38 protein-coding genes are annotated in these 47,384 nt (G+C 37.2%); 13 read left to right on the top strand and 25 right to left on the bottom strand.

Annotated elements, in window-relative coordinates; translation table 11 throughout:
* Nucleotides 1–304: 304 nt before the first annotated feature.
* From QVB70_RS17210 to QVB70_RS17200, 3 genes are all read right to left on the bottom strand, one after another.
* Nucleotides 305–1,351 (bottom strand): lysylphosphatidylglycerol synthase transmembrane domain-containing protein, encoded by a 1,047-nt coding sequence (locus tag QVB70_RS17210; protein WP_287588856.1) that lies wholly within the window; start codon nt 1,349–1,351, stop codon nt 305–307.
* Between the two features lie 144 nt (nt 1,352–1,495).
* A complete protein-coding gene (locus QVB70_RS17205; RefSeq protein WP_287588853.1) occupies nt 1,496–2,653 on the bottom strand; it encodes a hypothetical protein in 1,158 nt (385 codons plus the stop codon).
* 17 nt (nt 2,654–2,670) lie between these two features.
* Entirely contained in the window at nt 2,671–3,615 is a 945-nt protein-coding gene (locus tag QVB70_RS17200; RefSeq protein WP_287588850.1) for a hypothetical protein, read from the bottom strand.
* A gap of 180 nt (nt 3,616–3,795) precedes the next feature.
* Here QVB70_RS17200 and QVB70_RS17195 point away from each other — a divergent pair, with 180 nt between their 5' ends.
* The 7 genes from QVB70_RS17195 (at nt 3,796) to QVB70_RS17165 (ending at nt 12,701) form a co-directional block, all read left to right on the top strand.
* Nucleotides 3,796–4,002, top strand: a complete 207-nt coding sequence (locus QVB70_RS17195) for a hypothetical protein (RefSeq protein WP_287588847.1) — start codon at nt 3,796–3,798, stop codon at nt 4,000–4,002.
* A 296-nt stretch (nt 4,003–4,298) separates the two neighbouring features.
* Nucleotides 4,299–4,421: a hypothetical protein gene (locus QVB70_RS17190; RefSeq protein WP_287588844.1), complete on the top strand. Its 123-nt coding sequence runs from the start codon at nt 4,299–4,301 to the stop codon at nt 4,419–4,421.
* A gap of 28 nt (nt 4,422–4,449) precedes the next feature.
* On the top strand, nt 4,450–6,183 hold the full coding sequence (locus QVB70_RS17185) for a hypothetical protein (protein ID WP_287588841.1): 1,734 nt from the start codon (nt 4,450–4,452) through the stop codon (nt 6,181–6,183).
* 118 nt (nt 6,184–6,301) lie between these two features.
* A complete protein-coding gene (locus QVB70_RS17180) occupies nt 6,302–10,270 on the top strand; it encodes a hypothetical protein (RefSeq protein ID WP_287588838.1) in 3,969 nt (1,322 codons plus the stop codon).
* Nucleotides 10,271–10,826: 556 nt separating this feature from the next.
* Nucleotides 10,827–11,612: an RAMP superfamily CRISPR-associated protein gene (locus QVB70_RS17175; RefSeq protein WP_287588836.1), complete on the top strand. Its 786-nt coding sequence runs from the start codon at nt 10,827–10,829 to the stop codon at nt 11,610–11,612.
* Between the two features lie 277 nt (nt 11,613–11,889).
* Nucleotides 11,890–12,267, top strand: coding sequence for a hypothetical protein (locus tag QVB70_RS17170; protein WP_287588833.1), 378 nt, complete (start codon nt 11,890–11,892; stop codon nt 12,265–12,267).
* Nucleotides 12,228–12,701 (top strand): hypothetical protein, encoded by a 474-nt coding sequence (locus QVB70_RS17165; protein ID WP_287588831.1) that lies wholly within the window; start codon nt 12,228–12,230, stop codon nt 12,699–12,701. Before QVB70_RS17170 ends, QVB70_RS17165 begins: the two co-directional genes overlap by 40 nt.
* Before the next feature lie 195 nt (nt 12,702–12,896).
* On the opposite strand, the gene QVB70_RS17160 is transcribed toward QVB70_RS17165, so the two are convergent.
* The 3 genes from QVB70_RS17160 to QVB70_RS17150 form a co-directional block, all read right to left on the bottom strand.
* Nucleotides 12,897–13,622 (bottom strand): glycosyltransferase family 2 protein, encoded by a 726-nt coding sequence (locus QVB70_RS17160; RefSeq protein WP_287588829.1) that lies wholly within the window; start codon nt 13,620–13,622, stop codon nt 12,897–12,899.
* 84 nt (nt 13,623–13,706) lie between these two features.
* Nucleotides 13,707–15,896: a hypothetical protein gene (locus QVB70_RS17155; protein WP_287588827.1), complete on the bottom strand. Its 2,190-nt coding sequence runs from the start codon at nt 15,894–15,896 to the stop codon at nt 13,707–13,709.
* Nucleotides 15,897–15,936: 40 nt separating this feature from the next.
* Nucleotides 15,937–18,072 (bottom strand): alkaline phosphatase family protein, encoded by a 2,136-nt coding sequence (locus tag QVB70_RS17150; RefSeq protein WP_287588824.1) that lies wholly within the window; start codon nt 18,070–18,072, stop codon nt 15,937–15,939.
* Between the two features lie 107 nt (nt 18,073–18,179).
* On the opposite strand from QVB70_RS17150, the gene QVB70_RS17145 reads away from it, so the two are divergent.
* On the top strand, nt 18,180–19,562 hold the full coding sequence (locus QVB70_RS17145; protein ID WP_287588821.1) for a glycerate kinase: 1,383 nt from the start codon (nt 18,180–18,182) through the stop codon (nt 19,560–19,562).
* A 37-nt stretch (nt 19,563–19,599) separates the two neighbouring features.
* Here QVB70_RS17145 and mutL read toward each other — a convergent pair whose 3' ends face one another.
* The 5 genes from mutL to QVB70_RS17120 all read right to left on the bottom strand — a co-directional run bounded on the left by mutL (nt 19,600) and on the right by QVB70_RS17120 (nt 26,927).
* A complete protein-coding gene (gene mutL, locus QVB70_RS17140; protein WP_287588818.1) occupies nt 19,600–21,381 on the bottom strand; it encodes a DNA mismatch repair endonuclease MutL in 1,782 nt (593 codons plus the stop codon).
* A 7-nt stretch (nt 21,382–21,388) separates the two neighbouring features.
* Entirely contained in the window at nt 21,389–24,094 is a 2,706-nt protein-coding gene (gene mutS, locus QVB70_RS17135) for a DNA mismatch repair protein MutS (RefSeq protein WP_287588815.1), read from the bottom strand.
* A 150-nt stretch (nt 24,095–24,244) separates the two neighbouring features.
* Nucleotides 24,245–24,841 carry a hypothetical protein gene (locus QVB70_RS17130; RefSeq protein ID WP_287588812.1) on the bottom strand — a complete coding sequence of 199 codons (597 nt, stop codon included), beginning with the start codon at nt 24,839–24,841 and terminating at the stop codon, nt 24,245–24,247.
* A 90-nt stretch (nt 24,842–24,931) separates the two neighbouring features.
* The gene (locus QVB70_RS17125) at nt 24,932–26,170 is read right to left on the bottom strand and encodes an RRXRR domain-containing protein (protein ID WP_287588809.1); all 1,239 of its coding nucleotides are present in this window, start codon (nt 26,168–26,170) and stop codon (nt 24,932–24,934) included.
* Between the two features lie 208 nt (nt 26,171–26,378).
* Nucleotides 26,379–26,927: a zinc ribbon domain-containing protein gene (locus tag QVB70_RS17120; RefSeq protein WP_287588806.1), complete on the bottom strand. Its 549-nt coding sequence runs from the start codon at nt 26,925–26,927 to the stop codon at nt 26,379–26,381.
* Nucleotides 26,928–27,547: 620 nt separating this feature from the next.
* Between QVB70_RS17120 and QVB70_RS17115 the strand changes: the two genes are divergently transcribed.
* On the top strand, nt 27,548–27,760 hold the full coding sequence (locus QVB70_RS17115) for a hypothetical protein (RefSeq protein WP_287588803.1): 213 nt from the start codon (nt 27,548–27,550) through the stop codon (nt 27,758–27,760).
* 241 nt (nt 27,761–28,001) lie between these two features.
* On the opposite strand, the gene QVB70_RS17110 is transcribed toward QVB70_RS17115, so the two are convergent.
* From QVB70_RS17110 to QVB70_RS17100, 3 genes are all read right to left on the bottom strand, one after another.
* Nucleotides 28,002–30,140, bottom strand: a complete 2,139-nt coding sequence (locus QVB70_RS17110) for a hypothetical protein (RefSeq protein WP_287588801.1) — start codon at nt 30,138–30,140, stop codon at nt 28,002–28,004.
* Between the two features lie 180 nt (nt 30,141–30,320).
* On the bottom strand, nt 30,321–30,686 hold the full coding sequence (locus tag QVB70_RS17105; RefSeq protein ID WP_287588799.1) for a hypothetical protein: 366 nt from the start codon (nt 30,684–30,686) through the stop codon (nt 30,321–30,323).
* Nucleotides 30,687–30,874: 188 nt separating this feature from the next.
* Nucleotides 30,875–31,246, bottom strand: coding sequence for a hypothetical protein (locus QVB70_RS17100; RefSeq protein WP_287588797.1), 372 nt, complete (start codon nt 31,244–31,246; stop codon nt 30,875–30,877).
* A 205-nt stretch (nt 31,247–31,451) separates the two neighbouring features.
* Between QVB70_RS17100 and QVB70_RS17095 the strand changes: the two genes are divergently transcribed.
* Nucleotides 31,452–32,402 (top strand): mechanosensitive ion channel family protein, encoded by a 951-nt coding sequence (locus QVB70_RS17095; RefSeq protein ID WP_287588794.1) that lies wholly within the window; start codon nt 31,452–31,454, stop codon nt 32,400–32,402.
* Between the two features lie 30 nt (nt 32,403–32,432).
* Here the strand turns inward: QVB70_RS17095 and QVB70_RS17090 are convergent, their stop codons facing one another.
* Nucleotides 32,433–33,257: a mechanosensitive ion channel family protein gene (locus QVB70_RS17090; protein ID WP_287588791.1), complete on the bottom strand. Its 825-nt coding sequence runs from the start codon at nt 33,255–33,257 to the stop codon at nt 32,433–32,435.
* Nucleotides 33,258–33,620: 363 nt separating this feature from the next.
* On the opposite strand from QVB70_RS17090, the gene corA reads away from it, so the two are divergent.
* On the top strand, nt 33,621–34,703 hold the full coding sequence (corA, locus tag QVB70_RS17085; RefSeq protein WP_287588788.1) for a magnesium/cobalt transporter CorA: 1,083 nt from the start codon (nt 33,621–33,623) through the stop codon (nt 34,701–34,703).
* Nucleotides 34,704–34,832: 129 nt separating this feature from the next.
* Here corA and QVB70_RS17080 read toward each other — a convergent pair whose 3' ends face one another.
* The 8 genes from QVB70_RS17080 to QVB70_RS17045 all read right to left on the bottom strand — a co-directional run bounded on the left by QVB70_RS17080 (nt 34,833) and on the right by QVB70_RS17045 (nt 41,530).
* The gene (locus tag QVB70_RS17080; RefSeq protein ID WP_287588785.1) at nt 34,833–35,087 is read right to left on the bottom strand and encodes an ATP cone domain-containing protein; all 255 of its coding nucleotides are present in this window, start codon (nt 35,085–35,087) and stop codon (nt 34,833–34,835) included.
* Between the two features lie 155 nt (nt 35,088–35,242).
* A complete protein-coding gene (locus QVB70_RS17075) occupies nt 35,243–36,184 on the bottom strand; it encodes a 2-phospho-L-lactate transferase CofD family protein (RefSeq protein ID WP_287588783.1) in 942 nt (313 codons plus the stop codon).
* Between the two features lie 78 nt (nt 36,185–36,262).
* On the bottom strand, nt 36,263–36,571 hold the full coding sequence (locus tag QVB70_RS17070; RefSeq protein ID WP_287588781.1) for a DUF5654 family protein: 309 nt from the start codon (nt 36,569–36,571) through the stop codon (nt 36,263–36,265).
* A gap of 256 nt (nt 36,572–36,827) precedes the next feature.
* On the bottom strand, nt 36,828–37,799 hold the full coding sequence (locus tag QVB70_RS17065) for a thiamine pyrophosphate-dependent enzyme (RefSeq protein WP_287588778.1): 972 nt from the start codon (nt 37,797–37,799) through the stop codon (nt 36,828–36,830).
* A gap of 10 nt (nt 37,800–37,809) precedes the next feature.
* On the bottom strand, nt 37,810–38,994 hold the full coding sequence (locus tag QVB70_RS17060) for a transketolase C-terminal domain-containing protein (RefSeq protein ID WP_287588776.1): 1,185 nt from the start codon (nt 38,992–38,994) through the stop codon (nt 37,810–37,812).
* A 7-nt stretch (nt 38,995–39,001) separates the two neighbouring features.
* Entirely contained in the window at nt 39,002–39,313 is a 312-nt protein-coding gene (locus tag QVB70_RS17055) for a 4Fe-4S binding protein (protein ID WP_287588773.1), read from the bottom strand.
* The gene (locus tag QVB70_RS17050; RefSeq protein ID WP_342766585.1) at nt 39,310–39,858 is read right to left on the bottom strand and encodes a 2-oxoacid:acceptor oxidoreductase family protein; all 549 of its coding nucleotides are present in this window, start codon (nt 39,856–39,858) and stop codon (nt 39,310–39,312) included. The genes QVB70_RS17055 and QVB70_RS17050 overlap by 4 nt, the downstream gene beginning before the upstream one ends.
* A 349-nt stretch (nt 39,859–40,207) precedes the next feature.
* Nucleotides 40,208–41,530: a hypothetical protein gene (locus QVB70_RS17045; protein ID WP_287588768.1), complete on the bottom strand. Its 1,323-nt coding sequence runs from the start codon at nt 41,528–41,530 to the stop codon at nt 40,208–40,210.
* 207 nt (nt 41,531–41,737) lie between these two features.
* Between QVB70_RS17045 and QVB70_RS17040 the strand changes: the two genes are divergently transcribed.
* Entirely contained in the window at nt 41,738–42,727 is a 990-nt protein-coding gene (locus QVB70_RS17040) for an AIR synthase related protein (protein ID WP_287588765.1), read from the top strand.
* A gap of 47 nt (nt 42,728–42,774) precedes the next feature.
* Here the strand turns inward: QVB70_RS17040 and QVB70_RS17035 are convergent, their stop codons facing one another.
* Nucleotides 42,775–44,058, bottom strand: coding sequence for a DUF362 domain-containing protein (locus QVB70_RS17035; RefSeq protein ID WP_287588762.1), 1,284 nt, complete (start codon nt 44,056–44,058; stop codon nt 42,775–42,777).
* Between the two features lie 434 nt (nt 44,059–44,492).
* Between QVB70_RS17035 and QVB70_RS17030 the strand changes: the two genes are divergently transcribed.
* Nucleotides 44,493–46,388 carry an AAA family ATPase gene (locus tag QVB70_RS17030; RefSeq protein WP_287588760.1) on the top strand — a complete coding sequence of 632 codons (1,896 nt, stop codon included), beginning with the start codon at nt 44,493–44,495 and terminating at the stop codon, nt 46,386–46,388.
* A gap of 16 nt (nt 46,389–46,404) precedes the next feature.
* On the opposite strand, the gene QVB70_RS17025 is transcribed toward QVB70_RS17030, so the two are convergent.
* Nucleotides 46,405–46,944: a hypothetical protein gene (locus QVB70_RS17025; RefSeq protein WP_287588758.1), complete on the bottom strand. Its 540-nt coding sequence runs from the start codon at nt 46,942–46,944 to the stop codon at nt 46,405–46,407.
* Between the last annotated feature and the right edge of the window lie 440 nt (nt 46,945–47,384).

The following is a 47,384-nucleotide window of genomic DNA, read 5'->3' as shown; positions in this document are numbered from 1 at the left end:
TTCAGGAGATGAACGTTTTACAAAAAAAGACATGGAATATTGTTTTGGAACTTCATTGTTTATTCCGCAATGAAGAAGAAAAATGTGCAATCTCAAAAACGCTGACCTGTAAGGCTGTACAGAAGATGCTATTAAGCGACGTCTTTATGCCAATGTTGTAAAGATAGAGGAGATTTAATAATGAAGTTTACAGAATGTTCGGAATTAGATGACAAACTAAATTGTACAAGTCTATGCAGCGAGATGATCATAAAGTTAGTTACTCTACCCTAAATCGCCCCAGTGGCGATTTCAATGAGTAACTTCATTCACCTATTTTTTCTATCGATCTAACTGTAACATAAATGCCTCCACATATTGCAGGAATCCATAATGAAACAAAGGCAAAAGTAATAGACAAGATGAATGCTGTCACAGCATTTACTCCAATGATTGACATAATAACTACCATAGCAGCTTCACGAGTTCCTAATCCAGAAATCGTCACAGGGACTAATGCAGCAAACATCGATAGAGGAAAAATCGTAATAAAATGTAGAACGTTAGGTAGGTTTGGTTGTAGCGCTGCTAACACTAAATATGCTTGACCACATGTAGAAACCCAAATTGCTAAGGAATAAAGATACACACCTACTAAGAAGACTTTTTTATCACGAAAAGTGCTAACACTCTCAGAGAATTGATCGAAAATTTTCGATGTTGTATCTCTCTGTTTTTCTTTGAAAACGCCTCCAATCATTTTGAGTATAGGTGTGGCAAATAGATTAATCACCTTTTCTCCATATCTTTCACTAAAGAGTAGAAAAGAAAGGCCAATCAATAATCCAGCCATGATTACGCCAATCAAAAGGATATATTGAAAATCAGCAAGTGACCCTACAAAAAATAGTGGTACACCAACTAACACGATGGTAATTAAAGAAATAACATCGAAAACTCTATCAAGTACGATTGAGAAAACCGCTTTTCCAGCTGGAACACGTACACTACTATCTGAATCTCTTGCTAAGAGATAAGCCCTTAAAAGATCTCCTAGCTTTGAAGGGGTGAAACTTCCTCCATATAATCCTGTCAAATATAGCAGAGAGGCTTTTTTAAGTCCTAATTTAGGGTAGCCAAGATTGGCAACTATGAGTTTCCACCTATGGGCTCTTACTAATAAAATGAATGGCTCAACTATTAAGGCAAGAGCAAGATATCTTGGATCTGCTGTACTGATAACCGTAATAATTGAGTCGATTCCAATATACCACAGAAGGAAGGCAAGTAAGGCAATAGAAATTAGTGATACTGCAAATAATCTTTTCTTGCTCACCTTCTTAATTCCTGTCTGTGTTCCGGTCTGTGTCACGACATATCTACTCCAAAAATGACCTCTTGCTAATAACCCGCTAAGAATAAGTTGTGATTGTGAAATAGGAAATGTTTCACCATATTAAATTTATCTTTTTCTATGATAATGTTACGAATTATGCACAAATTGGTGAACCTTAATTCAATCATTTTTTTTAACTGTTAAATGAACATCTTCTACTGCCTCAATCTTCTGAATTATTTCATCAAAAGTCGGTTTAAGTCCTTTAATTGCTATAATGGCTTCTTTAACCTCAATAAGAGACGGAATATCATCGCCCGTTAAACTTTCCTGGAGATTTCTGTAATTGACCTCCTTATCTGGGCTAAACGTCTCATCACTATAGAAATATGATAGATCTTTTTTCTTGCTTTCCATAATTTTGATTATAGTTTTAGAATGTAAGATCGATACAAGATCCATTTTTTTTGCTTGTAAGAAACTAGCCAATTCATCAAGTTTCTTAGAAAACTCACGGAGATCTAAATCAAGGAGAAAAAGCCATGTCCTGCCTAATTTGGCATTACTCAAATATGACTTAACTTCATCTTCAAAAGGAGAGTTACTCCCAAATCCTTTCTTTATTTCTTCAACTGTGATTTTGGTATTTTGCCATCTCCATTTATTCCCTTGTAATTTGGAACGAATGTTTCTTAATCTAGCATATACGGTTTCAGTGTGTTGCTTAAGGATGTTGCGTGCAGATACCCACCTCCGTGAAGCAAGTTCAATCTTGATTTTCTCTATAGGAGCGTAAGGATAGCCTATATCACTTTTCTCCATTAAGGTGTATCTCTCTAAGGAGAGTATGTAGTGAACCAATTCTATTTTTTCTGTCCTTAGCGTAATCAAGTAGATGCCGTTAATTAACAATGTTAATGTGATAAAAAGTGAAATTACTGGAATCCAAATGGGAACAGAGGGATTTATGAATATCGTACCTACAGCGCCTACGCAGATCGCCAAAGAAAGATAAAGCGATCCATAAATATTATTCCTGTCGGCATCGAAATACGGTTCTTTAAAGGTGTTTTCAAATGTGACCTCAGTATATTCTTTGAAGTCTCGAAGAATGGTTTTTTCATACTTGTTTCTAAGATAGCGATTATCTACGAACTGGATTGGTTCTAAGAAGTAAAGTGATGATGTGATCATACCACCGATCACAGAAATGATCAATAGTTTGGACACTATATCCTGTGAGAAGTTCCAGAAAATGACATAGGCTATCGCAGATCCCAAAATCACATAAGTTGCTGTTACTGGATTTCTAGGCTGAGACATAATAATTTGTGACATTCTAATTCAACTTCGGTTTATTCGAGGTCGATCTTGCTTTTAAAATATTCGACAAATGATTCCTCAAAGATTGCTTCAAATTCTGATGACTTTAACAGAATAAGGCAATCTCTCCATTTCTTATTATGTTTATACATTCCAAATGTTGGATGTTCACTAAAAGGTGGCAGTTCTGCACGATGAACAAATACACTTCTAAAGTCATACAATAACTTTATTGTTGTTTTAAGCCTCTTGATGCGCTCTTCGTCATCTATCCACAATCTGCACGTTTTTTTGGAACGCCAACAGCATGTATTAACATCTACACAGCATTGTCTCCAGTCATAGCAAACAGGCATATATCCCTTTGATGTTTCAAGATTATGTTCAGTGGCAAAATCTGAAATAGTCACAGAATATGGCTGTACCCCAGTTACCTGATCAGGATATCTTCTTAAAATCTCTGTGTCTTTCACATGTATTGAGGCGATGATCATTATCTGATGTCTAAGAGCAATATATTCCGTGAAATATGAGAGTATGTTTCTTACGAAGCCGTAGATCTCATTATATTTCTCTCTTAGACTATCTATGAGTTGCTTGAGAGATGAAAGATGGAAGTCTGATATGTCAGGATTTTCTTCAACTGCTGCTCTGAGCACTTCATTCTCACGTATCCAATTTTTAAATTCAGTATATGGTATTTCTGCTGAAGTTAATCGCTCAATCATCGAAAAGATCATTATTAACTTCACAAAGGGCTCTGTGATGACACTTTTACTGACGGCATAAAACCTTCCCGAATCAAGAAAGAGTTCTACAATTTCTCTGCTCGGAAGTCTATTGATGAACTGTATGAGGTCTTGTTCTGATGTAAAACAAGACTGAAAGGCTCTGAGAATCTCAGTTACTAACTGAGGGAGGATACGATCTAAATCTCTTTGCTTAGCATTAGGGTAAATATCTTTTCGTAAACTCATTTATCTCAACTGTAGAATACCTTTTGTTTAGTTGATTCTTTATTCGGTATTGGAGGCATTTTTGCTACTTTCCTTCTAAAAAATGCATACGACGTTCGAGAAGTTTTTGAGAGAAATTATGAAAAGCAGGGTAGAGATCGTGAACGGAGCCAAATTCGAAGCATGAGTAGAGTTATTAGTATGATGATTATACTAATAACGTTCTTCTTCTCTTTCTCAATTATTTCGATTGTTCTCGCTTATGCCTTTACACTTAGTTTAGACATAAGTTCTGCTTTTCTTGGACTTTGTTTCGGATTTACAATCAGTAGTTTCCTAACATTACTCTTCGCTTTTAACTACGCAACTTGGAAAATCGAAGATATAAGGGACATACCACCAACATAATGAATTGATAAGAGAACTGGAGTGAAATTAGTACAAATAACTTTACTATCAGTCCTGTTTTAAAACTCAAATCTATCCTTTTTTATAAATTCCTACCATGAGTTCTCTGATTATTTTCCTGAGATCCTCTTCATATCATAAAAAGATCCAATATTTTAATCATAGGATGTTTTGCAATTAGTTTCGTGAACTCTACTATTTAATAAAACGCTGTTTCACGAAAATTATAACAAGCAGAATGATTTTATATATGTAAACATAAAGACGTCCTAATCTTTCGTAAACGGGGGATTATCTTGGAAGAATTAGAGATTAAGGATATTATTAGATATTCCGTTATATTTGTTAGTTACTTTTTGGTAACAGCAACATTTTTCTTGAATATTGTTCCAACAACAACGCAGTGGAAGCTAACTTAAGAAAAATATTTCAAATGGAGATTACGGGATGGGGAGTATTGATTCTAAGAGTAAAACAAAAGAACTGAATATTAAGAATCTTCTTGTTTCGCTTATAACTATCCTGCTAAGTGTTTTATCTGTCGTTTTAAGTCTATTCAACTTTGAATATACCTTTCTACTTGCAAGTCTTATTTTGACAATAGGTATTTACCAATTTCATCTTCCAAAAATGGTTTTCGAGAAGAATCCAGAAGATGTACTTCGAAATGAAGAGTTGAGATCACGACTACTTATTTCCGTAATTTGCGGATTTGTGTTTTTCTCTACAAGTATCTTTGCGAATGCTTCCGAAAGGTTGTTAATACATGCGCTAAATAATGAGTTTCTCCCGGCTATTTTCTCTTTTGGATTAATGTTTATGGGGTTCATGGGATGGTTGGGTGCAACTAAACTATATTCAACATATTTTAAAAGAAAACTTGATTTTCTAGAATATAAGGAGTATTATTCGTACGAGCGGGCTTTTGACACCTTCATTTTGATAACGGTATGGCTTGCCATTGGAGGGGATAAAATATTCTCCGCAGTGATACTTTTTCTCTCTGTATTCAATTTCTTAGTTCTACTAGGAACTATCGAGACACCAAGGGCTTTTATTGGTGCATTGAAAGACACAATGCGCTACAAAGGACAAATTGAAAAGCATTTTTGGAGAAATTGGCTAAAAAGCGACCAAACGATTCAGACTAGTTGGTTAGTAGTTTCGTTAGTCGCCAATGCTATTATTGTTGGGATGAATCTTCGATTTCTAAATTATTTTGAGAGCTCTCAACTTCTTTTTATGATTCTAATAATCATTCCTTTCATGATCGCTTTCCTTGGAATTCGTAATGAGTGGGAGAACTGGAATCGCTGTTTTATAATATTTCTCCCATATCTTGTTGCTTTTATATTAGCGATGCTACAGCCGATGGTTGTGCCCTTTTTAGACTTTTTAACACAACAAATGCCAAGTAATATTCCTTCTCACGATGTCTTGTTTGTCTTAAGAGCAATTATTCTTACCGTGGCATTCCTTGTAGGCGCCGTTCCATCACTTTCTTATATTCATGTCAAGCAAGATTGGGCTGTAAAAAATAAAGATCTGGATTTCTTCAGAAAATACTCTCGTTTACAGAGAATATTCCATCCTATTGTATTGGGTCTCGGCGTTCTTTTAGTAACTTATCTTTCATCAAGATTATTCATTGTTTACTTTGGGGTAGATTTATTGCCACACTTCCTTTTAATTGCTTCGATTATTGCTGCCATTGGAATTTATTTTGATTTTGTAACCTCTAAATGGATGGTAATGGATCGTTTGAAATTTCTCATTGGAGAGGATTTAAAAGACTATCCCGATCTCAGCATTCAACGACCATCAACCACAGACATGGTTAACGGTGGGATATCAGGAATTGTGATATTAGTAGTCATTTTATTTGTTATTCCTATGCCTTCTGAGATAATTTTACAAATCGTTCGAATTATTTCTTGTTTCCTCATTGCAGGAGTGCTGAGTGGATTTATTAGTCTTAGGAAAACATCCTTGAACTTAAAAAATGCAGGATTGAAGACTGGCATAATTAACGGATTATTCAGTTGTGGATTCCTTCTGTATCTGTTTTATGTTGTTCCACCACAGTTCGCTGTGTACCTGGTCCTTTTTCTGTTACTCGCTTGTTTCATCATAGGAGGAGTTTTAATTGGATTTCTTAGGAAATCTAGAATTGTTGAGTGATTTAGTTAAGATTTCCTTATCGGTTTAGTGAATTAATTCTTTTTTTGTGTTTTTTATAAGTAAATTTATTTAGTTGTCTAAACAAATAGTCAGGAAAAATAGAAGAGGAAATGCCGAAATGGCAAATTATGTTCCAAAAATACTTGAAGGTCCAATTTTATTCGAGATACCAAAGGGAAGGGTAGTTGTCGATCTTAAAAAACTAGACTTGGAACATATGCCTGAGAAAGATATACCTAAAGCCTGGAAAATAGTTGGCGCTAAAAATAATAAACGAATTCTTGTTATCAACTCTGAAAGAATAGATGCTGTTTTTCAAGCAGATGGAACAGAAACTATTAAAACATCAGGAAGTGTTGGTTTTTACAATCCAAACGAACGAGATAGCGTTTGGAATCTCGATAGTTACTGGGAAAATATTTCAAAGACCAATTTATCAGCTAGGGAGGGTCTGTGCAATATAAACATCCAAGAACTTAGACCCAGCGAATTATTCTTTAAAAATTATTCTTTGAGAACTCCTGTTTCAAAAGATATTGAATCACCTCTGATAATTGAGGAATACATAGATACTGAACCAGAATCAGAGACTATGCCAAAAATACTAATAAGAAATAAAGAAACTGCGGTCAGAGTTACGATTATGGTTATTAATAAATCAAAAACGAATTTAGAAAACATTATTTTTGTTAAAGAATTGCCTGAAGCTTTCAGGGAAGTTATGGACTTAAAGGGAGCAGATGGAGATTATAAAAGAGAGACTGACAAGATCTTTTGGTCTGGATTTAGTTTAGCTCCTAATGAATCAAAATCAATAACATTTGGAGTTTTTTTAAAAGCAGAAACAGTAGTCCCACTAAATACAGGCAAAATTTCTATAAGTTTCGCAACACCAGATACAACGATGTCAGATATTATTTTTCTTGGTCTAGAAGGCTACACCAAAAATGTTACTTGGATCGATAAAGATGAGATTGACAACGTCCCGGGTCGCTGGAACTGTGCGATTGAATTTGAAAACCTTTCCACGTTTGAAATAATGCTCCGCGAAGTGGAAGTCTATCGACAGACTGCCGAAGAAACTATATTTAGAAAAAGATCAGATCGACGAGAACATTTAGTAATCAGTGAGGATAGCCTTTACGTAACTCTTAGTCCTGACACCGAGAATAAATGGACCAAGACTTTCGTGTTCCCTGATCCAAAAGAAGATCCAATTATGGAATTTCCTAGCTTTGGACAAAAAGTTGACTTTTCAGTTAAAAACAATTTTCTGAGAGAACTCACTGGCTCTGTAGTACAATATGGTGGTTTAGTTAAAGTAGCAGATATAAAAGTAGAAAAATCATATGAAGTAAAAAGAATTAACGCAATCGAAGAAAATCCTATTAAGACTACCTTAAAGGCATGTAATACTGGTTCTGCACCTTTAAATGATCTTACTTTTTATGAAACGATCCCTCCAGGTTTTAATATCGACTCTATCAAAGCAAGTCTTATACGAGAATCAGATTATCAACAAGATATTACTGGAGCAGTAAAAATTACTGAGAAAGGGGGGAGAGATTTATCAAAGGAAAGAAAATTGATTTTATCCCTCTCAAATATTAATAAACTGGTTGCAATTAAAGCTATTAATCCAAAGGATTGTGTTAAAATAGATTACCTCCTTCAAGCAGTAGAACCGGAACCTGGAGTCGAACTTGTTGTACCAGTTTCAGTAGTAGGTAATGTTTTAGAACCATTTTCCGAACATGAAGAACTTCGTGCCATTGCAGAAGATAAACTTACTGTAAAGGAGCATGTTTGGCGTAAAGCTCGTGTTGGAAAATCGATCCAAGAAGGTGATACAGAAGGTGAATATGCTATTACTATCTACTATCATAATAAACTGAAGCCTGATGACGAAGTTACCCTTCAGGACATCACCATCGCCGATATCTTGCCTGAAGGCTTTATACTGGTTTCAAGTTCGCCAGAGCTGACTGATCAACGACCGAGACTGGTCGAAGGCAAGAGCTTCACCGTCTTAGAATGGTCCATCAAGAATATCCAACCAGATCGAATGGTAGAGATCAAATACACAATAAAAGGTGAACCAGGGGCCATCTACAAAGCAAAAGAGGCACAAGCGCTTCTTACAAGTGAAACGCTAGAGCAAACAGAGACAATAGAAATGGAGGAAATTGAAAAAACTAAGAAAATAATTGTTGAAGAACAAAAAGAAATAGAAACTCGAACAACTCAACCACAAACTCCAATTACGCCTCCTATTCTGACAAACGATCAAGAAGTTGATTCTGATGCGATTTCAGAGAGTTATCAACCTGAAAAAGATGAAGGACGTCTCAAGAAGATAAGAGATATACTTAAGAAGGCAGGAAAAACACTTGGCGAGATAGGCCTCAAATGTTTGCCTGCTGTGGGTTCTATGCTCGTTGGCATGGTTTGTCCTCCGGCTGCAGGGTATATAGGAAAGTTGATATCGAATAAAATTTCTTCTTTTGGTATCAAGGTTGATGAAACATCGATTACCGAAAATATTGAGGAAGCAATGAAGAAAGCATCCTTCAGAGGAATCGAAGATCTAATAAATAAGAAACTTGAGGAAATAAATGCTAACATTGATGAGGACAAACTAAAATTGATTATCGATACTTCTCTTCGTCCGATCATAAATGGATTCAATAAAGCAATTGATTTCGCTTCAAAAAAACCTTTCGAAGCAATTGAAACACTAAGAGCATGGATGGAAGATGAAATAAGTAATATTTCTTTAGATGTAAAGCAAGAACTCGAAGAAAGTATTAATGTCATTATAAATCTATTGGAATCGAATACAGAAGATACTAAGAGACGATTAGATGATGTACGTACAAATATCAAGAATCTTGAAAAAAATCTTGATCGTGTAGTTAGTATACTATCTAAAAATATATCTAAGGATCTAAACACCGAAAATATTATTTTTCTATCAAAATGTTTTCTCAACACAGTTTCATTTTCGAGTTTATTCGAAATCGCCTATAGTGATGAAAAATATGAACCTCGCGTTGATGCCGAAAAGGCAATTGATGAATTTATTGAAATTGCTACACTACCAATCGGCGAGGAGCGTAAAATTTTCCTTTTACTTTCGGACATGGGCATCGGGAAGACATGGCTTCTTGCACATAAGGCAAATGAACTCATGAAAACTATCACCGTTAAAGGACAAATTGTTCCTCTTTTTTTCAGCGCTAGAAAGAACGTAACCAAGACTGTACAAGCGTTTTTTGGATCTATTGTCATGCTCGATGCATTTAATGTATTGAAACAGATGTTTAGCACATTAAAGGAAAAAAATGCAAATCTACTTGTTATAATTGATGGCATAGATGAAGTGGAAAGACCAGAATTCATCTTACCTCTGCTAAAAGACACTGTAATGCGTCTTGCCACCGAAGGGGTACCTACTATTATATCTTGTAGAACCGCTGACTGGAGCGCTAATGAATATATTAATCGTGTAAAGCATGATTTAAACAGCTATATTTTCCGAGGAAAGCCTTCGAATTCAATAATTGATAAAGCAAGTTTAATTTTAAATGAGTTTACAAACGATGAGTTAAAGACCGCCGCTTTGAAATATGGCTTAGATTCCTCGAAGATGTCAGAAACACAATTAAAATTGGCAAAAAAGCCTTATATAATGAGGATATTCGCAGATTGGCAGTTTAGATTCGATAAAATTCCTGAAGTATCCGATTCAGAGAAATTGGCATTGCTAATTGCAGGTTCAAGCGATATTCCCGATGAATTAACCATTTTTGGCCGGGGAGGAATCCGTGGCCCTATTAAAGAAGTGCTATATGATATCTTGGAAGAGTTTATTGATATTCAGGGGAATATTCCCAACAAAGAGATTTTCTCGGCCAAGCTTCGTCCGTATAAGGAGAATCGTAATGCATGGGCAAGAATCTGCTCTGCAGGTATTTTTCGAGAAAAGGACACATCACTTGGCTCAATAGTCCAAATAAATGAAGATTTCGTACCAGGTCTAGTGAATTTAGTTATGAAACGCCGAAAACTCCTAGGTAGTTCTTAAGAGAAAAGTAAGTGTCCTCCCTATAAAAGACACGGCTTCTTCAAGAGAACTTGTCAGACTGGAAATGTAATTGGATGTAAGACTGCATATATGCCAGTTGCGCTAAAGGACAGCCGATGCACACGATTTGAACCCTGCAATAGTAACACAGAACGCCCCAAGTACTATGAGTGGGGGAGAAAGGTGTTTTTGAGCGACCTAATGCGCGATTATAAGAAATTTTAAAATAAAGCATAAATAATTTCAAGCACAATTGATGACACTTAACAAGTATAGACCATTCTTATTGCACTTTTTATTCTTCCAGAATATCTCCATTTTTGCAAATATTTTTCCTTTTTACTTAAGACATTATTAATACAAAAAAGGTTTTACCTAAATTAACAAAGGTTTTTCGTATGTTTCCAGTAATATACAAAAAAACGTCTTTAAAACGCTTTATTTTCAAAAAGAAGCGTATAAAATCATCCATTTTACTAAAAAAAGGTAGAAAAAGCGATAGGTTTATATATCTAGTTGCAAAAGTTATTATTGAGATTTAAACGAGGTTAGAAAGATGAAAAAAACAAAAAAACAACTTGTGGTTCGAGCCTTTACCCCTATTGCCAAACCCCTGAATGCCTCCATACAGAAAAATTCTACCATGTTGCTTCTCGGTGAAATTCCTTATATAAATGGAGAAAAGACCTTCAATACCAAAGTATATTATATCAAAGGTTTGCGTGGCATGCTAAGACATGCCGCCATGTCGCTGGCTCAAGATTGTGGTATCGAAGTCTGTCATACCAGTGAAAAAACCGAACTCAAAGACGGCACTAAACTCATTCCTAACGGGTTTCATCCACTTGGTGCGTGTGATACTCCCTGTATTCTCCGAAGAATCTTTGGTAGTTTTCGCGAAGAATCCCGGATTTCTGTCTATGCTGATCCTATTACTTCTATCTCTCATAAAGAATATAATACTGATGTAGCGGTGCAAAGAGTTCATATCTTGAGCGAAAATAGGATAGCGTTAAGTTATGAGGGTATACCTATCCAAGATTTTCGTGAAAGTTATTTCAGTGGCTATTTCACATTCTCTATTGATGTAACTCTTCTGACTAAAGAAGAGATTAAATTCCTCATGGAGTCATTGCTATACATCGAAACGCTTGGAGGCGGTAAGAACGCAGGCTATGGACAGGTTAAACTTTTGGACTTTGATCTTCTAAAAATTGAAGTTATCAAGACCGTAAAAAGAAACAATGGTATCTATAAGGTCAATGAAGAAATCGAAGCGGAATCAATTGAATTTGATGAAATTGAGGATTGGAGGACAATTTTAGACGCATTAGACGCTTGAAGGGAGATAAATGATCGAAGACTCTGCAATATTCTTCTACTCTTCTTTTTTCTCATCCATGACGGTATGCTTCTCTCACATTGTGAGGAGCACGTTCTTGCGTATGAGACTGAACCATCTAAGAGGTCCCACGCCTCTAGTATTGATGGGGATGGATGACAGCCAAGGGACGATAAAAGTGATATCCAATTTACGAAGAAAAGGTAAAAAAACCGATACGTTTAGATATCCCGTTAAAATGTTAATAACGGGATACTATTCATAAAGAGGAATAACGATGACAAAAAACTGGATTAAATTACTGGGGATAACTAAAACACCTGTAGTCGCTAAGAGAAATCGGTTTGGACTCAAAAACATCGGTATCGTCACCATTCAAGGGCGCCCACGAGTGTTTGGCAAACTTACAAAGGGTGAAAGACGAGCACCTATGACTTTTAGGGCTTGGTATGGCAATATTGAAGTCATCGCTCCAGAATATAAACTTGATGAAGCACTTGCCCTAGATAGCATCGGAAGATACACCCATGAAGGCATGGGGCAAATACAATGGCAGGAAATGAAAAACTTCAAAAGAAACCCCTCTATTCTCCAAAAAAAATCAAGATCAGAAAAATGCTTCCAACAAACTTCTCAGATGCAATGCAAAAACTGATGATCGCCATGCTTCTCCACGATTTCGTCAATACTGAAAGACATCCAAGTAAAATCTATACAGAGGTCAAAATCTCCGATGACTATATCTATCAATTGGTTAAGAATCATCATAATTACGAATTAGATTACAGAGAGTTACCTTTACTTTCCACCCTACAATACTACGATAGATTTTCCTCCAGCATCTCACGAAAATTCAGGTTCTCCGCTCCTTCACGTTACCGCGTAACTGAAACAACAAAAATTCATTTTGATACCCTAAAAAAAGAGATCGAAACACGCCAATACTCTCTTTATGCCCTCTATTCCTATATCTATAAGTCTCAAACACTTAATCGGATCAATGAAGCACTCAAATTCGGTTTTTCATCATTAAAAAATCACTTACTCTTAATGGTTAATCTCTACATAGATGACTTAGGAGGCTTTTAGAAGTATTTAACATGGAGCTTAAAAAATGATCTGCATAATACTTTTACTTTTCATAGTTGCTGGACAATATGCCAACTACAAGACGGAATGTTCCTCGCAACACGCGGAGAACACGTTCTTGTGCATGAGACTGAACCCGAGAGGTCTGACGCCTTCTACGACGGGAATGGATGACAGGTATGAGGACGAAAAAAGTCACAAACGCCGGAGTCGTGCTTTAATCATTGCTGGAAAAACTTTCAACGCATATGATTTAAAGCGTACAAAGCTTTTTCCTGTTTTTCTGAAAGAATAGGAAATCGGAATTTCCTTGAGTCGATATCCTTTTCTTAGTAAATCGATTGTAAGTACTTGTGCATAATTATAATCGTGCACAATCTCCAAATTTTGTAGAGCACGTTTACTAAATGCCCGTAGACCAGTTTGTCCATCTGAAATTCGTCGCCCCGTAAATAACATAAGAAGTGCCGTCAAAAACAGGTTTCCAAGTCGTCTTTGGACTTTCATTTTAAGTATTGATCCCATAAATCGTGATCCTAACACATAGTCAGCTTCATTGCGTAAAATCAATTTAATTAATGCTGGAATTTCTTCTGGTGTATACTCACCGTCAGCATCTAACATAACAGCCATATCAGCCCCGTTTTCTAATGATTTTTCGACACCAGTCCGTATTGCTGCCCCTAGACCTCTATTAACTTTATGTGACACAATTAAATCTGCTCCTGATTCTGCTGCTAAACGTTCAGTGTTATCTTTAGAGCCATCATTTATGACAAGAGTGATAATTTCAACATTGTTTATTTTAATATTATTAGCTCTATGAATGACTTCAGCGATCGAATTTTCTTCGTTATAAGCAGGTATCATAATAAAAAGTGACTTTTTTTTGGCTAACTTTTTATTTTTAGTTTTTTCCATTGATTTCGCCGTCTTATGATGCTTCTGCATAATAGGGGGATATGGTTTAATTGTTCTAGTGAATGATACACCACAAGAATATGTTCACAAATTAAAAAGTTTCCTCAGTCGAGTATTCTTTGCATAGACATTTCTTCGAAAGATCTCTAAAAGAATGGGAATTCCAAACAAGGCTAGAAAAGATACTCCAGCAGCGAAGGCAAACTTTTCTTCGTATTTTAATTCAATAGTGAAATCTCCAGTTTGATTTATATTCACTTGAATAAATCCATCTACATTTTTTGAAACATCTACTGGGATGCCATCGACATAGGCTGTCCAATATGGAAAGTATGCCTCTTTGATGATTATTTCTGCAGGTCTAGTAAGGTCCTGAACCTCAATCACAAATTTTTCAGCGGAATACCTTCTGAGTACGCATTTATCGATCAAGTAATCTGGATTTGTAGTAATCATGCCGACTTTGAATTTCGCTTTGTAAATAAAGATGCCATCAGCGTATAACTCCAAAGTGAATTCATTTAGTGGAATAAGGTCTGCATACTGTGCATCTCCAAGAAGTATCCATCCAATAGCAAGATTTTCAGCATTTTCAATAAGGTTACTCCAAATTTCTGTTCTATTTGCGTCTAGAGACAGGTAATTAATAGAATAAGATCTTATCGATCGAATTGGTGTTAATAAACGTCCTTGTGGGTACCAGCCGTCAATGATCGACTTATTACCACCAATTACCGGAAAAGAATAGATCCAGTTAGGACAATGAATCGGTAAGATTCTTCCAGAATCCTTTTGACTTTCAAAATAAGTAAACACTTCATTTGGAAACTCATGATTTTCACGATACAAAGTGGGATCCGTAGTATGCCTTTGTAATTGAATGGAATTCAAAGCGAGTAGGGATATCATCAAACCAGTGAATACTAGAAACCTCCGCTCTTTCGTATGGACAGGATAGAATGAGTGGATGTTGACAGAATTAAAAGTAGTTAGAATATGATTTAATATGAATCCTCCAAGGATTGCTAAAGGAATCGAAGAAAACAGGATAAAACGGTCAGGGTCCAATTTTTGCCAATAAGGTAATAATTGATATAATAATGCTTCATCGCCTTGTCCTAGCCAAAAAAATAGGACAAACCAGATAAGACAGAAAATTACCGATGATGCTTTCTTTTCAAAAAACTTTGTTGCATTGATTGAAGGAATCTGGAAAATCAGAGTTAGAACTACAAAGCCAAGTAAAAGCAAATATATGATGTCTAAAAGATCTTGGAAGATTATATAGGAGGAGAATGAGACAAAAGCAAGAATTGAAAAGAAGAATACAAGAAAGAAACTACTTTTTTGAAAAAATCTCTGAAGCAATCCTTCAAGATGCTTTTTGAATGACGCAACCACTAAAAACACGCCTGCGAAAAGCATAAGCAAAACTTGTCCAAGTCCAATAGATTTGATATCTGTTAATGTGTCAAAGAGGGTATGTGATCCCAGGATGGACCTGTTAATAAAGGGATTTTCTTGTAATTGATTTAAGTTTAGCACAAATGGAAATGTCCAAAATGCCGCGATAATAAATGCACAAATAAGCACAGATAAACTTACTAGAAAACTCTTTGAGATTTTGACTCCATTCAATCTCTGATAAAGAATATAGATTGGAAAAAGCAAGCTGATGTACACAGCGGTCAGATGGTGAGTAAGAAAAATGCTGCCTAACAAAACGTAAGATAATACAAAATATTTTGTTCCTTTCATACGGAAGAATATTCCAAAGAATAGACAAACGAGTGGAATAACTATGATGTTTGGGTATCTATCCATCCTCATCAAGTTTAATAAAACTTCAGGTATTCCACTAAACAATAACGCTGCAAAAACCCCCACTCCTTTTTTAAATTTAAGTCCCTGGGTTAACGTATAAACTGCTAACGGAGTTACTAATGCGTAGAAGATGATTTCAATTAGTTTATAAGCGAGGAGAGGCGGGACGCCAAATTGCATTACAAAAACCGCAATGTGGTAGCTCAATGGAGGATAAAATAGAGAAATCGGATAGCCACCGTACCATGCATCGCTCCAACTCGGAAAATGACCGAACCTTTTTGTAAACTCAAAAATATAGATACATTTGAATAAATGGCTGTTTGAATCGATTCCAGAAGGAATTCCCTCATACAGTCTTGGTAGTGTCAATAGAAAATTTATGATAACAACGACGACAAGACCAATCCGGTACTTCTTAATTGCATTTAACCTCATTTTAAGGACCATGTGGGTTCTTCAAACATAGGGGAATATTTGAGGCGCTTGACTAGAGAACAATGCCGATTGACTCTTTGGGTGGAGGAATTCCAAATAGATAACTTAAAGTTGGTGCAAGGTCTAATATTCTGACTTCTTTATCGATTTTTACACCTTTTTTAATTGTATGACCCCATATAATAAAAGGCACTTCTCGTTCGCCTTTGTCCCAGTGTCCATGTGCACCGATACCTCGATGAGATTGTCCATGATCAGCCATAATGACGATGACTGAATTCTTAAGTTTATCCTTCTCCTTCAGCCATTCAAGAAATTCTGAAATCTTTTTATCAGTTTCTTCAATTTTTTGCAGATACTCTAGGGATGAACTGCCGAATACATGACCCGTCTGATCAGTTGAAATGAGTTGAATTACGAGTAACTCTGGATCTTCTTTTTCAATGATTGATTCTGCTGTCTTAAAAATGACTCCATCGATTAGGTCGTTGGGACAAACAGCGCTCACTGTTTGTACAATTTTTTCTCCAAATGCATCAATAAGATGCGCAATTGCAACCATCCGACCTTTCATGTTATTTTTTTCTAGTGTATCGAAAATAGATTCCACTTTAACTCCTTTTTTCCCGAAAAACGACTTGAGTACCAAATTACTTGTCACACCATGTTTTTCTTTGCCAGCACCAGTAAACATGCTTGAGAAACAAACAACTGTCCTTGCAGGGTAAACTGTCCTCATATTAGAATATTCAGTTCCTTCGTTACGTAAATAATCAATAGTAGGAGTATCAGCTTCTTCTAACCGATCCCTTCGGCATCCATCAATTACAATGACATATATGCGGTCAACAAGTCGTTCATTATTTATAATTGTTGTATGAACTCCAGTTTCTCTTGGGATAATCCTAAAGTAGAGTAGATGAGATAAAAGTCCCATAGAAACTGCAAGTATCAATAAAATAAGGTAAGGTAGGAATAAATTATCAGTCAAGGTAGTTATAGGATTACGAAGTAAAAACGTAAACAAAGATACCGTGATAAAAATTTTTGGAAGTTGTTCGAGTGAATTTCCACTTGTCGAATCAGGGTTTTCTAAGACGAGTTTCCAAAATCTTCTAAAATTTGTGAGAGACGTGCCAACTCGAAAATGATAATAAATAGACCCCCATAGAAAAACGGTGAAGAAAAAATAGAATATTAAGATCAAAATTGAAGAGATTAAATCAATATACTGAAAAATAAGGAAGAAAACACCTAAAAGAACCCAAAGAAATACTCGATACTTAAGAGGAAAATCAAAGATTATGAACACGACGAGAAAAGGAATTATAAACAAGACCGATGAAATAAGGCTAGTATTGCTATAATTAATTAATAATATTAAGAGACCGTCCATAGGAAAAAAGTTTGCGCCCACCAAAATAAGAAAAGGAATAATTATTACACGCAATAAGATAATAAAAACGGAAAATATCAAAAAGAAGGACTTCCCTTCATTAAGTAAATTCCACATACGTGCCGCATAAATTTCTAGGCGCTTCAACCCATGCGTTTTCTCAATAGATTCGCAGGAATCTGTTGCTGATGTCGGGACAGATGGAATTTCTTGACTTGTGCTTTCAAGTGTTTCTTTAGCTATGACCTTACTTAGAACTCTGTCAACTATAATGCCAATAATGATTATGACTATGAACAGAACAATAAACAGAGGGAGTAAACTCACCTTAAGTTTTAAGATCTCTTGACCAATAGCAACTATTATAGACACTCGAACAAATGAGCAAAACAGTGTTATAGGGAAATATTTTTTCCAAGGGTATTTTGTTGCCCCACAAACGAAATTCATAGGTCTAAATGGAAGAAATGGTATGCAACGAGTTGCAATAAGAAGTGGATCGCCACGTTTGTTAAAAAACCTTATCATACGTTCAATCTTCTTCTTTTCTAAAAGTTTACGTATCCATGGGACTTTCTCGGAGAGTAGATATGTGTAGGAATACGAGATCATGGAGCCTATAACAATGCCAACCGTCCCGATGATTATCGTGAGAAGCGGAGGAACTGCAGTAAGTAAAAGCACCACAAAGAACTCTAATGCTAATGCGACGATCGGAATAGCTTCAATTGATATGAGTATAAAGAAAACTATAATGACGGTTAAGAGTGTTGGATCAAGTTCAAAAGCCATGACATCTCGTTCCTACGATTTTTTTATATGGAAGTTTTTGAAAATGTTATGTGACAACTTAAGAGTTCATTTAAAAATACTTACCTTATGTTTGCGGGGTTTTTGTATTGATTAAGAACAAAGCAGAATTAATTAAAAATGCACGTAATGAAAAGGACAAACAGTGCAGAGAGATCTTACTTGATATCGTAGAAAAGGCAATTAATTCAGTCGATCCAAAAAATGCAATCCAAAAATATGTACAATTTGAGCGAGAAGATAACATCTTACATATTGAAAACTATGACTTTGATCTCAAAAAACTGCAAAGGATCTTTGTTGTAGGGGGAGGTAAAGCTAGTGGAACTATGGCAGAAGCATTGGAAGCAATCCTGGGAGATAAAATAACCTCAGGTGAGATAAATATCTTACGAGGGACAAAATCAAGTTTTAAAACGAAGTCAATTAACTTGAATGAAGCAGATCATCCAGTTCCTTCAATTGATGGCATAAATGGTGTTAAGAAAATGTTAGACTTAGTGGGTCAAGCTAAAGAGGATGATTTGATTATTGCATTGATCTCAGGAGGTGGATCTGCTTTAATGCCAGCTCCAGCAGGAGAAATTTCGTTAGAAGAAAAACAGCAAATCACAAAGGATCTTCTAAAATCTGGAGCTACAATTCACGAGATTAATACCATCAGAAAACACATTTCGAATTTTAAAGGAGGGCAACTTGCAAAGCATGCTTGTAAACATGGCGCTTCATTGATTAGTTTAATCTTATCAGACGTGGTAGGTGATCCTCTGGATTCCATTGCATCAGGTCCTACTGCCCCTGATGAAACCCATTATCAAGACGCAATTGCAATTCTTCAGCGCTATAAACTCTGGGATGAGACACCAGAGACTATAAAAAGACGTTTAAATGATGGACTCGCTCAAAAAATCCCAGAAACACCCAAAGAAATGACTTCTTCTTGCCATAACGTTATAATCGGTAGTAATTTTAGCGCTTGTACTGCTGCGAAACTTAGAGCAGAAGAACTTGGATTAAATAGCCTCATTCTAACATCATCATTGGAAGGTGAAGCGCGTCAAATCGGCATTGCTTTTGCAGCAATAGCAAAAGAAATTCATACGCATGGACACCCACTCCCTAAACCATGTGCCATCATAGCAGGTGGAGAAACGACAGTAACAGTAACTGGAACTGGAAAGGGAGGGAGAAATCAAGAGGTCAGTTTGGGGGCGGCCATAAAAATAGGAGGAAAACTGGAAGGAGTTGCTTTTGGATCCATTGGTACTGATGGAATCGATGGACCTACTGACGCAGCAGGTGCGCTTATTGGTCCTTCAACAATATTGAGAGCAAAAGAGAAGGGATTAGAGCCCCAAAAACGTTTAGAAAACAACGACGCCTATCATTTTTTCCAAGAGCTCAGCGATTTGGTACTTACTGGGCCAACTGGCACTAATGTGATGGATCTGATCATCTTAATATGTATTTAAGAATATCGAACTTCAGATCTTCAAGGTGGATTGGTTTTCAAGCAATTCGTTTAAATAACTTCTCCAATTGTTTACTACTTATTCGTATCAGAGTTGGTCGACCATGAGCACAGGTATATGGATTTTCAGTTTGAAATAGATTTTTTATTAAGGATAGGCTTGTATCGACTGAAAGTTTCTCACCGGCCCTTATGGCGGAGTGACACGCCATCAATTTAATTATTGCTTCCTTCAGTGTTTCTTTGTTTTCCAGATCGCCAGATGAGAGTAATTCCTCAACCATTTCCTTTATTTCCTTAACATCTACAGGACCGATTGGCAGACTACGAATAACGAATGTTGTTCCTCCAAAGTGTTCAATATTGAGCCCATATTCATTTAAAATATCTAAATTGTCTTTTAGCATCTCGCTTTCGTGTGATTTAAGTTCTATCTTTATTGGGGCGAGAAGGTCCTGAGTATCTATTGAGTTCATGTATTTTTTGGTTAGTTTTTCAAGTTGCACACGCTCATCTGCAGCGTGTTGATCTACAAGTATTAGCCCTTCTTTGTCTTGAAATATAAGATAAGTGAAATGAGCCTGACCTAGTAGGACTAGATCCCCTAATTTATCTATAGTAAAGTCCTTCCTTAGAGGTGCTACAGACTCTGCTGATGAATCGAAGTAACGTAGTGGTGGAGTTATTGAAGGGCTTTCGGATTTACTCATAGTCATTTTCATAATATCTTCTGACTTACTTGTATCATGACCAACAGTTTCTTCGATTAGAGCATCTGGATGTATAGTTGTTCTTAAAAGCGGTTCTTCTCTAATCTCTACGGAAGGAATATGGTCCTTTTCGGCTAGTGCGTTAGAAATTGATGTTTTAAGCGCCTCAAAAACTAGTTTTTCTTTGCTAAAACGTATTTCACGTTTTGTTGGATGAACATTAACATCGACTTCTCTTGGGTTTATTTCTAAATTGAGAATTATAATGGGATGTCTCCTTTTTTCCAGTAATTGACCATAAGAATTTTCAATACTCTTCGTAAGTTGGCTATCTTTAATATATCTAGAGTTCACAAAAATCGATTGATAAGAGGTATCTCCTCGTGTTAAATTTGGACTTGAGATATATCCAGTTATTTTAATGTCATCTGCTGAATAATCGACTGAAATCATCTCTTGAGCAATATCTTTCCCGTAAATATCAGTAATTCTACCAAGAAGTGTTTTACTTGGAGTACTAATAATATCTCTATCATTATGAATAAGTTGGAAATAGATAGTTGAGTAACGTAGTGCATAATGCCGTATAACGTTAAAAATATGGTTAAACTCAGTTGGGGCAATTTTCAAGAATTTTTTTCGTGCAGGTGTGTTGTAAAAGAGATCACGAACAAAGATCATCGTTCCAATTGGAGAAGCAACTTCTGATTTTTCTTTGATTATTCCACCTTCTGCAATTATTTTAGTACCAGTAGTTTGATCTTCAGTCCTTGTAACTAATTCCAGCCGTGAAACAGCGCAAATACTTGCTAATGCTTCACCCCTAAAGCCTAATGTAGAAATATTCGTTAAGTCTTTAGCAGTTCTTATTTTTGAGGTTGTATATCGAAGGAGAGCTAACTCAGCGTCCTCTTGTGACATTCCAACTCCATTATCTGAAACATAGATTGATTTTTTTCCTCCTTCTTGGATTTTAACAATGATTTTTGTTGCACCTGCGTCAATTGCATTTTCGACTAATTCTTTAACGACTGCTGCTGGGCGCTCAACCACTTCTCCCGCGGAGATCTTGTTGATGATTTCTTCCGATAAAACAACAATTTGACTCACAGAGACATCACTCATAAGTGTATTTATTATCTTCTTCATTTAGTTTCTTTTTCAATTCATGGAGTGCATTCAGGGCATTTAAAGGCGTAATATTATCTAGATCTATTTTTTTAAGTTCATTAATTATCTTATCACCCAGAATATGCTCTGGAGAAATTTCTTCCATTGGATCTAGCCTTTCTTTTTTATTAGAGTTTATTTTGTTAACATCAAAAAGTGTTAGCTGTGTTAATTCAGGTTTATCGGTCGGAAGCTTTTTTGATTTCAGAACTGTTGGAGTTTCTGAACTTTCAAACACATCTAAAATCTCCTTGGCTCTAGTTACGACCGTTTGAGGTAGCCCAGCGAGTCGTGCGACTTCCACTCCGTAACTTTTGTCAGTCCCACCTTCCAAAATTTTGTGTAAAAACAAAATTTCCTGCCCTTTTCTTTTTACCGCAAACTGATAATTCTTTATGCGAGGATAATATCCAGCTAATTGGTTTAGTTGATGATAATGCGTTGCAAAAAGCGTTTTACCGGCAGAATGCGAGTTTTGATGCAAAAATTCTGTAATTGCCCATGCCAAGGCCATCCCATCATAAGTTGACGTGCCACGACCAACTTCATCAAGTATAATCAGGCTTTTCGCTGTTGCATTGTTAAGAATATTAGCTACTTCAACCATTTCAACCATAAACGTGCTTAGTTCCATAGCGATAAAGTCCCATGCCCCTACTCTTGTGAAGATACGATCACATAATCCAATTTTTGCGAGATTATTAGCTGGAACAAAACATCCAATATGAGCCATTAGTACAATTAGAGCAACCTGTCGAAGATAAGTTGATTTTCCAGCCATGTTCGGGCCTGTAATGATCATTATTTGGTTTCCATGTGAATCTAAATGCGTATCATTTGGAATAAAGTTTTCTTCGCCAAGTACTTTTTCTACAACTGGATGTCGTCCACCTTCGATATTTATGTGGTCACTATCCAGAATAGTTGGTTTGATATATTGGTTCTGTGATGCGATTTCAGCAAAAGTGGATATAACATCTAAAATAGCAATACTTTGTGCGTTTTCTTGAATTTTATCAATCTGTTTAGCTATTTCCTGTCTTATCTCGCAAAAAAGTTCATATTCGAGATTTTTGATTTTTTCATCAGCACCGAGGATTTTATCCTCCCATTGTTTTAATTCTGACGTTATGAATCGTTCAGAATTAACCAACGTTTGTTTACGAATATAGTTTTCCGGAACCTTACCTTTTCGAAGAGCCGCTTGTGTTATTTCAATATAGTAGCCAAAAACGTTATTAAAACCTACTTTGAGTTTATCAAACCTCGTTCGGCGTCTTTCTTCCTTCTCGTATTTAAGAATCCAATCTGTTCCTTCGGAAAGGACGCTTTGAAGTTCATCAAGATGTTCATTAAAACCGGGTTTGATAATGTTACCCTCACGAACAGAAGAAGGGCAATCTTCTTTGATGGATCGCTCAATTAGTTGAACTAAATCTGATAGATTGTATAGATGGTCTTTTAGTGTTGAAATTAATTTAGAATCTATATTTAGGATATCTTTTAATGCTGGAATATACAATAAAGAATCCTTTAAAGCTAGGAGATCCCTACCATTTGCTTTTCCTAAGCCAACTTTACTGATTATTCGTTCAATGTCACTAATATTCGATAGAATTTCTCTTAAATTAGCTTGCAAGAGTGTATTTGTTACAAAAACGTCTACAGCATCTAATCTTTCTTGAATTTTCTCTTTGTCATTTAGTGGATGCCTTAACCATTTTTTAAGAAGACGGCTGCCCATAGGTGTATGAGTTCGATCCAAAATCTCAAGTAGGGTGAACTGTGATGTACCATCTCTTAAATTTTTAAAAACTTCAAGACTTCGAAGAGTTTGGTCATCTAGCATCATATATTCTTTTAAGGAATAAGGAACGATTTTAGTGATATTATACAGCTCGCTGCTTTTCTGTGTTTCTCTAAGATAATGAATTATCATTCCTGCAGCGCAAATACCCAATTTAAGTGACTCAATCCCAAAACCGTCAAGACTTATTGTGCCGAAATGAGAAGTTAACAATTTGTATGTTTCTTCATAACTTGAATAATAGCTATCTATAGGCGTTATGATTCTTGATTGATCTTGACTTATTATTGATTTCAAATCCATGTCATCAAGCAAACTTTCTGGTATCAGAATCTCGGCGGGATTTAATCGGTTTATTTCATTCTTAAATTCTTCAAAAGCATCAGTTCCTGTAAGTTCGGTAACTAAAAACTCTCCTGTTGAAATATCTACCATAGCTAGACCGATATGCGAACCTTTTCGCACCAGTGATACGAGATAATTGTTAATTTTCCCATCTAGAAGCTGATCTCCAAATATTGTTCCAGGAGTGATTACTTGAACGACATCTCTTTTTACTATTCCTTTCGATGCCTGAGCGTCTTCTACTTGGTCGCATATAGCAATTTTGTAGCCCTTTCTGACAAGTTGTAAAATATATTTTTCGACAGCATGTAGCGGAACACCAGCCATCGGGATTTTTTCATTTTTTGTTTTTTTGGCTGTGAGAGTGATATTCAACTCCTTATGTCCTAGCGTCGCATCTTCATAGTACAGTTCATAGAAATCACCAGCTTGAAAAAATAAGATTGTGTCTGGATTTTGTTTCTTGAACTTCTTCCATTGCTTTATCATCGGAGTGGACATTGAAAATCTCCTAATATTAGTTGGAATTTCTATTTAAAAGATAATTGCCTCTAAAAAAGAACATACGAATAAAAATAAGGGAAAAGAGGCCACACCTTAGAAAAAGATCTACGCTATGGATAAACTTAGAAATACCGACAATAATAATTTTTAAGATATTCTAGATCGTTCTAAGTCTTTGGCTAGTTGCAGATTCTCCCTTAAAATACTAAAGAGTGAATCCAAAGTTTTTTCAGTTTCAAGTATTCCATCTTGAAAATTAGCGAAGGCAAGAAGGGTGCTGTTTTTGATAGTTTCTTTGATATCGTTTTGCGCATCACTTAAATATAGAGGAAGGGTCTTTGATAAATCGATTAAGGCCCCATCACATTTTTCTAAAAGAATTTCTTCTTCTAGTAATTGATTTCTTAAAGAAGTAGGGATATCTGATTTGAACTCCATACCATTAATATCTTCAGCTAGCAGAATAAGGTTTCTTAGCTGCTCTGACATGCTTTCGAGTAGAGTTTGTGAATCATCAAAAATGCTAGCATGTTTGTCCCTTAATCCTTTAAGTGTCTCAAGATTTACAGTATTCTCCGCGGGAATACTTTCTGCTGCATCCAGGAGTTTGGGAAGTTCTCCTTTAATAAATTCTGCCAACTTGGCTTGATTATCAGTATATGCTCCACGCAGAGCTTTAATTTTTTTAATCCATTGCCTTAAGGCAACTTCAAGTGTTTTTTCCTTTCTGAATTCTACTGTCATTATTCACCCTCAATCGAAACTGATTCTTTCAATTAAATGGTGTTTTAACACCACCAAAAAAAACAGGGGAGACTAATCTTTCCATATTGATCACCGCAATTGTATTCCCTGCTTTGGCAGGGGAATGAATTGCGTCCTAAATGGTATCTTTGTTAATATTTTGAAATCTTCTTTCTTACCACTTCTTGAGATTCTTTTACCTGTCTTATAACAATGTAAACTTAACCGGTTATTCCGGTTTCCGCCTATATAACATAAACCGTGTTTTTTGTGACGTATTAAAGTGCCTTTTTTCAGATCCAGCGACATAGTCCCACCATATCGTCGTCTGACACCGCCTTTACTGCATTTAAATCTGTGTAACTGCCTCCTATGAAACTGTAAAGGTACTATATAATACAAACTCTTTGTAGTCGGAAATAATGCTCCGGTAATCGCCGTTGCAAGCACCCAAGCATCAATACAATGTGTTTCAAAGACCGGTATTGACTTACCATTCCGCTTTTTCAATCCAAATAGTTCTCGTAAGCGTTTGGTTTCATTACCTTGCGCAAGTATTACAATTAACCCCAGATTTTTTAATTCGGAATAAAAATAGTTCTTTCCGACCTCTAATGGACTGAAATTTCTATTCCATCGTTGCTGGTTTTTCTTGGTGACAGCACGTATATCTTCTACAACCGCATATCTTAAAGGCAGTATTTTGCATAACTGGCGAATAATTCGTAATTTTACGTCCCAGCGTGCCTTGGTTGACGGCGGAAGTAAAGATTGATTTGTTCGTCTATGTTTTTTACATTTTCGCCTTCGTGTTTTTCGGTTTCTACGCGCCCGCCTAGCATTTCTTCGTTTTTCGATTGCTTGTTTCACCCAGGTAACTGACTCAGACATTATATTAACTACTGTATCATGTTTGCCAACTACCGAAAAGCCCTCAAACTGCGTACCAGGATCCACGCCTACGGCTAAGGGTTGTATAACGGGCATTTGTGGGTCAAATTGTAGATGAAGGTAGAAGACACCTAGTTTGTTGCGTTTTTTGATGGCCTTTCCTTGCGCTAACAGTTTTCTCGCCTTTGTTGGTCGACATGGCATTAAGGGTACATTGCTTTTGCTGACGACAGGAATTCTACCGATTGCGGTCTCCCTGTCAGAGTCAAGTTTCCCTTCGCCAATGCCAAGCAGGTTTAGGGTCTCATTGAGAGCCATGACATTCAGTGGTTCTGTCGAAGAGGAGGGGACTAGGGAGGCATCCCCGACATTCTTATAGCCTGCAAGGCGTAGTTCTTCCAGAAATTGGCAAGAACTGAGGCTAGACAAAATTTGCATTGCTACCACCATCACAAACCCCGCTGAAAAAAGTGGGGCTTTTGACCATCCGGAAATGCTTACACAAAAGAACTCTTTGAGCATACATAGATCAAGTCGGGATATATACTCTCATTAAATAATTAGTTAGAAAACATTATAACATTTTCCAAATTTTAAAAGATTTTTATATAGCAATTAGATGTCTAGAAGCCAAGAAATAATGTGGTTAAAGACGGCTTCCACAGTGTGGACATGCTTTGAAATCTTCTTTAACGGGTTTTCCGCAATTTGGACAATATGGAAGAGGCTCTGAACAATAAGGGCAGAACCGGTAAAGTTCTTTTAAAGCAGAATCGCAATTTGGGCAGATAATCCAATCAGCAGGCGTTGAAGGTCCTTCTTTCTCTTTTAAAACTGATGGAACTTCTGAAACTAACGAATCATTATTAACTGGTGCTACAGATTCGGGCTCTGAAAGCATCCTTCTTTTTTCTAGCATTTTTTTGAAACGTTCTTGTTCTTCCTTTAGTTCATCCTTTTTCTTCTTTTTTTCAGCGTTTAAAATTGATTTAATTGATTTCTTCGTGGAAATGGAATCATTTTTGATGATACATTCTACTAATGGGATTTGGATCTGATCTAATCCATTGATCTCCTCAGATAGTTTGACTTCTAGAATTACAGTACCAATAAATTGAACAAATCTTTCGATCGTGCCAAAAGGTTTCCCCTTAGAATCATAGATCGCTGAACCAAGAAAACCGATATAACCCATCTCTGCATTAGCCTCCTGGAGCGGGGAGATCAACTCAAACAGGATCGCCCAAATATTCTAATTGTATCTTTGTTTGCCTTACTTATTATTTTATCGCATTAATCATTCTTTATAGAGGGGACTTGAACTATAGAATTGAGACATAAAGATCCATTTAGAGTTATAGATAATCTAAAGTGATAATTAGCGTGCCTATTATTTCTGCAATCAAATTTTCAAAAAGCTAGGGATCTAGATTCATATAAAAAATCTAAAAATATAAAAAAATAAAGGAATAGAAAAGGTTACGCAGTGAGCTACCTCGTGCTAACGCATTGAGGCTTCCTGCTTCTACGACAGACTCGATCCCCTTGCGGGTTACGGAGGTCTTATCTCCACAGGCTTAACATCCCTACGCCCCGTAGGTACTTTGAACTATCGTTCTGCCATTGAAGTATGCACCTTGCGTACAAGTATACGTATTATCCCTCCAATAACCGTTACTATCTTCGTTATACCATCTATATAACTACAGGGAGACCCCTCGATGCACGTGATGAAAGTGAACACTCACTCCTGCCATTCATCACACGCTGAAACTGAAGTGCTTTCTTGATTAACTACTCAAGAGAGGCATAATTATGAAAATAACTGACGAACTCTTAACAGAACTCGAAAATGAACTTCCTGAACTGGATGTCAAAGAAATTGATATATCGATCTTAATATTCGAAAGCGAAGATCCATACAAATTAGAGTTACTACTTGAAGTATTCCCAACGGAATTTTTTAACTATTATACATGGAATAAATGGTGTCTAACAACGAACGAAACCTTAGAAGGGGATGGTTAGGATCGTGTCTATAGCGACGTTCGCATCTTCTTCCGCGCAGAAAAAAAACTAGACGTTTCGTCTTATTTATAAAAAGAAGAAATATTGATTAGCATCGCTGATGAATTCAAAAAAATTACGAAATTAGAAACTCATTTACCCAGAAAAACACCAAAGATTGATCTTGACTTATTTATGAAAATAAAAGATTTGAACTCAACAATTAGACTTACAAAATAAAAAAAAATGTGAGGGGGTACAATTACGCAGTAAGAAGCGCTTGTGCTTCTTTGGCTTTATATACAGCCCCAGGCTCGCCTTTAATGGAATATTTAATCTCCACCATTTGATCGGGTCGGATATCTTGAATGGCCCATTCTAAGACAGTAAAGCTTTTACCTTCAATTAGCCTCGGTTTTTGATCGGTAACTGCTGGAGTACTTGATACCAATTTAAAGCCTTCAGGCAGGATATCCTTGACACTAATATCGGGCAAGCTTGCCTCATCATCAGTCACTAGTGCAAGTTCCCCAGGCTTCATTTTATTCTTGTAGTATATCGCAATTGCATATTCGCCTTTGGTCGCACCTTCTTGGATAGATTTTCCAACACGTACCTTACGCCAGACATATGGCTTTACGCCAATCTTATCTTCTGCACTAGCACGTAGTTCTTCTCCTGCTGGAAACGGTACCAAAACATTACCTATTACATCAACTTTTGAAGTAAATTCTTTGCCGGGCTCAGGAGACATTGGTTGAAGATCATAGTTTATCTCAATGCACTCTTTTGGCTTGATTGCACGGATTGCGTCTGCTTTATTGACGTTCTCAAGTAAAATGGTTAATTTTCTTTCCTTCTTAAGATCTTTCTCTCTTGGGGGCGTAGTCCTTATTGATCTTGTAATATCTACTTTATCTGCACCTGGTCGAACAATATATGCTTTTACAGTACCTGGGTCAACATCAAAGCCGGGAGGGATCGTTTCATTGAAAGTTAAGTCATCTAATGGTGCTGAACCAGTATTGCATGCCTTTAATGTTGTTACATTCGCCTTTTTTTCGGCAGCGCTAACTTCCTTTAGTCTATACGCCTTTTCTACTTCCATATCTGCGATGGTAACTACACCACCGTATTGTACTACAGAGCCAGTGAGTTCCCTCAGAAACATGCTTTTGACTGAGAAATCAACTTTTTGACCAAAACTGGGCAGTTTCATAATCGGTTCTTCTTTTGGATCCGGGAACACAAAGCTTTTGGTCCATTTATTCTCAGTATCCGGGCTAAGCGTTATGTCAAGGCGCTCCTCGTCAACTATCAGATGTTGCCGTTTATCCGAGCGTTTCTTGAAGATGTGTTCTTCGGCTGTCTGGCGATAGACCTCCACTTCACGAAGCAAGACTTCAAAGGTGGACAGGTTTTCGAACTCGACCGCACAGTTCCAGCGACCGGGACTCATATCCATCTCATCCTTATCGATCCAGGTCACGTTTTTGGTGTAACCATCCGATCCCATAAATGCAATACCTGATATCGTCATATCGGGCGCTACATAGCTGGCAGTGATATCACCTAGTTTTAGAGGATCTATCGTTTTTGCACTCATTGGAACTTTAAAGGTCATTGATTGAGCGCCATTAGGATCTAAACTTAACCCTGACCACACAACTTTTTTGTCTTCTAGTTTGGTGGTGCCTGCCTTGGCTTTTGCATCACTCGCGCTTCCAAATCCACCCAAGTCTTTTTCGACTGTTATATTTTCTAACTTTGTTTTTGATACATTGGTAGCTGTAACCGTTACTTCGGCAACAGTTTCTTTATCTTTTATTAGGACATTAGGTCCCTTTTCCTTTCCAGGGGTTGTGTTTACGGATACGTTAAGCGTTAGTAAAGGTTCTACTTCCTTTAAAGCGTACGATTTAGCACGAAATTCACCAGGTTCAAGTTCATAGACATCAATGTGGCATAAGCCGTCTCTAGCGGCTAAATTGGTCTTAGCAAGGTTTTCCCAATAGCTATCGATATCCCAAACTCTATTTTTCTTGTTCGGATTGTAAAAACCTATAAGACCTGTTGCTTCTGTTTTTTCAACCGTGCCATCTGCCTTAAATACAGCACTCGCGGTCTCAGAGTTGATCACTAGAACTCTTTTTTCATTTGATTCGCCAGCCTTTTTCCAAGCTGGGGTTACATCTTTCTCGGCAATAAGTTCAAGGTCTTCTTCTTTAAGATCAGCAACTACTCTCCCTCGTGGCACTTCGAATAAAAGTGTTCCTTCCTTAACCTTTGGAACATATTCCTTTGTCACAGGTTTTGGTGGTGCTCTTCGTTCTTCAAGTTCTTCTTCCTCTTCTTCTTCCTCTTCTTCGCTTTCCTTCTCATCGACTTCCTTAAAAGACATTGTTTGTCGCTCCTTATTCTTATTTTTTCATAGAAATTTATACATTATAAAAATATGCATAGATTCAACTATTAAAAGCTTCTTAACTTGGTATTTAGTTTATCTACATTACTGATAATTAGTTGTTATTGGTAATTAAAAAAAAATTAGTATATCATTATCTTGTTAGCTCGGTTTGTTTTACCTGAAATATCTAATTGCAAATATGAGGTATATTAGTAAAACCAGAAATGCCCCAAATGTGAGCCAAGTTGCAGGTAAGCCTGCTCCTGAAAGTATTACACCGATCACTGCGAATATTGTAGTGGCAAACCAAGCCCACTTCTTCATATACCATAATGCGCTGCCTACAGCCATCACAACAAGCGCTAGGAATATCCAACCAATTCCGAGAATCACTTCATTGCCTAACGCCCATGATGGTGTCGTAAGTAGTGCGAAACTTACTAACCCCACGAAGATTAAACCTCGAACTAAGACTATAATGCCGACAATATAGACTACAATTGCTAAAAGAGTAACGCCCAATGGTCTTTCTCTAGCCATGTCTTATTCACTCCATAAACTATTTTTTGCACCGTTTTTTGTAGATTCTATAATTTATCCCTTGTGGTATGTGCATTTCAAGACAGTTGATTTCCGAGTTGAACGGTTTTAGGTCGAGATTTTGAATGAAACAGAATCCCGCTTGCAACATCAACAAGATGTCTATATAATCTATGATATGGCGAATATCAGCCAAACCATTTTAGGAACCCCGAAAGAATTAGCATTAGTGATCCAAGCGCGCCCACGTTCGATAACCATGCCAGAAGATCGAAATTTAGCCCCTGCAGTGTGATAAATAGTGCGGCAAAGCCGAAGATGATGAGTACTACACTTGATTTAGGTATTGTCCATCTTACAAGTTCGCTTGCAATAAAAGCGATGATTGTTACCGCTAACAATATTAAACCTAAGACGAGAGTAAGAACGCCATTGGGAATACCTCCTAGTACTGCGTAGTAGCCAGGAATAATCAATGTAGTCCAAGAAAATAGAAGAAGAACAAGCGCACCTAAGATCGTATATGCATCAGAAGCTCCTTCTGCTTTATCTGAGGTCATTTTCTTTTAGTCCTCCTGTTTTTCCTCAATATCAATCAAAGAGAATACGGAAATGCTGTTATTTCGTTATGTGATAAATAGTTTTCCATTTCGATACAAATGCGTGTATGGTTCAGAAATTTACATGAAAATGCGTTAGACATGTAATGATTCAAGATTGAACCATTGAAAACATTTAAGACAAGAATGCTTATACTGCGATCACATGAAAAAAATATTCGCGATAATTCTGTGGTTGATTGGCGTTATTTTGCTCTGGTTTGCAACTCTGCTATATCCAGCGATATCTTTGCTGATCCCAGTCCCAGAAAAATATCTAACGAATATATTTTACACTGTTCTTGCGCTTGGTATCATTTATATTATATTTAAAGTAATTATTGAAGAGGCTGTTGTCAAAAGGATAAAAGAAACTAAAACAAAATATTCTTTCAACAAGCTTGTTTCAATTCTGTATATTATTGCATTTCTGGCGGTCTTAACTACAATTTGGATAGAACAACCGCAAACTCTTTTTGTTGCTTATGGTGTTGTTGCCGCTGGTATCGCTATCGCTCTACAAGATCTGTTTAAGAGCCTTGCAGGCGGAATAATCATCTATGTGAATAGACTTTACACTGTGGGAGATAGAATTGAAATCCAGAAGATTGTTGGTGACGTAATTGACATTCATATTTTATACACTACTATTCTTGAAATACAAGGATGGGTGGATGGAGATCAGCCAACAGGAAGGTTGGCAATAATTCCAAATAGTTACGTTCTATCAAGTACTATTTACAACTTCACTAAAGATCATAACTTTATCTGGGATGAAATTATGATCCCTATCACCTATGACAGTGACTGGAAGGTCGCATATGACACAATTATGACAGTTGTCATAGAAATCACAAAATATTTAGCAGAAAAAGCGGAAAAAGAAATCGAACAACTCGAAGAGATGTACTACATAGGTAAACGGATTGTTGAGCCAAATATATTTCTAAAACTGACGGATAATTGGATATCGTTTAATATCAGATTCGTGACGGAAGCAAAAAAAAGAAGATCGTTGCGTCACAAATTAAGCCAAAAGATTCTGGAAGAAATTCAAAAAAATGAGAGAATTAAAATAGCTTCTGCGACCATAGATATTGTTGGATTCCCAAAGTGAGCTCCATCACGCTAAAGCGATGAGGTTAGTCTATTGAGTTAGACTTACAAGATGACTTGTCGGTAAATCAATGCCATTTTCTTTAAATGCTTTGACTATGTTTCTGCGAATGTCACCTTCAATGCGTCCTCTCTGTCTAAAGTCTTCAATATTATAAATCAGTTTATATTGTTGAGCGAAGTCTTGAAACAGATCTGTTCTTATAACAGGGGAAGGATTTTCTAGAACACCTTCAACATCTTTAACCGCTTTGAGCACAATTGATTCTATCATAGTAGTATCAATTTCATATCCCGCTGTAAAGGTAATCGTTCGAATTATCGCGGGTTTTTGATCATAATTTATGAACTTATTTCTTAGAAAATCAGCATTAGGAATATACAATAAACCTTCTCCCTTTTCGACCTTTGTGTAAATAATTGTAATTTCTTTTACCTCTGCGATATCCTCGCCCATTTGGATTAAATCACCGATTTTAAAGGGCCTAGTGAACATAATAATGATCCCAGCAATCATGTTTCCAATTGTTGCAATAGAGGCAAAACCAATAACTGTACCGAATATAATTGGAATAACCGTGGCTAGCCAAAATTGTTGCAAACCAAATATATTCAAGATTATAATGAATACGACCAAAAGGATGGTCCATTGAACTAATTTATTTATAGTTGAAATTACATCTCTTGGTAAATGTGAGCGGTCTCCAGCTCTCCGTATCGATCTTTTGACAATTGGCAGTATAATAGCAGTGGCTATAAGGATAATAAAGGCAAGAATAAGATTCGGTAGATTTTGAATTATTACTGAACTAATAGCAGCAATAGGATCCAACAAATTTTCAAATGCTGTTTGCATGTAATCACCTTCCACGTTTTTCTAATAAAATCTCTTTTTATGAGGTGGGATGCAAGGAATTAAAAGACCTCTTTTATGCGTCAATAGTCAAAAACCAAATAAGTAAAATTAATTGGTTTTATTGCATGTCTGTAGAAAATCTATTTAAAAACATTAGGTTTCGGTATGTTAGAATTAGTTTAGTCAGGGAAATTTGCATTTTGTTTGAACAAATTAAGAGCCCAGTTCAACATTTTCTTTGAAACATGAATGAATAGAAATTAAAAACAGCTTTATTAGTCTCGTCTCGTTAGTAAATGATTGAATCATAATTTCACGAAGTTGATTTAAAATGAGACGCTCGTTGAATAGAAGGGGGTTGTAATGTCTAGACTCAGAGAGAAAATGAAAGTACCCAAATTAAGGAAAAGATCAAAAAAGGCAGGACTTCCACCAGGAACTCCAGTTCACGTCGGAGAGAAAAGAGTTGAAAAAATTAAGATATCATACTTTGACTACGATGAAACCCAATTTCAGGAGAAGGAAGTTAAGACGATTGAAGAATGTTTTCCCTTTAAAGATACTCCAACTGTAACATGGATAAACATTGATGGCATTCATGAAGTAGAGATCATAGAAAAATTAGGAAACCATTTTGAAATACACCCTCTCATTCTTGAGGACATTTTAAATACAGAACAACGTCCAAAAATAGATGATTTTGAAAGTTACATCTTTGTTGTTTTGAAAATGCTTTATTATGAAGAAAATGAAATAAAAATAGAGCAGATCAGTTTAATTCTTGGCTCAAATTTCGTTATTTCCTTTCAGGAACAGCCAACTGATGTTTTTGACCCAATTAGAGAACGAATTAGAAATTTGGTAGGCCGTATTAGAAAACAAGGATCAGATTATCTTGCTTATACTTTGTTAGATACTATTGTTGATAACTATTTCATCATTCTAGAAAAAGTTGGAGAGACGATTGAATTTTTAGAAGAAGAATTGGTTGAAAATCCTACCTCCGAAACTTTGCACCAGCTCCATAAATTAAAAAGAGAGATGATAGCGTTACGTAAGTCAGTTTGGCCTTTAAGAGAGGTAATCAGTAGATTGGAAAGATTAGAGAACCCTCTTATTCGTGAATCTACTGACATATATCTTAGAGATGTTTATGATCATACAATTCAGGTAATCGATGCCGTAGAAACATACCGTGACATGCTTTCTGGAATGTTTGATATTTATCTTTCAAGTATCAGTAATAAAATGAACGAAGTTATGAAAGTACTGACGATTATTGCTACAATATTTATCCCTTTAACGCTAATTGCGGGTATTTATGGAATGAACTTTAAGCTTATGCCAGAGCTGGAATGGCAGTTTGGTTATCCATTCACATTACTTATGATGTTTGCTTTAGGTCTCGTAATGACAATTTATTTTCGGATGAAAAAGTGGTTATGACAGTGACAGGCCTTATTTTTGCTTCCGAAAAGGTAAAATAGAATACTTCTTGTCATTAATGGTTCAGATATCACTAACTCTAGTTATCTATTTCATTTAAGAAAAGAAATTTGATAACTAAGAAAGTTCTTATCTCCTTTTCTTAACTGACCTATCATATGCTACCCAATTTTCTTTCCATTCTGGGTTTTTTTCACTCAGCATATTTAAGATCATATCACGAAGTTCTGTCGTGCTCATTTCATTTAGACCTGAGAGTTGTGCTTCAATTTTTTTCGCAATTTCTCGAGCAACTTCAGGAGGAGCTCCTGCTTTTATAGAACTCACTACAATTTTTTCAGGAATAAACCGTTCCTTCTTTCCGTCTCTTTTTTTAATAATCATTATTTTCCAATCCTCCAAACTGTATATTATACTAATTTTTTTAATAAGAATATCATAGATCAAATGAAGAGCTAAGAGCATATTACGCTTTTTACTAAACTAAGTTCAAATTCTAATCATCCATACCGTTTCTAACAAATTGGCGTCATAGATCGCTAAGTTTCCAGTAGTTTTGAGACGATTTCAGCTAACTTTATTCTATTTTCTTGGGAACTAAGTTTGACCGTTGTTACGATTACCTCCATGCCCATCTCCTCAAGTTTTTCTTTATGCTCTTCGTCAGATTCATCTATAATTAGTGTATCTATGAGACCTGGATAATGTTCAACAATATCGAGAATTGATGTACCAATTCCTAGGGCTTCCTCCATAAGCCTCCTCATAGGTTGATCAATCGGTTCATCACCTAAGACAGGGCTTATCGCAATAACATTACCACCTGATTTTTCAATCGTATTTTTAATCTCCTCAAAAGCAAGCATAGGCTCGATGTTTAACGGAGGATTACTTGGACCTATGATTATTGCATCACTGTTAGACAGTGTATCCTTTATTTTGGGATGTACTTCCGCCTTATCGATCCCAACGTATTCAATCTTTTTTACTTCTTTTATGATTCCTTGAAGTTCCTTATTGCGGTATTCCATAAAGGATAAATTCCCTTGATCGGTAATCACTTGGAAAATAACTTTGGCGTCTGTCATTGGAAGAACTCTTGCTTTAATACCAAGTTTTTCGGCAATTATGGTGATTGCTTCTGAAAAGAATGCACCTTTAGTCATAAGATGCTCGCGGAAGATGATTTGAGTAATGAGTGTGTCGCCAAAACGAAACCATAGGTCTTCTTTGTTCGTCAAATAAGATAAGGCGTTCATAAAACTATAAGTATCATTTTGGATGGTCTCCCAATATCGAATATCCAGTTTACCGGCTAAAAGAAATAACAAATATTCTAGGTCGGGATAGATATCCAATCCTAAAATTTCTAAATTATTCATAGTGTTAACTATGATCCCAAGTTTTTCTTGCGGTATAACTCGTAAAAGCCCTTCTAAAAATTTGGTCGTTTGCAATCCACCAGATATTATAGTAATCACATCGAAAGCCTCCTATCAGGGATTTTGTTGACAATAATACGTTTTCTTTTCTATGCAATCAATTATAACAAGTCTTTTTTAACTTGTTACTATGTGTTGTTCGATCGTTTTATATCTTCTAGCTAGCTTGCTTATCCAGATTGTTACAATGACTGCAATTACGGTCACAACTATCGCATATGTTACCGAAGGAACTACTTCATTGGTTATTCCAAAGATGTTACGGAAGATTGCTTGAAACGCACCGTTCCAAGCAAACGCTACAACAAAACCAAATGCTGTTGTAATCAATGTAGAAAATTTATCTATCATTTCTTTTTGTAATTTCCTCAATTCTTTAAGTGCCTTCTCTTTTCTTCTTTTATCGCTGATTTTTTTCTCGCTCAAGAAATGACATCCTATTGCTACTGATTTCATTAGATTTTAAATTTGTAGAATAACTAATCACTTGATACATATAAAAAACATCATAGCATTAAAGGGAATAGACTGAATTCTTTTTTGCAGAAGTTTATATTTTGTCTTGAGGCTTTTCGTACTTAAAGTTAAAAAAAAGAAATGCTGTAAGAAGACCGTTCAAAACTATAGAACTAGTAAACGAAAAAATTAGTTTTTAAATGGAAATAAAAAAAGAAGGTATAGGTTAATAGATTGCCGATTTCTCTGAGAATTCAGCAAGTTCAAGAAGTTTGTTCCATTCTAGGTCAACGTGGTTCTGAATAACATCAATGATCTCTTGGTTTTTCTCTGGTCTAAACAGATGTCTTAGTCTACCTTGCTTGTTTAGATAATCTTCGATAGGAACTTTCGACATCGCTGGATTGGGATAGTTAAGGACGAATTTGTATCCATGGTACACTTCGTAAAGTGGGAAGAAGCGTGATTCAACAGCTAACCGCGCTACTTGGAATGATTGGGACGTCTCGAACCGCCACCCTCTCAGGCACGGCTGAATAACATGCACGAAAGCTGGCCCTTTGACGTCAACTGCACGCTTAACCTTTCGGACAAAGTCAAGCGGATGAGATACACTCGCGGTGGCGCAATATTCTAGTCCATGAGCCGCAACGATCCTCAAAAGCGGTTTTTTAAATTCTTTTTTGCCAGGCACCACTTCTCCAGCTGGAGATGTCGTTGTCCATGCGGCATGCATTGTGGCACCACTTCTTTGAATACCAGTGTTCATATAAGCTTCGTTGTCATAACAGATATAAACAAAGTCATGCCCCCGCTCAATTGCTCCACTTACTGCCTGAATACCGATATCATAGGTCCCACCATCTCCACCGATGGCAATGACCTCCGTGTCCTGTTGTGGAATTCGACCTTTCCTCATTAATACATCAAGTCCTGCACGCACACCTGACGCTGTAGCTGCCGCATTTTCGAAAGCGTTATGAATCCATGGGATGTGCCAAGCTGCGAATGGATAGATCGTTGTTGCAACTTCCATACAGCACGTGGCATTCACCCACATCAACGGTTTATCAGGGACTGCTTTCCCAACAAGGCGGGCGACTGTGCCTGCTGCACATCCTGTACAAAGTCGATGTCCTGATGAGACTGAACGTTCTTCTTTAGGTAAATCTGCCAAACGATTTGGATAATCTGCCATATTTTTCACCTCATTCTCTTATTCCTATCCATTCAACTTTTTCTTCTACTTCTCCTTTTGCTAAGTCAGCATACAGTTTGTCATATATTGTTCTGAAAGTATCAATTGTGATATCTTTACCACCTAGACCGATAATGAAGTTTTTAAGAAGCGGTCCTCTACCATACAATGCACCTGCTACATCAGCATAAGATGGTCCTGTAGCTCCAAATGAAATTGCTCTGTCACATACACCGACTGCTTGAACATTTTTGAGCGCCGCCTGTAAGTCCTTTTCTGGAAATGGTCTGAAACAACGTAATTTCACAAGTCCGACCTTTTTACCTTCCTCTCGTAGTACATCGACGGCAACTCTTGCGGTTCCTGTAGCTGATCCTATCGTTATAACTGCTACTTCAGCATCATCCATTCGGTAAGGCTCAACAACTGGATAATAACGACCCCATCTATCACCAAAGTCCTGAATTACATCTTTGACAACATCTATGGATTTCAAGTGAGCTTCCTGCTGTCCACGCTTGATCTCCATAAAGAAATCAGGAAGTGCTAACAGTCCTTGAGCGATTGGTGCCTCTATGTCAAGTTTATAAAGCGGGTCACGCAGTGGTAGGAATCCGTCAAGTGTTTCTTCGTCATCGATCGGGAGTATTGTAACTGGCTCAATTGAATGCGTTAAAACGAACCCGTCCAAGCAGGGCATTACTGGGAGTGACACCCGTTTGTCTTCAGCAATTTTGAACGACTGAATAGTGGTATCATACGCTTCTTGACAATCTTCTGCAAATAACTGAATCCATCCAGAATCGCGTGCCAACATGGCATCGCTATGATCGCAGTGAATGTTGATCGGACCGGAAAGCGCGCGATCAGCAATTGCCATAACAATTGGAAATCTGGCTGATGCGACAATATAGACTATTTCAATCATAAGAGCCAGTCCTTGCGACGCAGTGGCAGTAAATACTCTTGCACCCGTTGCTGACGCACCAAAGCACGCAGACATAGCAGAGTGTTCTGATTCAACACAAATATACTCGCAATCTAGTTCACCTTCTGCCACAAACTCCGAGAGTCGCTCAACAATGATTGTTTGAGGTGTAATTGGATATGCTGCAATCACATCTGGGTTACACAACTTAGCGGCTTCTGCGACTGCGAAGTCACCCATCATACCTAGAGTTTTAGCTTTTGCCATTTTACCATTATTCCTCCTGTTCCATTTCAATTGCCTTTAGAGGACATTCAAGGGCACAAACTCCGCAGCCCTTACAATAGTCCATATCGAATTCTAGTTCGTTAGGTTCTACCCTTTTTATTGCTGCATCAGGACAGAGAGCCCAGCAAATCAAACAGTTTTCGGGATTCTGACAAATTTTTTTGTCTTTGTTGCGAATTGGGCGAAATGCTCGCCACGTTCCAGTCTTATAATCAAGAGCTGTCGCTGGTCGATCGACTATTCCGCCTGGGGGCAAGTCTTTCCAACCCTTTTTCCTGTACTCGTCTTGGATGGTCATGCAACTTTAACCTCCTCATAACTTCTTTTAATTGCGTCAACATTTTTCTGGCCGACGCCACCTTTGAAAATCTCTAGAAGTGCCTCAAAAAGTGAATCAAGTTTTACTAGATCAGTGACTTTTACTAGTGCACCTAAGATTGCTGTATTTGCAATTGGACGCCCAATTGTTTCTAGAGCAATATTCGTTGCATTTACAGCGGCTACTGTGCCTTGCACATTAAGTTCACTCTTTACAGTTTCAGGAGTTTGAGGAGTGTTAATGACAACAATTCCACCCTCCTTTAGACCTTCAGTGACTGGCACTAGTCTTGGTAACGTAGGATCGATTACAGCAACAACGTCAGGAGTATAAATTGCCGATTTTATGGTGAATTTTTCATCACCGATTCGTGTGTACCCCTTGATTGGCGCCCCTGCTCGTTCTGGACCAAACTCTGGGAAAGCTTGTATAAACTTTCCTTCAAGAATCGCTGCGTTAGCAAGGAGTCGGCTAGCAGTAACTACGCCTTGACCTCCCCTGCCATGAAATCTTACTTCTGTTATTTTAGCCAAAATTAATCCTCCGAATACTTCATCTCATTTTCTGATTGTGATATTAACCTACTCAAAACTTTGAGTATATTGTTTTTCAATTATAGCTACTTTCTCTTTTAAACTTTTAATATGACGTTCTTATCAGGTGACACATTAAAGGCTTTTCGCGCGCGTAATAATGACATCAGATTGTTTTTCTTTTTTCTTAAAAGACTATGAATAATAACTTCTAAGTATGCTATTAGACGAATAGATTATGTCACTGTCATCTTAAATATCTCACGATGCTATCATAGAAACCGTCTTATTCAAGTCAAGCGTTTTTTATAGATGGAAAAGAAAAATAAGAGAAGTCGCGTTAGACCCAGTGATCTGTGAGTCCGCGATGTAGCCAAAGATAGCCAAGCAATGTAGTGGCTACTGAGATTACTAATGTTACGTATCCACCAAATGTTAGGCTGCTGTGAACGATTACATCTGCGATAGCAAATCCAAAGGCATTAGTGATCCCAAAGACGGCCATTAAGAAGCCTAGTACACAGCGAGTGATTCTTAACTTTTTACCACTTTCATCCATTTCTTTCTTATATACAATCAGTTGAGACGCTAATGCCAAGATTACTATCGTTGGAGAAACATAACCTATCATGATATTAGATGTGTTGATTTGTACATCGACCGGAACGAGAACGCTGTCCATGTAAGTGCTTTGAACTATTAAATCTATCTTTAGGATCCTATTCCCCCATTCATAAGGTGATGAGGGCAAAAACAATGTGTCAATAAATACCACATTTGTACCAGGCACGATATAGATCTCTTGCGAAGTAGCTGTAAATCCTACTCCGCTCGTTCTTACTATGACATAAAAACTGGCAGAGATACCGTTATAAATGTCAAGTGTAATTTTTGATGGCTCTGCCTGTGTGAGTTTTAGTTCCTGTACGTAATTGAATAATACAGGGCCCGGTCGTGGAGGAATATCATTCTGTGTCGCAAGAAAGAGGCGAAGTGTATCCTCATTCTGGTCTATCACAGTGATGTGTGCTGCCTGCCAATTAGCATCGAAGCGAAGTTTCCAGAAACCTCCTTCTTCATGGAGAACTTCTTGTGTTGCACTCCACTCATTTTCAGTAGGTTGAATTTGCATACGTTCTGCTAATTTTCCTGTTGGAAAGAGTAAATCTACTCTTCCTTGACTATCTACATTTAATACATTTAGTGTAAAACTTTTTCCTTCAAGGAAGCGATGTACTTCCAACCAGTATTCAAAAGCATCTCCTTCTTCATTAGAAATCCAAAGATCATCAGCCCATATTTTTCCGTCCAATTCAGGGACATTAAGCGAATATCCGACTAATAAGTCACCTGGAGCTGCTTTTAGGCATTCAATTCTTACCTCCCATACCCCAACTTGCTTTGCTTTAACTAATAGTTCAATAAGACCTGTAGTCCCATATGACACTTCTTCCTGCTTGTAAAGGGTTCCACCAGGTTTTTCTACTGTAATCCTCATATTTGATTCAGTTGAACCTTTCCACCATTTTACATCAACTTTTACTGAAAAAGAGGGGTGTGTATCATTTACATACACATAGTAACTATTGATAAGGTTCGAATCTCCTTGTAACCCTGTCACAAACAAGGAGTTGTTGGCATTTGTATCGGCTTTAACGGGCAAACATAGAACTGCTACTGAGACGCAAAGAAGAATAATTATAAAAATTGAAGAGATTTTGATCCGAATAGGCGTTTCCTCCTTTAGAGCACATCCTATCCCTAACATCAGCTTTATGAATCTTTCGTAAGAAAGAGCCACAAGAGAAAAGAGAGTTAGATATCCTATAAAAAACGAAATTTCCCATAAGATCTCAGGGAGTTAACAAATATGACTGACTTGGACGAATTAGCGAAGAATCTTAGGCTTAATGAGGGTATTATACGCAAAAAACCAATTCAAAAAATAACAGAGATTCTAGGCTCTAAGTTAAAGAATAATTACGTGCTTGAAGCATACGGAGAAGATTCTGCTGCAATAAATTTGCGAGAACTCGGACAAAATGACGTTGTACTTTTTACGAACGATGCCATGCGATCTCAGTTTGTTGAAAAACATCCAAGAGATGCCGGATATTTTTGTGTTGTAGTTAACGTGAAGGACATCTATGCTATGGGTGGTAAGCCACTTGGCTTCTTAAGCGTCATCAGTTTTAACAACGAGGAAACGTTAGCAGAAATTATGTACGGTCTTAAGAAGGGATCAGAGATATTTAGATGTCCAATATTAGGAGGACATATCATTCCGGACGCCCCGAGTCCCTCACTTGATTGTTCAACGATTGGTGCAGCAAAAAAAGATGAAATTCTGTATTCTCATGGTTCAAGACCTGGTGATGTTCTTATTGTAACCATCGATACAGATGGAAAGGAAACACTCTTTACTGGCTTTGATAATACTTCATTTAAAGATCCAGATGTCGTTCGAAAGAATTTTGAGACGATTACAACTATTGCACATCTCAAGTTAGCTACCTCTTGTAAAGATGTGAGCATGCCTGGGATTATAGGAACATTAGGAATGATGCTTGAAGTAGCGGGGACTGGGGCACTGGTGGATGTCAGGAACGTTCCAAAGCCAGATTCGATCTCTTTAGAAGATTGGCTGAGAGTCAACCCAGGGTTCGGTTATTTACTTACAACGCACCCAAACTTGGCAAAACAAGCGTTAACTATTTTTAAGAAACAGAATATTGCAGCGGCAGTTGTTGGGGAAATAACTGAAGATAAACAATTAGTCATAACTGACGGAAAGGAAAAATCAACTGTATTCGACTTTACTAAGGATGCCATTACTGGGATTAAACCTTGGGATCGATAGTTGAAAAATATGAAATAAAAAAGAGGGTAATGTAGCAAAAAAGAGAGTTAGGCTTCTGCTTCTGCTGCTTTCCTTACTCGTTCTTTGATTTCATCCGAGAGAGCCGTGAACCATACGGGGCAGCCTCTAAACCATACCGCTTTAGGATCTTCGAGTAACTTTCTACGTTCTGCAACCGTTTCTTCATCCCAGGCAAATCGTGGATTTCCCTCTTCGTCCCATTTCTGACCAAATTGTGTGCAATCCCCTACGTACCACACATCTTCGCTTGGCTCTGGCAAACGTGCGCCAACTCCACATACTATTGTAAGGGGGCCGTGCTTCTCGAAGTATTCTTCCCAAAGTCCTCGTTTCAAAATGTTTTCCATCGCAAATTTTACTCGCGATTTGCATCCAGCACAAAGACCACCAACTATTACATTGACATTAGGATATACTGCGATGAGATCCATATTGGGACGAATCCAATCTTCAAATTGAAAAATTGGCTCTCCAACAATCTCAATTTCATTAAGATCTCCAACGCCAACACCATCGTAGTGACCAATTCTAACCATTTCCACCTGAAACGGGTCATCCCAGCCCATCATGTAAGATGCGACTGCATCGGTTGCAACGGGATCTGGACTGGCTATTATCGTCTTTGAATCATAAGGTAGGCCTGCAATTGATGGACCAAATTCATGAACACCGATTATACCATCTACTATGTTCAAAGCAGGCATCGCACCAGGACCTTTGAATATATCAACCAACTTCTGGCTGAGGTTATCTGCATGCCATAATCTGCGATAAGGCCAACTGATGAAACCATGCCAATTCTTTAGCGCTACGGTGATACCTGGTTGCACATGGGTCTTCAGTTTAGGAACGTTGATAATGACATCTACCTCGTTGCGAAGTTTGGAAAACTCGGCTTCCTTAAGTACTTTGGCACTTGGGATTTCGACCTTCTCCCATTTGTATTCATCCAGGTAAATGACCTCGGCACCTTCCTTTTCACACGTCTCTTTCATCTTTAAACCGCTGTACTCTCCCTCAAAATTAAAGGCCTTCACCCCAGGATATCCTCTGTAGGGTGCATCTGCAACGACAATTCTGGAGGGATCTGTTTGTTCTTTTATTTCTCTAATTAGAGCCGCCATGAAGCGCGCATCTGTAAGCGCAGGAACGTTTGGTAGTGGACGCACCATATTAGGTTTGAGCCAGACGCTCTGACCGTCCTTGATAAATGCACCAAAGCCTCCTAAAGGCTCCATCACAGCTCGGATACCGGCTTGCGCCTCTTCATAATTATCTGCTTTAGCTATCGACACTTTAACTTTAGGCATTTCTATTACCTCGTGTTTTATTTTTAGAAGCAATATGACATAATGATTGGCTTATATATACTATGCAACATTCCCCGCAGTTTTTAAATATACTGTTTTTTACAGTTTTATATGCTTACAAGCAGTCTCAGAACCCGCAGCAGGTAAAAAGTTATCTGTGAGTAGTATAGAGATTTCAAAAAAGATACAACTGGAGAACAACGGGTGAATGAGTGATTAGCGACCAAAGGAAGTTTCAAAAAGAGGAAGTCATATGTGTAGTATCATTTTAGTTCATACACGAAAGCAAACAATTTTAAAGTGAATATTTCCTCAGATAGCATGATTAATCAATTCACTTAAAAGAAAATTTAGAAGTCGTTACCTTTTAGAGATTATTATATAGTAGCGCTTTGTGGCATCTAAACAAAATTACAGCAGTTGGTGTTGCGCTTATGGACATTGACGTAAATGACGTATTCGGTAGAGTTTGTGCACAAATCGTAGGAAGACGAAAAGAAATTCGCCTTATATTAAGTGCATTAGCTGCCGATAAGGCAGTTCTTCTTGAGGGGGCACCAGGAACTTCAAAAACAACCATACTTAGGAATTTTAGCGAAATTTTAGATGTCCCATTTTATTTCGTAGAAGGCAATGAAGATTTGACCGTACCCAAGTTGATCGGACATTTTGATCCCTCAGCAGTATTGCAGACAGGTTATAAAAAAGAGAATTTTCGAAAAGGTCCATTGGCTAAAGCCATGGAAGAGGGAGGTATACTTTACATAGAGGAAATCAATAGAGCACCGCCTGAAACACTTAATGTGTTACTTGTTTCACTTAGTGAAAAGACAATGGATATTCCGCGTTATGGAAACGTAAATGCTAATGCAAATTTCTCGGTGGTGGCGACTCAAAACCCCTTGGACGATATTGGAGTCTCGCGCATTAGCCGAGGGGTTTTAGATCGGTTCGTAAGTCTAAAAATGTTATATCAGTCCAAAGAAGAAGAAATACAAATAGTTAAAGTTAACACGCAATGCAAAGATGAATGGCTAATTGATCTAGCAGTTGAAATCATACAAAGAAGTAGAAAACATCCAGATCTAAAAGCAGGTGCAAGTATAAGAGGTGCAATCGATTTTATTCAGTTGATAATGAATGGGGCAAAAGATAACTACACCTTTGAAGATTTACTCGACGCTGCTATCGTTTCCTTACGCTTAAAAATTTGGCCAGCCCCTACATCGAACAAATCAGAAGAGGAAATAATTTACGAGATAATCTCCTCAATTTTTGAGGAACTTCAAAGTGAAATTGACACAGAAGGACCAGGAGAAGGAGATGAAAAAAAAGAAGAACATCGCGAAGAAGATGAATTAGAAAAAGAATTATTTCCTGAAAAAAAAAGTCAAGCACCCGAAGATGAAGAAGATGATATGGAAGAAATCAATGTTGCAATTCCAGAAGAAATAGAAGGTACAGCATATCCAATTCCTCTTGAAAAGACCTCTGAAAATGTCTCTGGAGAGGCTCATCCTGCAGGATTGAACGCAAAAAATCTTGTGACATTCGATTCACACCCGACTCACAGCGCATCAGACGGGATAGAATATCATAAACGACAACCAAGGGAATATATGAAACAATTGGCAAGAGTATTATCATTGCAAGTTGCTCTAAAGCGTGCACTTAGAGCTACTCCTTTTGGAAGACGTGAAGGACGTTTACGACCTCACAAGTTTAATGGAGATGACGATCTCGATATTGAGCGTACAATTGAAAATCTAGTACAAGAGGTATATCCCAAAGAAGAAGATTTTATTGTCAGATCACGAGAAACAACTAGTAGAGGGGCTATGCTCCTTGTTGATTGTTCTGAATCGATGAGAGGCGAGAAAATCGAGATAGCTATCCTTATCGCATCTATTCTTTCATATGCAATGAATCGCAAACATGACAACTTTGGTGTAATTGCTTATAATACAGATCAGTATCTGTTAAAAGGATTAAATCAGGAAAGACAAATTGATAGAGTTGTTACTAATATCGTCTCACTTCGCCACACAATGTTGACAGACATCAGAGGGGCTTTAGAAGTTTCCTTAGATGAGTTTACACGCACAAATGCGCCAAAAAAAATTGTGTTTTTGATTTCAGATTGTGTCTGGACGCATGGGGAAGATCCTAGGGATGTTGTGAATTTCTTTGATCAAGTTAATGTGTTCTATATCCCGCAGGGCAGACCTTGGTTTGCCAAACAACTTGCTAAAAACGGAAGGGTGTTAGAGGTACAAAATTGGAAAGATATAGTGACACACATCAACGAGATGTTGGCAGCAGCTTTCTAAAGGGAAGGTGCTTTTGTCAGTCCGTTTTTTTCTGTAGGTGACTTAAGGTATGGTCTCTCCATTCTTTGAGCATGTTCTTAGTTTTCTTCTGAAAGGAATTTTTATGTGAAAGATATGACTCCGGGAGAGGTATTAGAGAGACAAATTTATAAGACAAGTGATTTTCATTGTATTCACCTCTCTGCTGCAAAAAAACAAGTGCATAACGTTTTGCCTTCTCAAATAACTCAAAGTCACAAGCAAGACCTTTTATGAGTATTTCATGCTCGTCGCTTTTTTTGTGTTTCTTTCTTATTGTTACAATAAGAGTATCTCCACGCGTAATAACGAACTCTGCACTCTCTGTGAATTCTTTTTTCATTGCAACATCTTTAATCGGTGTTATCTGCTTCTGCTTTATTGAGAAAAGTGGCTGTTCTATACCCTCGCATCCGTACATCGTTGTTAATACCTTGATGAAGCAATCCTTAGGAGGCTTCACACAGCTATCTTCGTTGCATCTTGTCTTAATTTGAGTTGCAACTTCTTTTCCTTTCTTTGTTAGTATATATCGCATTACTGAAGCACTTCTTCTTACACAATCCTGCCTTTTAATTAACTCTTTTTTGTTAAGACGTCGCATTGTTTTTAGAAGTGTTTTTGTTCCTATGTGAAGTTTTCCAGCATACCAGAAAATTAGTTTTCCTCGTGGGAGTTCTGAGCTAATGATATCCCAGCGGTCAAATTGCGGAAAAATGCTTGCATTATCTAGTAAAAGAACAAGAAATTGATCTTCTAATGGTGATAAATGATCAGTCGTGAACTACTCCCCCCTTACGGACGGAGCTTCTGTCCTCACGGATGGTTGAGTTAGCCCGACGCGGGAACACAGGCACCCGATCATCGACAATTCGGGGTGATCCACGGCACCCCCCTTCCTTGAAGGAACACTTGAGGAATCAGTCATAAAATCCGCCTATATGTGTCTCTATGAACAGATTATGGGTAGTAGCATAC

This window comes from Candidatus Borrarchaeum sp., from assembly GCF_019058535.1.
Taxonomy (GTDB): Archaea; Asgardarchaeota; Sifarchaeia; order Borrarchaeales; family Borrarchaeaceae; genus Borrarchaeum; species Borrarchaeum weybense.
The sequence above is the reverse complement of the archived record's forward strand: the minus strand, read 5'-3'. Positions and strand labels throughout refer to the sequence as shown.

Bases quoted from the DNA above. Each gene is read 5' to 3' on its own strand.
- QVB70_RS17150 (WP_287588824.1), bottom strand. From the start codon at position 18,072: ATGGCTTTTGAACTTGATCCAACACTCTTAACCGTCATTATAGTTTTC.
- QVB70_RS17100 (WP_287588797.1), bottom strand. From the start codon at position 31,246: ATGACCTCAGATAAAGCAGAAGGAGCTTCTGATGCATATACGATCTTA.
- corA (WP_287588788.1), top strand. From the start codon at position 33,621: ATGTCTAGACTCAGAGAGAAAATGAAAGTACCCAAATTAAGGAAAAGA.
- QVB70_RS17105 (WP_287588799.1), bottom strand. From the start codon at position 30,686: ATGGCTAGAGAAAGACCATTGGGCGTTACTCTTTTAGCAATTGTAGTC.
- QVB70_RS17200 (WP_287588850.1), bottom strand. From the start codon at position 3,615: ATGAGTTTACGAAAAGATATTTACCCTAATGCTAAGCAAAGAGATTTA.
- QVB70_RS17120 (WP_287588806.1), bottom strand. From the start codon at position 26,927: ATGGGTTATATCGGTTTTCTTGGTTCAGCGATCTATGATTCTAAGGGG.
- QVB70_RS17170 (WP_287588833.1), top strand. From the start codon at position 11,890: ATGACAAAAAACTGGATTAAATTACTGGGGATAACTAAAACACCTGTA.
- QVB70_RS17180 (WP_287588838.1), top strand. From the start codon at position 6,302: ATGGCAAATTATGTTCCAAAAATACTTGAAGGTCCAATTTTATTCGAG.
- mutS (WP_287588815.1), bottom strand. From the start codon at position 24,094: ATGTCCACTCCGATGATAAAGCAATGGAAGAAGTTCAAGAAACAAAAT.
- QVB70_RS17115 (WP_287588803.1), top strand. From the start codon at position 27,548: ATGAAAATAACTGACGAACTCTTAACAGAACTCGAAAATGAACTTCCT.
- QVB70_RS17035 (WP_287588762.1), bottom strand. From the start codon at position 44,058: ATGCCTAAAGTTAAAGTGTCGATAGCTAAAGCAGATAATTATGAAGAG.
- QVB70_RS17205 (WP_287588853.1), bottom strand. From the start codon at position 2,653: ATGTCACAAATTATTATGTCTCAGCCTAGAAATCCAGTAACAGCAACT.
- QVB70_RS17110 (WP_287588801.1), bottom strand. From the start codon at position 30,140: ATGTCTTTTAAGGAAGTCGATGAGAAGGAAAGCGAAGAAGAGGAAGAA.
- QVB70_RS17130 (WP_287588812.1), bottom strand. From the start codon at position 24,841: ATGACAGTAGAATTCAGAAAGGAAAAAACACTTGAAGTTGCCTTAAGG.
- QVB70_RS17175 (WP_287588836.1), top strand. From the start codon at position 10,827: ATGAAAAAAACAAAAAAACAACTTGTGGTTCGAGCCTTTACCCCTATT.
- QVB70_RS17095 (WP_287588794.1), top strand. From the start codon at position 31,452: ATGAAAAAAATATTCGCGATAATTCTGTGGTTGATTGGCGTTATTTTG.
- QVB70_RS17080 (WP_287588785.1), bottom strand. From the start codon at position 35,087: ATGATTATTAAAAAAAGAGACGGAAAGAAGGAACGGTTTATTCCTGAA.
- QVB70_RS17155 (WP_287588827.1), bottom strand. From the start codon at position 15,896: ATGGTCCTTAAAATGAGGTTAAATGCAATTAAGAAGTACCGGATTGGT.
- QVB70_RS17160 (WP_287588829.1), bottom strand. From the start codon at position 13,622: ATGGAAAAAACTAAAAATAAAAAGTTAGCCAAAAAAAAGTCACTTTTT.
- QVB70_RS17065 (WP_287588778.1), bottom strand. From the start codon at position 37,799: ATGGCAGATTATCCAAATCGTTTGGCAGATTTACCTAAAGAAGAACGT.
- QVB70_RS17165 (WP_287588831.1), top strand. From the start codon at position 12,228: ATGCTTCCAACAAACTTCTCAGATGCAATGCAAAAACTGATGATCGCC.
- QVB70_RS17030 (WP_287588760.1), top strand. From the start codon at position 44,493: ATGGACATTGACGTAAATGACGTATTCGGTAGAGTTTGTGCACAAATC.
- QVB70_RS17185 (WP_287588841.1), top strand. From the start codon at position 4,450: ATGGGGAGTATTGATTCTAAGAGTAAAACAAAAGAACTGAATATTAAG.
- QVB70_RS17025 (WP_287588758.1), bottom strand. From the start codon at position 46,944: ATGCGATATATACTAACAAAGAAAGGAAAAGAAGTTGCAACTCAAATT.
- QVB70_RS17090 (WP_287588791.1), bottom strand. From the start codon at position 33,257: ATGCAAACAGCATTTGAAAATTTGTTGGATCCTATTGCTGCTATTAGT.
- QVB70_RS17055 (WP_287588773.1), bottom strand. From the start codon at position 39,313: ATGACCATCCAAGACGAGTACAGGAAAAAGGGTTGGAAAGACTTGCCC.
- QVB70_RS17125 (WP_287588809.1), bottom strand. From the start codon at position 26,170: ATGCAAATTTTGTCTAGCCTCAGTTCTTGCCAATTTCTGGAAGAACTA.
- QVB70_RS17040 (WP_287588765.1), top strand. From the start codon at position 41,738: ATGACTGACTTGGACGAATTAGCGAAGAATCTTAGGCTTAATGAGGGT.
- QVB70_RS17060 (WP_287588776.1), bottom strand. From the start codon at position 38,994: ATGGCAAAAGCTAAAACTCTAGGTATGATGGGTGACTTCGCAGTCGCA.
- QVB70_RS17195 (WP_287588847.1), top strand. From the start codon at position 3,796: ATGATGATTATACTAATAACGTTCTTCTTCTCTTTCTCAATTATTTCG.